Source organism: Acrocarpospora sp. B8E8 (genome assembly GCF_039871605.1).
Taxonomy (GTDB): domain Bacteria; phylum Actinomycetota; class Actinomycetes; order Streptosporangiales; family Streptosporangiaceae; genus Acrocarpospora; species Acrocarpospora macrocephala.
The window spans coordinates 170,498-213,879 of record NZ_JBDPLV010000008.1 but is presented as its reverse complement, the minus strand read 5'-3'; the positions used below and the strand labels follow the sequence as shown (position 1 = coordinate 213,879).

Annotated in this window: 44 protein-coding genes and 1 pseudogene (1 of these 45 cut by a window edge); 17 read left to right on the top strand and 28 right to left on the bottom strand. The window is 67.6% G+C overall.

From position 1 onward, the window contains the following. Positions 1 to 357 precede the first annotated feature (357 nt). Both ABGB08_RS10500 and ABGB08_RS10495 read left to right on the top strand, forming a co-directional pair. A pseudogene (locus ABGB08_RS10500) lies at positions 358 to 462 on the top strand (helix-turn-helix domain-containing protein); the annotation flags it as partial. Positions 463 to 476: 14 nt separating this feature from the next. Continuing rightward, positions 477 to 1,478, top strand: coding sequence for an RNA-guided endonuclease TnpB family protein (locus ABGB08_RS10495; RefSeq protein WP_347588848.1), 1,002 nt, complete (start codon positions 477 to 479; stop codon positions 1,476 to 1,478). 259 nt (positions 1,479 to 1,737) lie between these two features. On the opposite strand, the gene ABGB08_RS10490 is transcribed toward ABGB08_RS10495, so the two are convergent. From ABGB08_RS10490 to clpS, 5 genes are all read right to left on the bottom strand, one after another. Continuing rightward, positions 1,738 to 2,685: a cysteine synthase gene (locus ABGB08_RS10490; protein WP_347588846.1), complete on the bottom strand. Its 948-nt coding sequence runs from the start codon at positions 2,683 to 2,685 to the stop codon at positions 1,738 to 1,740. A gap of 6 nt (positions 2,686 to 2,691) precedes the next feature. Further along, on the bottom strand, positions 2,692 to 2,964 hold the full coding sequence (locus tag ABGB08_RS10485; RefSeq protein ID WP_347588844.1) for a MoaD/ThiS family protein: 273 nt from the start codon (positions 2,962 to 2,964) through the stop codon (positions 2,692 to 2,694). 144 nt (positions 2,965 to 3,108) lie between these two features. Beyond that, positions 3,109 to 3,510 (bottom strand): M67 family metallopeptidase, encoded by a 402-nt coding sequence (locus tag ABGB08_RS10480; protein WP_155347377.1) that lies wholly within the window; start codon positions 3,508 to 3,510, stop codon positions 3,109 to 3,111. A 10-nt stretch (positions 3,511 to 3,520) separates the two neighbouring features. Next, the gene (locus tag ABGB08_RS10475; RefSeq protein ID WP_347588842.1) at positions 3,521 to 4,042 is read right to left on the bottom strand and encodes a DUF2017 domain-containing protein; all 522 of its coding nucleotides are present in this window, start codon (positions 4,040 to 4,042) and stop codon (positions 3,521 to 3,523) included. Continuing rightward, entirely contained in the window at positions 4,042 to 4,329 is a 288-nt protein-coding gene (gene clpS, locus ABGB08_RS10470) for an ATP-dependent Clp protease adapter ClpS (protein WP_155347375.1), read from the bottom strand. The genes ABGB08_RS10475 and clpS overlap by 1 nt, the downstream gene beginning before the upstream one ends. A gap of 45 nt (positions 4,330 to 4,374) precedes the next feature. Between clpS and ABGB08_RS10465 the strand changes: the two genes are divergently transcribed. Beyond that, on the top strand, positions 4,375 to 5,667 hold the full coding sequence (locus ABGB08_RS10465) for a nicotinate phosphoribosyltransferase (RefSeq protein WP_347588854.1): 1,293 nt from the start codon (positions 4,375 to 4,377) through the stop codon (positions 5,665 to 5,667). 39 nt (positions 5,668 to 5,706) lie between these two features. Continuing rightward, positions 5,707 to 6,279, top strand: a complete 573-nt coding sequence (locus ABGB08_RS10460) for an isochorismatase family protein (protein WP_347588840.1) — start codon at positions 5,707 to 5,709, stop codon at positions 6,277 to 6,279. A 2-nt stretch (positions 6,280 to 6,281) separates the two neighbouring features. On the opposite strand, the gene ABGB08_RS10455 is transcribed toward ABGB08_RS10460, so the two are convergent. From ABGB08_RS10455 to ABGB08_RS10425, 7 genes are all read right to left on the bottom strand, one after another. Beyond that, entirely contained in the window at positions 6,282 to 6,935 is a 654-nt protein-coding gene (locus tag ABGB08_RS10455) for a nucleotidyl transferase AbiEii/AbiGii toxin family protein (RefSeq protein ID WP_347588838.1), read from the bottom strand. 5 nt (positions 6,936 to 6,940) lie between these two features. Continuing rightward, positions 6,941 to 7,261, bottom strand: coding sequence for a hypothetical protein (locus tag ABGB08_RS10450; RefSeq protein ID WP_347588836.1), 321 nt, complete (start codon positions 7,259 to 7,261; stop codon positions 6,941 to 6,943). Positions 7,262 to 7,501: 240 nt separating this feature from the next. Then, entirely contained in the window at positions 7,502 to 9,250 is a 1,749-nt protein-coding gene (locus tag ABGB08_RS10445; protein WP_347588834.1) for a DEAD/DEAH box helicase, read from the bottom strand. A 161-nt stretch (positions 9,251 to 9,411) separates the two neighbouring features. After that, positions 9,412 to 10,077, bottom strand: coding sequence for a hypothetical protein (locus ABGB08_RS10440; protein WP_347588832.1), 666 nt, complete (start codon positions 10,075 to 10,077; stop codon positions 9,412 to 9,414). Between the two features lie 42 nt (positions 10,078 to 10,119). Beyond that, positions 10,120 to 10,950 carry a zinc metalloprotease gene (locus ABGB08_RS10435; protein ID WP_347588830.1) on the bottom strand — a complete coding sequence of 277 codons (831 nt, stop codon included), beginning with the start codon at positions 10,948 to 10,950 and terminating at the stop codon, positions 10,120 to 10,122. 104 nt (positions 10,951 to 11,054) lie between these two features. Further along, on the bottom strand, positions 11,055 to 11,303 hold the full coding sequence (locus tag ABGB08_RS10430; protein WP_155355424.1) for a DUF3039 domain-containing protein: 249 nt from the start codon (positions 11,301 to 11,303) through the stop codon (positions 11,055 to 11,057). Positions 11,304 to 11,377: 74 nt separating this feature from the next. Further along, positions 11,378 to 12,940 (bottom strand): DHA2 family efflux MFS transporter permease subunit, encoded by a 1,563-nt coding sequence (locus ABGB08_RS10425; protein WP_347588828.1) that lies wholly within the window; start codon positions 12,938 to 12,940, stop codon positions 11,378 to 11,380. A 132-nt stretch (positions 12,941 to 13,072) separates the two neighbouring features. Here ABGB08_RS10425 and ABGB08_RS10420 point away from each other — a divergent pair, with 132 nt between their 5' ends. Next, positions 13,073 to 13,678: a TetR family transcriptional regulator gene (locus ABGB08_RS10420; protein WP_347588826.1), complete on the top strand. Its 606-nt coding sequence runs from the start codon at positions 13,073 to 13,075 to the stop codon at positions 13,676 to 13,678. Between the two features lie 143 nt (positions 13,679 to 13,821). Here ABGB08_RS10420 and ABGB08_RS10415 read toward each other — a convergent pair whose 3' ends face one another. The 5 genes from ABGB08_RS10415 to ABGB08_RS10395 form a co-directional block, all read right to left on the bottom strand. After that, positions 13,822 to 14,400, bottom strand: a complete 579-nt coding sequence (locus ABGB08_RS10415) for a YqgE/AlgH family protein (protein ID WP_155347365.1) — start codon at positions 14,398 to 14,400, stop codon at positions 13,822 to 13,824. A gap of 69 nt (positions 14,401 to 14,469) precedes the next feature. Further along, positions 14,470 to 15,879, bottom strand: coding sequence for an NAD-dependent malic enzyme (locus ABGB08_RS10410; protein ID WP_155355427.1), 1,410 nt, complete (start codon positions 15,877 to 15,879; stop codon positions 14,470 to 14,472). 204 nt (positions 15,880 to 16,083) lie between these two features. After that, positions 16,084 to 17,013 carry a tetratricopeptide repeat protein gene (locus ABGB08_RS10405; protein WP_347588823.1) on the bottom strand — a complete coding sequence of 310 codons (930 nt, stop codon included), beginning with the start codon at positions 17,011 to 17,013 and terminating at the stop codon, positions 16,084 to 16,086. Positions 17,014 to 17,188: 175 nt separating this feature from the next. After that, complete coding sequence (locus ABGB08_RS10400; protein WP_347588821.1) at positions 17,189 to 18,847, bottom strand: methylmalonyl-CoA mutase family protein; 1,659 nt, start codon at positions 18,845 to 18,847, stop codon at positions 17,189 to 17,191. Between the two features lie 23 nt (positions 18,848 to 18,870). Beyond that, positions 18,871 to 19,389: a MarR family transcriptional regulator gene (locus ABGB08_RS10395; protein WP_347588819.1), complete on the bottom strand. Its 519-nt coding sequence runs from the start codon at positions 19,387 to 19,389 to the stop codon at positions 18,871 to 18,873. Between the two features lie 239 nt (positions 19,390 to 19,628). Here ABGB08_RS10395 and ABGB08_RS10390 point away from each other — a divergent pair, with 239 nt between their 5' ends. Continuing rightward, positions 19,629 to 20,957 (top strand): hypothetical protein, encoded by a 1,329-nt coding sequence (locus ABGB08_RS10390; protein ID WP_347588817.1) that lies wholly within the window; start codon positions 19,629 to 19,631, stop codon positions 20,955 to 20,957. 31 nt (positions 20,958 to 20,988) lie between these two features. Further along, complete coding sequence (locus ABGB08_RS10385; RefSeq protein ID WP_347588815.1) at positions 20,989 to 21,672, top strand: DUF4230 domain-containing protein; 684 nt, start codon at positions 20,989 to 20,991, stop codon at positions 21,670 to 21,672. Between the two features lie 229 nt (positions 21,673 to 21,901). Here ABGB08_RS10385 and ABGB08_RS10380 read toward each other — a convergent pair whose 3' ends face one another. Genes ABGB08_RS10380 through ABGB08_RS10370 form a run of 3 tightly spaced genes read right to left on the bottom strand, consistent with a single transcriptional unit; the run spans position 21,902 to position 24,927 of the window. Continuing rightward, positions 21,902 to 22,771, bottom strand: a complete 870-nt coding sequence (locus tag ABGB08_RS10380) for a sulfotransferase (RefSeq protein ID WP_347588813.1) — start codon at positions 22,769 to 22,771, stop codon at positions 21,902 to 21,904. 54 nt (positions 22,772 to 22,825) lie between these two features. Beyond that, on the bottom strand, positions 22,826 to 23,758 hold the full coding sequence (gene meaB / locus ABGB08_RS10375; protein ID WP_347588811.1) for a methylmalonyl Co-A mutase-associated GTPase MeaB: 933 nt from the start codon (positions 23,756 to 23,758) through the stop codon (positions 22,826 to 22,828). After that, on the bottom strand, positions 23,755 to 24,927 hold the full coding sequence (locus ABGB08_RS10370) for an acetyl-CoA C-acetyltransferase (RefSeq protein WP_347588809.1): 1,173 nt from the start codon (positions 24,925 to 24,927) through the stop codon (positions 23,755 to 23,757). The genes meaB and ABGB08_RS10370 overlap by 4 nt, the downstream gene beginning before the upstream one ends. Before the next feature lie 85 nt (positions 24,928 to 25,012). Between ABGB08_RS10370 and mce the strand changes: the two genes are divergently transcribed. Beyond that, entirely contained in the window at positions 25,013 to 25,435 is a 423-nt protein-coding gene (mce, locus tag ABGB08_RS10365; protein WP_347588807.1) for a methylmalonyl-CoA epimerase, read from the top strand. 187 nt (positions 25,436 to 25,622) lie between these two features. Then, positions 25,623 to 26,912 carry a DivIVA domain-containing protein gene (locus ABGB08_RS10360; RefSeq protein WP_155355435.1) on the top strand — a complete coding sequence of 430 codons (1,290 nt, stop codon included), beginning with the start codon at positions 25,623 to 25,625 and terminating at the stop codon, positions 26,910 to 26,912. A gap of 201 nt (positions 26,913 to 27,113) precedes the next feature. On the opposite strand, the gene ABGB08_RS10355 is transcribed toward ABGB08_RS10360, so the two are convergent. Beyond that, positions 27,114 to 27,323, bottom strand: a complete 210-nt coding sequence (locus tag ABGB08_RS10355; protein WP_347588804.1) for a hypothetical protein — start codon at positions 27,321 to 27,323, stop codon at positions 27,114 to 27,116. 219 nt (positions 27,324 to 27,542) lie between these two features. On the opposite strand from ABGB08_RS10355, the gene ABGB08_RS10350 reads away from it, so the two are divergent. Further along, positions 27,543 to 28,115 carry a Uma2 family endonuclease gene (locus ABGB08_RS10350; protein ID WP_347588802.1) on the top strand — a complete coding sequence of 191 codons (573 nt, stop codon included), beginning with the start codon at positions 27,543 to 27,545 and terminating at the stop codon, positions 28,113 to 28,115. Positions 28,116 to 28,256: 141 nt separating this feature from the next. Here the strand turns inward: ABGB08_RS10350 and ABGB08_RS10345 are convergent, their stop codons facing one another. Next, positions 28,257 to 29,207, bottom strand: a complete 951-nt coding sequence (locus ABGB08_RS10345; protein WP_347588800.1) for a LuxR C-terminal-related transcriptional regulator — start codon at positions 29,205 to 29,207, stop codon at positions 28,257 to 28,259. 656 nt (positions 29,208 to 29,863) lie between these two features. Between ABGB08_RS10345 and ABGB08_RS10340 the strand changes: the two genes are divergently transcribed. Beyond that, on the top strand, positions 29,864 to 30,622 hold the full coding sequence (locus ABGB08_RS10340; RefSeq protein WP_347588798.1) for an alpha/beta hydrolase: 759 nt from the start codon (positions 29,864 to 29,866) through the stop codon (positions 30,620 to 30,622). A gap of 228 nt (positions 30,623 to 30,850) precedes the next feature. Here the strand turns inward: ABGB08_RS10340 and ABGB08_RS10335 are convergent, their stop codons facing one another. Beyond that, a complete protein-coding gene (locus ABGB08_RS10335; RefSeq protein WP_347588796.1) occupies positions 30,851 to 31,369 on the bottom strand; it encodes a hypothetical protein in 519 nt (172 codons plus the stop codon). Here ABGB08_RS10335 and ABGB08_RS10330 point away from each other — a divergent pair. Further along, positions 31,352 to 31,612, top strand: coding sequence for a hypothetical protein (locus ABGB08_RS10330; protein ID WP_347588794.1), 261 nt, complete (start codon positions 31,352 to 31,354; stop codon positions 31,610 to 31,612). The genes ABGB08_RS10335 and ABGB08_RS10330 overlap by 18 nt on opposite strands. Before the next feature lie 151 nt (positions 31,613 to 31,763). On the opposite strand, the gene ABGB08_RS10325 is transcribed toward ABGB08_RS10330, so the two are convergent. The 4 genes from ABGB08_RS10325 to ABGB08_RS10310 form a co-directional block, all read right to left on the bottom strand. Then, entirely contained in the window at positions 31,764 to 33,182 is a 1,419-nt protein-coding gene (locus ABGB08_RS10325; protein WP_347588792.1) for a peroxidase family protein, read from the bottom strand. A 301-nt stretch (positions 33,183 to 33,483) separates the two neighbouring features. Beyond that, positions 33,484 to 36,120: a patatin-like protein gene (locus ABGB08_RS10320; protein ID WP_347588790.1), complete on the bottom strand. Its 2,637-nt coding sequence runs from the start codon at positions 36,118 to 36,120 to the stop codon at positions 33,484 to 33,486. Positions 36,121 to 36,149: 29 nt separating this feature from the next. Beyond that, positions 36,150 to 36,575: a hypothetical protein gene (locus ABGB08_RS10315; protein ID WP_347588788.1), complete on the bottom strand. Its 426-nt coding sequence runs from the start codon at positions 36,573 to 36,575 to the stop codon at positions 36,150 to 36,152. An 83-nt stretch (positions 36,576 to 36,658) separates the two neighbouring features. After that, on the bottom strand, positions 36,659 to 39,304 hold the full coding sequence (locus tag ABGB08_RS10310) for a CHAT domain-containing protein (RefSeq protein ID WP_347588786.1): 2,646 nt from the start codon (positions 39,302 to 39,304) through the stop codon (positions 36,659 to 36,661). Positions 39,305 to 39,406: 102 nt separating this feature from the next. Between ABGB08_RS10310 and ABGB08_RS10305 the strand changes: the two genes are divergently transcribed. The 5 genes from ABGB08_RS10305 to ABGB08_RS10285 all read left to right on the top strand — a co-directional run bounded on the left by ABGB08_RS10305 (position 39,407) and on the right by ABGB08_RS10285 (position 42,936). Beyond that, a complete protein-coding gene (locus tag ABGB08_RS10305) occupies positions 39,407 to 40,750 on the top strand; it encodes a S8/S53 family peptidase (RefSeq protein ID WP_347588784.1) in 1,344 nt (447 codons plus the stop codon). 27 nt (positions 40,751 to 40,777) lie between these two features. Further along, complete coding sequence (locus tag ABGB08_RS10300) at positions 40,778 to 41,359, top strand: sigma-70 family RNA polymerase sigma factor (protein WP_347588782.1); 582 nt, start codon at positions 40,778 to 40,780, stop codon at positions 41,357 to 41,359. 1 nt (position 41,360) lies between these two features. After that, a complete protein-coding gene (locus ABGB08_RS10295; protein WP_347588780.1) occupies positions 41,361 to 41,819 on the top strand; it encodes a hypothetical protein in 459 nt (152 codons plus the stop codon). A gap of 76 nt (positions 41,820 to 41,895) precedes the next feature. Further along, positions 41,896 to 42,441: an HAD domain-containing protein gene (locus ABGB08_RS10290; protein ID WP_347588778.1), complete on the top strand. Its 546-nt coding sequence runs from the start codon at positions 41,896 to 41,898 to the stop codon at positions 42,439 to 42,441. Between the two features lie 69 nt (positions 42,442 to 42,510). Next, on the top strand, positions 42,511 to 42,936 hold the full coding sequence (locus ABGB08_RS10285) for an SRPBCC family protein (RefSeq protein WP_347588776.1): 426 nt from the start codon (positions 42,511 to 42,513) through the stop codon (positions 42,934 to 42,936). A 240-nt stretch (positions 42,937 to 43,176) separates the two neighbouring features. Here the strand turns inward: ABGB08_RS10285 and ABGB08_RS10280 are convergent, their stop codons facing one another. Continuing rightward, positions 43,177 to 43,382: the 3' portion of a CHAP domain-containing protein gene (locus tag ABGB08_RS10280; protein ID WP_347588774.1), read on the bottom strand. 514 nt of this gene lie beyond the right edge of the window; the window shows 206 of its 720 coding nt (coding positions 515-720); its start codon lies beyond the right edge, outside the window — the gene reads right to left on this strand; it ends in the stop codon at positions 43,177 to 43,179.

Genomic DNA, 43,382 nt, shown 5'->3' with positions numbered 1-43,382 from the left:
GTGCGCGGTGCGCGGTGCGCGGTGCGCGGTGCGCGGTGCGCGGTGCGCGGTGCGCGGTGCGCGGTGCGCGGTGCGCGGTGCGCGGTGCGCGGTGCGCGGTGCGCGGTGCGCGGTGCGCGGTGCGCGGTGCGCGGAACCTGGACCGGTCAGGTTGGGCGGCGCTGTCGGATTCGACAGCTATCGCACACCTCGATCATGATGTCTTCGCCGCTGCATCATCCTCGTCGAGTGACATTTCCACCGATATGTGGCCGCGATGACCGGATGAGCCTGGAGGGCGGGGGAGGAGATGCCTGCCATGCAGATATTCAGCTTCCGCTGCCATCGACCACACGCTAGTGTGTTCGAGTCGTAACAGTGTGTGGCTGGCTTGTGGGAGGAGGCCCGGGGGTGAGGCTGCGCTACAACTACCGGCTCTACCCCGACGCCTCCCAGCGTCAGGCGCTGGCCCGGTTGTTCGGTTGTGTCCGGGTGGTGTGGAACGACGCGCTGGCGATGCGCAAGGCCGCGCGGAAGCCGGGCGGCCCTGGATCGGTGGCGGGGATCTGCAGAAGATCTGTGTCACGGCGGCGAAACGAACCGCGGAGCGGGATTGGCTGGGTGAGGTATCCGCGGTCCCGCTCCAGCAGTCGCTGCGCGACCTGGACGTGGCGTACAAGAATTTCTTCGATTCGGTCAGTGGGAAACGGCGCGGCCCGCGGATGGGCCTGCCGGTGTTCAAGTCCCGCCGGGACCGGCGGCAGTCGGCCCGGTTCACCGGCACCGCCTTCGGCCTATCCGGCGACGGGACGCTGTATCTGGCCAAGATCGGGAAGGTCGAGGTGCGCTGGTCGCGGGAGCTGCCAGCGGTGCCGTCGTCGGTCACGGTCATTCAGGATGCGGCGGGCCGCTTTTTCGCCTCGTTCGTGATCGAGGTCGAGGATGCCGGTCAGGTGCTGCCCGAGGTGGACGCCGAGATCGGGATCGATCTGGGGTTGACCCATTATGCGGTCCTGTCGGACGGCACGAAGATCGCCAATCCGCGGTGGATGCGCCGCCGGGCCAGGCGGCTGGCCCGCCTGCAGCGGGCACTGTCGCGAAAGGAAATGGGGAGCAAGAACCGGGAGAAAGCGCGGATCACCCTAGCCCGCCAGCACGCCAAGGTGAACGACGCGCGCCGGGATTTCCTGCACCAGACCAGCACAGCGATCATCCGTGAGAACCAAACGGTTGCGATCGAAGACCTGGCGGTGCGGGGCCTGGCCCGCGGTCGGCTGGCGAAATCGGTGAACGATGCGTCTTGGGGCGCGTTCCGTACTCTACTAGGTGGGAAAGCGGCTCGCTATGGGCGGACGGTAGTCACGGTGGGCCGCTGGTTTCCCTCCTCGCAGTTGTGCCCGTGCTGCGGCTGGCGGAACGGGAAGACACCGCTTCAGATGCGGGAGTGGGACTGCCCGTCTGCGGAGAGCACCACGACCGTGACCTGGCGGCCGCGCTGAACATCTTGGCCGAGGGGATCCGCCTGCGCGGGCAGGCGGAGGAGGCGTCCCCGGCCGGGGGAGGGCAGGATGCGGACATGGTGGCCGCCGGGCTGGCGGACACCCGAAACGACTGTGGAGGGCGGGTAAGACCAGGTGAGGCAATTCCGACCCTGGCATCGCCCGCAACCTACGACGCTCATGCGGCGTAGCGGAAGCAGTAAGAACTCCACGGCGACGTGGGGGAGTCCCCGGCGTTCACGCCGGGGGAGGATGTCAATTATGCCCAAAGCTGTCCTTCCAGCCGGTCCTCGGCTTCGCCCAGCGTCCCCTCGTACGCGCCCGTGGACAGGTATTTCCACCCGCCGTCCGCGACGATGAACACGATGTCGGCCCGCTCTCCCGCCTGTACGGCCTTGCGTGCCATCCCCAAAGCCGCATGCAGCGCGCACCCGGTGGAGATCCCCGCGAAGATGCCCTCGGCGGCCAGCAGCTCGCGGGTGCGGGCCAGCGCGTCCGCCGACGTCACCGAGAATCGGGTGGTCAGCACGGAGGCGTCGTAAAGCTCGGGAATGAACCCTTCGTCGACGTTGCGCAACCCATACACCAGCTCGCCGTAACGCGGCTCGGCGGCGACGATCTGCACGCCGGGAACCCGCTCCCGCAGGAACCGCCCGACGCCCATCAGCGTCCCGGTGGTGCCGAGCCCGGCCACGAAATGCGTGACCGTGGGCAGATCCTCCAGGATCTCCGGCGCGGTGGATTCATAGTGAGAACGCCAGTTGGCCGGATTCCCGTACTGGTAAAGCATGATCCAGTCGGGATGCTCCGCGGCCAGCCCCTTCGCGACCCGGACCGCCTCGTTGGAGCCGCCCGCCGCCGGGGAGGAGATGATCTCGGCACCCCACATGCGCAGCAGCTGCCGCCGCTCCTCCGAGGTGTTCTCCGGCATCACGCAGATCAGCCGGTACCCCTTGAGCCGCGCAGACATAGCCAGCGAAATCCCGGTATTTCCGGACGTCGGCTCCAGGATCGTGCAGCCCGGACTGAGCAGCCCGTCCTTCTCCGCCTGCTCGATCATCCACAGCGCGGGCCGGTCCTTGATCGAACCGGTCGGGTTACGATCCTCCAGCTTGGCCCAGATCCGCACCTCATCCGAGGGTGACAATCTGGGCAATCCCACCAGGGGCGTACGGCCGACCGAATGGATCAGCGAGTCGAAGCGCATCTGGGGTCAGCCACCGGCGACGGCGGGCAGCACGGTCACCGTGTCGCCGTCGGCCACCGGGGTGCCGAGGCCGCCAAGGAAGCGCACGTCCTCGTCGTTGAGGTAGACGTTGACGAAGCGGCGCAGTTTGCCCTCGTCGACCAGGCGGGCCCGCAGCCCCGGATGCCGGGCTTCCAGGTCGCCGATCAGCTCCTCCAGCGTGGCGCCGGAGGCGTCGACGGCCTTGGCGCCGTCGGTGTAGGTGCGCAGGATGGTCGGAATGCGAACCTCGATGGCCATCTCGGTCAATCTCCTTGATCAGTTGTCGTACTTAGGAACACAGGGACACGAGCGCGGATTCCTGTGTCAGCGACAGTCGTAGAGGACGACCGATCGAGAATGCGCGAAGAGGAACTTCTGCACCGCCGAGAACATGGCCCCAGTTTAACCGTTCGACTCCAGGATCTTGACTTCCTCCTCCTCGATGACACCGTCCACGATCCGGAAAGACCGGAACTGGTCGAACTCGGTGGAGTAAAGCACGTAGTGCGCATAGGGCTCGGAGGCGTAACTGACGTCGGTGCGCGACGGGTAGGCCTCGGTGGCGGTGTGCGAGTGGTAGATCACCACCGGCTCCTCGTCCCGATCGTCCATGTCCCGCCAGACCCGGAACTGCTCCATCGAGTCGAACCGGTAGAAGGTCGGCGAACGTTCCGCGTTCTCCATCCGGACGAAACGCTCCGGCACCCCGTCCCGCCCGGCGATCACGCCGCAGGCTTCGTCCGGGTGGTCCTCGCGGGCGTGCGCCACGATCTGGTCGACCAGCTCCCGTGAGATCGTCAACATGCTGGAGAAGCTACCAAAGGGCGCGAACGAGCGTGTCCTGGAGGTAGGTCAGCCAGTCGTAGGTCACGAACGCGGGATAGCGCGGATCCTCCTCCGACATGCCCGCGATCTCCTCGTGCACCTCCTCGGTCACCTCCAGCCGCACCCCGAGCATGAGGCGGACGTCGTTCAACGCCCGCATCCAGGCTTCCGCCTGCTCGGTGGTGAGCTCCACCTTGCCGCCGGCGGCGGTGTCGATCAGCGTGACCGCGTCGGCCCGCTTGGCGTCCCGCAGCGTCGCCTCGGTGTAGCGGCGGAACTCCCCCGCCTCCTTCTCGTCCTCATACGCCGAGGGGAACAGCCGGGCGAGGACCGGATCGGTGGGAACCTCGGCCGCGCCGATGCCGAGCGCGCGTTCCAGCGGGTCGTCGCCGGTGGCGCCCGGCTCGACCAAGCCCAGCACGAGCCCGACCAAAGACCGCAAAATCGACGCCTCTGCCGCGTCGAGCCGGATGAAGACGCCGGTTTTGCTTGGTTTGAACCCGGTGCTCATCACGAATCCCGCTGGACGGTGGCCCACAGGCCATACGAATGGAGGATCTGCACGTCGCGTTCCATCTCCTCGCGGGTGCCGCTGGACACCACGGCGCGGCCCTTGTGGTGCACGTCCAGCATGAGCTTCTCGGCCTTCTCCCGGGTGAAACCGAACACGCTCTGGAAGACGTAGGTCACATAGGACATCAGGTTGACCGGGTCATTCCAGACGATGGTCAGCCATGGCAGATCGGGTCGCACGTCGATTGCCGGACGCTCGACCTCCATTGGAGCGGTGCTACCCACATCCCCAATCCTGCCCTACCGCGGTCGTACTCTCGACTCGTGAAGATGACCATGAGCACCGCATTGCTTACGGACCACTACGAGTTGACCATGTTGCAAGCCGCGCTGGCCAGCGGAGCCGCCCATCGGCGCGCGGTTTTCGAGGTTTTCGCGCGGCGGCTGCCCGCCGGGCGGCGTTACGGCATGGTCGCGGGGACCGAACGCATCCTTGACGCAATCCAGAACTTCCAGTTCGGAGACCGGGAGCTGGAGTTTCTCCGCGATGTGATCGACCGTCCCACGCATGACTTCCTCGCTGGATTCCGGTTTTCTGGGGATATATACGGCTATCGGGAGGGTGAGACGTACTATCCGGGGTCGCCGATCCTGGTGGTCGAGGGGCGGTTCGCGGAAGCCGTGCTGCTGGAGACGATCGTCCTGTCGATCCTCAACCACGACTGCGCGATCGCCTCCGCGGCCGCGCGCATGGTGCACGCGGCGGGCGAGCGCCCGATCATCGAAATGGGCACCCGGCGCACCCACGAACGCTCCGCCGTGGCCGCCGCCCGCGCCGCCTACCTGTGCGGATTCGGCTCCACCTCCAACCTCATGGCCGGTCTGGAGTACGGCATCCCCACCGCCGGCACCGCCGCCCACGCCTTCACCCTGCTGCACGACTCCGAGGAAGCCGCCTTCCAGGCCCAGCTCGCGTCTCTGGGCACCGGGACGACCCTGCTCGTGGACACCTACGATGTGGCGAAAGCCGTACAGACCGCGGTTGAACTGGCCGGACCCGCGCTGGGCGCGGTCCGCATCGACTCCGGCGACCTCGCGACCGCGGCCATCGAGGTACGGCGGCTGCTCGACGACCTGGGCGCGCGCCAGACCCGCATCGTCGTCACCAGCGACCTCGACGAGTTCGCCATCGCCGCCCTGGCCGCCGCCCCCGTGGACGGCTACGGGGTCGGCACCTGCCTGGTCACCGGCTCGGGCGCGCCCACCGCCAACCTGGTCTACAAGCTCGTCACCCGGGAGAACGCCGCCGGCACGCTCAGCCCCGTGGCCAAGAAGTCCGTCGGCAAACCCAGCCGGGGCGGCCGCAAATGGGCCTACCGGGCGCTCCGCGACGGAACCGCCACCGCCGAGATCGTCACCCGCGCCCCCGCCGAGGACGCCGGCCGGCCCCTGCTCGCCCCGCTCATCCGCGACGGCGAGATCATCGGCCGCGAATCCCTCGCCACGGCACGCGCCCGGGCACGTGCCTCAATGACAGAACTACCGCCAATCGCGCACAGCCTCTCGCCCGGAGACCCCGCGATACCTACTATCTTTAACTGGTCGTGGGAGACCGGCGCATGAGGACGACGCCGGTCTCCCACGATCTCTTAGGCTGAAACCATGCCTACCGCGCTGGTCATCGTGGACGTGCAGAACGACTTCTGCGAGGGGGGCAGCCTGCCCGTCTCAGGCGGCGCCGAGGTGGCCGCGGCCATCACCGAGCACCTGCGAGCCCACCCCTACGACCACGTCGTCGCCACCCGCGACTACCACATCGACCCCGGCCCTCACTTCGCCGCTGTCCCCGACTACGTCAACACCTGGCCGGCCCACTGCGTGGCCGACACCCCCGGCGCCGACTTCCACCCCGCCTTCGACACCACAAAAGTCGAACAAATCTTCAGCAAAGGCGCCCACACCGCCGCCTACAGCGGCTTCGAAGGCACCACCCCCACCGGCGACACCCTCGGCTCCTGGCTCCGCTCCCACGCGATAACCCACCTCGACATCGTCGGCATCGCCACCGACCACTGCATCCGCGCCACCGCCCTGGACGCCCTCCGCCACAACTTCCACACCCACGTCCTGCTCGACCTCACCGCGGGCGTGGCCGAGGTGACGACCACCGCCGCCCTGGCGCAGATGTCCAACGCCGGCGCCCACCTCACCGGCGCCCCCATCCTCCGCACCTGACATCAAACGCCATCCGGCCGCTCCCGCGAAGAAAGCGATTCATCCCATTCCCGAAAACGCCCGCGGAGCCGATCGATCTCGCTCTGGGAAAGGCCGTGATAAGCGATTGCCTGATCGGGGATACGGTCCAACGCGGAGAGCGCGACCGAGAACATACCGGTGTCGAACCCCGGATCGGCATTGGCCGCAAGCCTGGTCAGATCATCCGCCGAATAGCGACCACTCCGTAGCACAGCGTTGACATCGACGAAGTCGCGAACTTCCGCTCTGCTGTACAAGGCGGCGACCTTGTTCCCCACGGTGTCATCCGGATGGAGCACCGGACCGATCTCCAGTGTGACCGGCGGATGGGCGCGCCAGTCCACCCCCATCTCGACCCTGACGGAGTGACCGTCCGCGTCGGTGAGAAGCAGACGAGCGAAGCCTGGATTGACCATCGTCGTTTCGGCTGTCAAACCCGCCTGGCGATATGCTTCCAGGGCTGCCACGACCGCCGCGTCAAAGTCTCCGCCGGTCGATGTGAAGAGATCCACATCCTCGGACCGGCGTGTGAGGAAGCCATGAGCTTGCACGGCGTATCCGCCGGCCAACGCGAACCCGAAACGTTGAGTCGCGGCCAGTCCGATCTTGGCGGCCTGTTCGTGCAATGGGTCCATTGGTCTTAAGCCGCTCGTGTGAGGGCCCGGAATCGCGCTTCCCACACTTGCCTGGCTTGAATCGGAAGGTACAGCCGACCCCATAGGCGACAAAGCGTGGCCGCGTTCAGGTAGATACGCAAGTCATCGACGCTGGCGGCTTCACGGATGACGCGCTCATACATCAGCCCGGTTTGCCTGTCGTCCGATAGGTCATAAATACCCTGCTCAGACCAATCAAGGTGAATCGGAAGTTTCACGATCCCTTCCGAAGGTCCTGTCAACTCAGACAAATCATCAGGCGTCAGATATTTCCGGGCAGTCGCATATCGCGAACGAGTATCCATGCTTCGCTCCCTGTAGCTATCCATTCTTCAAGGGTGCGGCCCCCAAAGGAGCCTTGGACTTCCAGCTCAACGACATCATGACTTCGAACCTGACGATGCAACCCTTCTGAGTGACTCCGGTCTGGCCGCGCGCCACCCCGCCGAGGGCTAGCGCAGTAGCGGGCCCTACCGACGGCGATCAAGGCTCGCCTACAACAATAAGGATCCTTCCCACATTTCAAGATCCGACCAGAGCAACCGTTATTTTCGTTGGGATGCCCAGCGGCGAATCATGGTGATGCGGTCGCGGATCTGGTCGGCGGAGGCCTGGGCGATGGGAGGGCCGCCGCAGGAGCGGCGGAGGTCGGCGTGGATGACGCCGTGGGGTTGGCCGGTGCGGTGGTTCCAGGCGCCGACGAGGCCGTTGAGTTCCTTGCGGAGTTCGTGGATGACCTCGTGGGGGGCGAGCTGTTCTGGTTCGGGTTTGGGCTGGCGGCGTTTGGCGGCCTGCTGGTCGGCCTGGCGTTTGCGGAGGAGGGAGGCCACCTGATCGGGCTCCAGGAGGCCGGGCAGGCCCAGGAAGTCCTCTTCCTCGGGGGAGCCCGCCGCGGCGGCGGTGCCGAACTCGCCGCCGTCGAACAGGACGCGGTCGAAGGTGGCGGAGGCTTCCAGGGTCTGGAAGGGGAGCTCGTCGCCCAAGGCGTCGGGGCTCTTCTGCTCGCGCTGGGCCTGTTCGAGGAGGAGATCGTCCAGCCCGTCCTCATCGCGTTTGCGGTTGAGGACGTGGTCGCGCTCGGCCTCCATCTCCGCGGCGAAGCTCAGGAGTAACGGGACCGAGGGGACGAAGACGGAGGCCGTTTCGCCGCGTTTGCGCATGCGGACGAAGCGGCCGATGGCCTGGGCGAAGAAGAGCGGGGTGGAGATGCTGGTGGCGTAGATGCCGACGGCCAGGCGCGGGATGTCGACGCCTTCGGAGACCATGCGGACGGCGACCAGCCAGCGCTGGGTGGAGGCGCCGAACTCCTTGATCTTCTTGGAGGCGCCGGGGTCGTCGGAGAGCACGACCGTCGCGCCCTCGCCGGTGACCGTGCGCAGGTGCTTGGCGTAGGCGCGGGCGGACTCGTGGTCGGTGGCGATGATCAGGCCGCCCGCGTCGGGCATGCCCCGGCGGACCTCGGTGAGCCGGCGGTCGGCGGCGGTGATGACCTGGCGGATCCAGTCGCCCTTGGGGTCGAGGGCGGCGCGCCAGGCCTGCCCGAGCTGATCCTTGGTGAGCGGGGTGCCGAGGGTGGCGGTGATCTCGTCTCCCGCCCGGGTGCGCCACTTCATCTCGCCGGAGTAGGCCAGGAAGATGACCGGCCGCACCACGCCGTCGGCCAGGGCCGGGCCATAGCCGTAGGAGTAGTCGGAGACGCTGCGCAGCGCGCCGTCCCCGTCCTCGGTGTAGCCGACGAAAGGGATGGGGTTGTCGTCGGAGCGGAACGGCGTGCCGGTGAGCTGGAGCCGCCGGGTGGCCGGCTCGAAGGCCTCGCGGACCCCGTCGCCCCAGGATTTGGCGTCGCCCGCGTGGTGGATCTCGTCGAAGATGACCAGCGTCTTGCGCGCCTCGGTGCGCGCCCGGTGCAGCGCCGGGTGCATGGCGACCTGCGCGTAGGTGATGGCGACCCCGATGTAGTCGCGCGAGGTCGCGCCCTGGCTGTTCTTGAACTCGGGGTCGATGCTGATGCCCACCCGGCCCGCCGCGTCGGCCCACTGCCGTTTGAGGTGCTCGGTGGGCGTGACGACGGTGATCGCCCGGATCACCCCGCGGTTGAGCAGCTCGCTGGCGATGCGCAGCGCGTAGGTGGTCTTCCCGGCCCCGGGCGTCGCCACGGTCAGGAAGTCACGCGGCTCCCGCTGAAAATAGAGGTCAAACGCGTCCTGCTGCCAGGCTCGCAGCTTGGGCGCGGTCCCCCAGGCTGCCCGGTCCGGATAGGACGGCGACAGGTGAGACGCCGCGGACACGCTCATCGCGCCACCGCTTCTCGCTGATCAGCTGAGCGACCGCCGCCATGGCGGTGGATTCGCGTGCTCACCCGGCCTCCCCGTTCAGTTGTCCACCCGACGCATCCCGGCCAGAGTAGCCGCCCCCACCGACAAACACGCCGACCACCGCGGATCCCGTCCCCGAGTCAGCGCACTCCCGCCATGATCAGATCGAGGTCGGCGCGCGAGCGCGGGTCGTCCGGGTGGGCGACGACGAGCACGACCACGGTCCCGCCGGACGCCGTGGAGAGCAGGGTGACCCGCAGGAAAGCGGGCTGATTCACGACATCTCGATACTCGGCGTGCAACGCGCGGGTATGACCGCTCCGGCCGTTCGTCGTGATCGCCTTGTCCTCGACCACGTCCACCTTGTCCCCGTGCAGGAGCAGCCGCGAGTACAGCTCGGTGAGCTCCAGCAGGGCCGGGCGCAGCGCGGCGGGCTCGACCTGCTCGCCGGGGCGGATCATGACGATGGCCAGGTCCTGCTTGGTGGCCACCGAGGTGAAGCCGGTGACCGGCGCCAGCACGCCCTGCCGCCAGCCGGGCGGCAGCGGATAGGTGACCCCCGCGAGGCCGTCGCTGACGGAGACGGTCTCGGGCGGCTCGTCCGGGCCACCCAGGACCGCCAGGACGACCACGGTGACCACCGCTCCGGCCGTCAGCAGGGCCAGCACGGCGATCAGCAGGGTGACCGCCCATCGCGGCAACCGGCGCGGGGGCGCGGTCGGCGTGCCGTACCAGCGGGCGGAGGGGGGCAGGTCCTGGTCGGGCTCGCCCCGATCGGTGGGCGGCCAGACCCTCCCATCGTCCATTTGAGGAGTAATTCACGCCCAGGCGCCGATGGTCAATCCGGGTCAGGCTTTTGGTATGCGGTACGCCGTCCACATTTGCCGCATCCGCTCCGCCTGGCCCGCGGTGAACTCGGACATGCAGGTGTCGAAGGAGTAGTCCATGAAATTGTGGACCGAGTCCACGCCGGGGGCGGGGCACGTGTCCTTGACGGCCGTCGGGCAGCCTTCGGTGGGGTGGCCTTGGGGAGGTGTGTCCTCCACCGAGTCGCCGGGCGCCTCGCAGCCGTTCTCGAAGGGGTGCAGCAGGCCGAGCCAGTGACCGATCTCGTGGACCCCGGTGAAGCCGCGGTTGAAGTTGCGCAACGCTCCGCCGGGCAGGCTGCGCCAGTCGATGACCACGCCGTCGTACCCGGGGGCGTCCTTGTACCAGTGCGGATACGTGGAGTAGCCCAGCACCAGCTGGCTGAGCTGACTGATGAACAGGTTGAGGGTGTTCGCGCCGCCGCGCCGGAGCTTGGTCTTCATGGGCTGCTCGTAGCTGAGCGGGTCCCGGAACCAGTCCGCGTTGCGGGTCCTGGTGATCCCCAGCAGGACGAACCTGATTCCGGTGTCGGCGCCGCCGAACTTGCCGCCGTAGGCCGAGTTGAGGATCGCGACCTGGCTTTTGACGGCGGCGTCCGGCGCGCCGCGCTGGCCGTCGGTGAGTACGTGCACCCACATCGGCACCTTGATCTCGGCCGCCACCGTGCGGGAGGCCAGCCGTTCCCGTAGTTCCACGTTGACGCGCGCGATCTCGGCGGGATCCGGATCGCCTCCCTTGGCCGCCCCCGCGCGGCAGTCACGATCGGCGAAGGCGATCCCGGGAACCAGGCCCTGCGTGAACAGGCATGCCAAAAAAACGGCGAGTGTACGCCGGGCCATTCGTTTCCCCCGATACGACTGGTCGGTCCAGCCTCCACACGCTAGCCGGATCGGGAACGATCAGCGGGGATCGACACTCACGCGTCGGGCTCGCCCGGGGGAAGACCGTCGTAGATCTCCTTGCACTCCGGGCAGACCGGGTATTTCTTCGGGTCCCGGCTCGGCGTCCAGACCTTGCCGCAGAGCGCGCGCACCGGGATGCCGGTCACATAGCTCTCGGTGATCTTGTTGGCGTCCGCGTAGTGCGAAAACCGCTCGTGGTCGCCGTCCCCGTGCGAGAGATTCGGCGTGACTTCGCTCTCGGGAAGAATCTTCGTACTGCTCATCGCACCGAGTTTAGTCCCCACCACGACGTACGGCTCCCGCCCGCGAAGGGCAGGAGCCGTACCCCGAGAAGAGCTCAGCCGATGTGCACCGCGGCGCCCTCGGTCTTGCGGCCGGCCTTGACCAGCAGGGCCAGGACGGCGGCCAGGATCGCCACGCCCATGCTCACCACGAAGCCCAGGTGCAGGCCGTCCATGAAGGACAGGTGGGAGGCGTTGGTGATCACCCCGGCCACCTGTTCCGGCAGTCCGGGCGGGGCCATGCCGACCGAGGCCAGGCCCTTGAGGCCCTCGATCTGGTCCGGCGGGATGGCGGCCGCGGCGGGGCCGAGGTAGCCGACGTACACATCGGAGACCTTGGCGGCCACGACGGCGCCGAGGATGGCGGTGCCGAGGGCGCCGCCGACCTGCATGGCCGAGTTCTGCACGCCGCCGGCGACCCCGGCGAGGGACGGCGGCGCGTTGCCCACGATGATCTCGGTCGCGCCCACGAACACGGGCGACAGGCCGAAGGCGAGCAGGGCGAACGGGATGGCGCTGTCGACGAACTCGGCCTCGATGCTCAGCCGGGACATCAGGAACATGGCCGTCGCGGTGATGAGCATGCCGCCCGCGATCGGGATCCGCGGGCCGATCTTGCCGATCAGCAGACCGGCCAGCGGGGACGCGACGATCATGCCCGCGCTCATCGGGAGCATCCGGATGCCCGACTCCAGCGGGGTGAGCCCGTGCACGCCCTGGAAGAAGAACGTGAGGAAGAACATCGCGCCGAACATGGAGAAGGCCATCAGGATCATCAGGCCGGTGCCGATCGAGAACGACACGTTCCGGAACAGGGTGAGCGGGAGCAGCGGCTCCTTGGCGCGGCTCTGCCAGAACAGGAACGCCGCGCCGACGACCACGGTGACCCCCAGGGAGAGCAGCGTGCCGGTGTCGCCCCAGCCCCACTCGGGCGCCTTGATGATCGCCCAGACCAGCGAGAACATGGTGATCGACAGCAGCGCCACGCCCGGCCAGTCGACCCGGGCCAGCAGCTTCGACCGGTTCTCCCGCAGCGCCCACAGGCCCATCGCCAGCGCCACCGCGCCGACGGGCACGTTGATGAAGAACACCGACTGCCAGCTCACGTTCTCCACCAGCAGGCCGCCGACGATCGGCCCGGCCGCGCTGGACAGGCCGATGATGCCACCCCAGGCGCCCATCGCCATGTTCAGCTTGTCACCGGGGAAGGCGAGCCGGAGCAGCGCCAGCGCGGCGGGCTGCAGCAGCGCGCCGAACAGGCCCTGCAGCACGCGGAACGCGATCAGGGCTTCGATCGAGGAGGTCAGGCCGATGGCGAGCGAGGTGAGCGCGAAACCGGCCACGCCGATGAGGAAGACCCGCTTGTGCCCGAACAGGTCGCCGAGCTTGCCGGCGGTGATGAGGAAGACCGCCAGGGCCAGCAGGTAACCACTGGTGACCCACTGCAGGTCGGCCAGGCTGGCGTTCAGCTCCTGGCCGATGACCGGGTTGGCGATGGCGACGACGGTGCCGTCCAGCATCACCATGATCACACCGAGTGACACCGCGAGGAGCGTCAGCCAGGGATGTACCTGGCCGGGTTTCTCCGGTGCCTTGGGTGCGGCTAGCGCTTGGGCCATGTCGGGATTCCCCCCTGTAGAAGTCAATGCGTCGTAATTTATGTCAGTGAGTGACAGATGACAAATCCTTTTATCCGACATAAGGTGACATCTGGCAGGACGTGAACTTTGGGTTTCAGGGAGGTGACAGGGATGGGTCTGCGCGAGCGCAAGAAGCAGAAGACGCGGCTGGCGTTGATCGACGCGGCCCTCGATCTCTTCCACGATCAGGGGTATGAGGCCACGACCATTGATCAGATCGCGGCGAGCGTCGACGTCTCGCCGCGGACGTTCTTCCGATATTTCGGTTCGAAGGAGGACGTCGCGCTGGCGCTGCCAGCGGATTCCCTGGACCTATTTCTAGCGGAGCTGTCCGACCGTCCCGAATCCGAGTCCCCCTTTGTGGCGATGTCGCAGGCCATGCGGCTGACGCTGGCGGCCATGGGCCATCGCGACGAGGCCGATCATGAGCGGTTCGTGAAGACGCGCAAGCTGCTGGATCACAATCCCGCGTTCATGGCGGGGCAGATGCGCCTGCTGATGGCCAGCGAGCAGCGCCTGCTGGCCGAGATCAGCCGCCGCCGGGGCACCGACGACCTGCACTCGCACTTCGTGCTCGCGCTGTTCACGGCGGTCGCGCGGGTCGGCTTCGAGTACTGCCAGCCCGACGAGGTACGCGATGCGGACGCCTTGGCCAGAAGACTGGACGAGACTCTCGCCATCGCCGAACAGTCACTACGCCCGGGCTGGGACAAGTAGGGCCTGGCGGTCGCGGATCAGCCCGAAGGGGTGGCCAATCCCGGATGGATCAGCCCGAAGGGGTGGCCAATCCCGGATGGATCAGCCCGAAGGGGAGCCGATTCCAGATCGATCAAGTCGACGGCCGGTCAGTTCCAGGCGGATCAGTTGAGCTTGGGGTCGTCCGGATATGTCGCGACCAAGGCGAGTTCGCCCGGCTGACGCCGTAACACCGAGCGCCAGAGCGTGGACGGATCCGGATGAAACGTGTCCCCGGGTTCGGAGTCGACGACATACCAGGCGCCCTCCCGTACCTCGTTCTCCAGCTGGCCGCTGGTCCAGCCGGCGTACCCGGCGAAGATCCGCATCTGGGAGATCTCCCCCGCCAGGATCTCGGGGGGCGCGTCGAGGTCGACCGTACCGAGCCGGGAGACGGCCGGGCGGCCGGAGTGCAGGCGCCGCCAGCCCAGCGGTTCCTCACCGCTGAGCACGGCGGCCAGCGCCAGCGCGCTGTCGGTCTGGACCGGGCCACCCTCGAACAGCACCGAGGGACCGGAGACCAGCGCGTCCCAGACCGGGAGCACCTGGGTGACGGTGATATCGCTCGGCCGGTTGAGCACCACGCCGAGAGTGCCGCCGTCGTCATCGTGCTCCAGGACGAGCACGACACTACGCCGGAAGTTCGGGTCGTCGAGCAGTGGCGTCGCAACGAGCAACCCGCCGACGTAGATCGCGTCCGCCATACCTTCCATCATGGGGCAGGAAGGACTAATCGCGCACGTCACCCAGACTCGATAATCTTCAGGCGCCGATCAGGCCTCGGTGAACCCGCGAACCTTTCCCCCGGCGGACTCGCGCACAGCCGCCGCCACCGCGTTGGCCACGTCGGGATGAAACACGCTCGGCACGATGTAGTTGGGCCCGAGCTCCTCCCCCGTGACCACGGCGGCCAGCGCCCGGGCGGCGGCCAGCAGCATGTCCTGGGTGACCCCGTCGGCCTGCGCGTCCAGCAGCCCGCGGAACACCCCGGGGAAGGCCAGCACGTTGTTGATCTGGTTCGGATAGTCGGACCGCCCGGTCGCGACCACGGCCGCGTGCTCGCGCGCGTCGTCGGGCGACACCTCCGGCTCCGGATTGGCCAGCGCGAAGACCACCGAGTCCGGCGCCATCGTCGCGATGTCGTCCCCGGTGAGGATGCCGGGCGCGGACACCCCGATGAACACGTCGGCGCCCTTCACCGCCCCGCGCAGATCCCCGGAATACCCCTCTGCGTTGGTGTGCTCGGCGATCCACCGCAACGAATCGTCGAGGTCGTCCCGCCCCAGGTGCACCGCGCCCAGGTAGTCGCAGACCACCACGTGCCGCGCCCCGGCCGCGAGCAGTAACCGCAGCACGGCGGTCCCGGCCGCGCCCGCGCCCGCCAGCGCGATCCGCACGTCGGCGAGCTCCTTGCGCACCACCCGCAGCGCGTTGGTGAGCGCCGCCAGCACCACGATCGCGGTCCCGTGCTGGTCGTCGTGGAAGACCGGAATGTCCAGCAGCTCGCGCAGCCGCCGCTCCACCTCGAAGCAGCGCGGCGCGGAGATGTCCTCCAGGTTGATGCCGCCGAACCCGGGCGCGATGGCCCGCACGATCGTGACGATCTCGTCCACGTCCTGGGTGTCCAGGCAGAGCGGCCAGGCGTCGATCCCGGCGAACCGCTTGAACAGCGCGGCCTTGCCCTCCATCACCGGCAGCGCGGCGGCGGGCCCGATGTTGCCCAGCCCGAGCACGGCCGACCCGTCGGTGACCACGGCCACCGAGTTCCGCTTGATCGTCAGCCGCCGCGCGTCCTCGGGGTTGCGCGCGATGGCCATGCTCACCCGGGCCACACCCGGCGTGTACGCCATGGACAGCTCGTCCCGGTTCCGCAACGGCACCTTCGACTGCATCTCGATCTTGCCGCCGAGGTGCATGAGGAAGGTCCGGTCGGACACCTTGTGGATGACCACACCCTCGATCGCGCCGAGCCCGTCCACGATCGCCTGCGCGTGGTCGGTGTCGCGGGCCGCGCAGGTCACGTCGATGCGCAGCTTCTCGTGACCGGCGTTGGTCACGTCGAGAGCGGTGACGATCCCGCCGGCGTTCTCCACCGCGTGGGTGAGCAGGCTCACGGCCTTACCCCCGGCGGGCACCTCGAGTCGGACGGTGATCGAATAAGAAACACTTGGCACGGTGGCCACGTCAATCCGCTCCTTTGCGCATTGGGTGTGGACCTATCGTGCCACCTTCAGCAGGGTGCATCAGGCCGAAATATGGAGAGAAGCGGTGTGAAACGCGCCCTATGAGCGCTTTGACCATCAGGTTCCGGCCTCCCGGGCCAGACCGACGGCGACGAGACGGCTCTCCAAAAGGACCGGAAGCCGTGACCCACGCCCCAGCGCCCGTCAGAAGAGAGCCGAAGCCAGCCCCCTGCGCGCCTTGGCCACTGCCGGGTCGTCGGCGGGCAGGGTGTCGAAGAGGCCGAGCAGGTGGAGCCGGGTTTTGTCCCGGTCCTCCCCCGCCGTGCGGCGCACCAGGGCGATGAGCCGGGAGAAGGCGGCGTCCACGTCGCCCGCGAGCATCTCCACGTCGGCCGCCTGCGTCTGGGTCTTGACGTCGGCGGGCGCGTCCGCGGCGCGGCGCAGCACCTCCGACGGATTGAGCCCGGTCGTCCGGCGGACCAGGCCGACCCCGGCGAGCCCGATCTTGGCTTCCTCGTCGCCAGGCGAACGGGCCAGCAGGCGGCTAAAGGCGGCCTCGGCCGCGTCCAGGTCACCGTCCTCGATCGCCATGTCGGCGGCCAGCAGGTCGGGGTCGACAGGAGGTTCGGCGGGGCCTTCCTCCCCCGGCGCGGCGGGCGCACCCAGTTCCACGCCGAGCTGCTCGAACACCTGGGCGAGCGCCTGGCGCAGCTGGGCTTCCGGCAGCGGGCCCTCGAACAGCGGCATCAACTGCCCCTGCACCGCCAGGTAGACGGTCGGCACCGCGCGCATCCGCAGCGCCTGGGCCAGCTCGGGGTTGGCCTCGACGTCGACCCTGGCCAGCAGCCAGGACCCGCCCGCCTCGGCGGCCAGCTTCTCCATCGCGAGGCTGAACTGCTGGACCTGCTCGGCCCGCGGCACGGTCGCCTCGACGATGATCGGAACGCTCATCGAGCGCTCCACCACATCGGCGGTGAACGTCGCCGCGGTCGGTTCGATGAGCTCGGGGGTCCCGGGCGGCGCGGGGTTCTTGGCCGCGGCCTCGCGCCGCGCCTGCGCCTCCAGGGCCTGCTTGCGCGCGCCGAGATCCACGGCGCCGTAGAGCGATCCAGGTCGAGAGAAGTCCGCTGCCATACTCCTAATCCTGCCGCATCCCTGGGGGACCCTGTTCCATCCCCTCCGGAATTGGCTTGGCCGCGACTGTGTCTGGACTGAGGAACGCAGGTCGCGAAGCGGCCGGAGAGACGAGGGAAGACACAGGCTGAAGGCGGCCAAGCCCGCCGATCCGGAGGATCGGCCATAAACACGGTCAGAATCGCGGCGGTTCTGTGTATGTGCCCCATTCTTCGCGGAGCACATCGCAGATTTCGCCCAGCGTCGCCTCGGCCCGAGCGGCCACCAGCATCGGTTCGATCATGTTCTGGTCCGTACGCGCCGCAGCCACCAGAGCGGCCAGCGCCGCGTCCACCGCACTCTGATCCCGCCGGACCCGGCGTTCGGCCAGCACCCGCCGCTGCTCGGCCTCCACCTCGTGGCTGACCCGCAGGATCTCCAGCGGCTGCTCGGTGGTCCCGGTGTGACAGTTCACCCCCACCACACGCTTGTCGCCCTTCTCCAGCTGCCGCTGGTAGTCGAAGGCGGCTTCGGCGATCTCGGCCATGAACCAGCCGTCCTCGATGCCGCGCAGCAGCCCGGAGGTGATGTCGCCGGTCCCCATCTCGCGGATCTTCGCGAAGATCTCCTCCGCCTCGGCCTCCAGCCGGTCGGTGAGCGCCTCCACGTACCAGGAGCCGCCGAGCGGGTCGACGACGTTGACCACCTCGGTCTCCTCCATGATCACCTGCTGGGTGCGCAGCGCGATCTCGGCGGCCTTCTCCGACGGCAGCGCCAGCACCTCGTCCAGCGCGTTGGTGTGCAGCGACTGAGTGCCGCCCAGTACGGCGGCCAGCGCCTCGACGGCAGTCCTGACGATGTTGTTGTCGGGCTGCTGCGCGGTGAGCGAGACCCCGGCGGTCTGGGTGTGAAAGCGCAGCCACTGCGCCTTCTCGGTGCGCGCGCCGTACACCTCGCGCATCCAGCGGGCCCAGATGCGGCGGGCGGCGCGGAACTTGGCGATCTCCTCGAAGAAGTCGATGTGCGCGTCGAAGAAGAAGGACAGTCCGGGGGCGAAGACGTCCACGTCCAGGCCGCGGGACAGGCCCAGCTCGACGTAGCCGAAGCCGTCGGCGAGGGTGAAGGCCAGCTCCTGGGCGGCCGTGGAGCCGGCCTCCCTGATGTGGTAGCCGGAGACCGACAGCGGCTTGTAGGCGGGCACCTCGGCGGCGCAGAACTCCATCAGATCGCCGATCAGCCGCAGATGCGGCTCGGGCGCGAACAGCCACTCCTTCTGCGCGATGTACTCCTTGAAGATGTCGGTCTGCAGCGTCCCGTTCAAAGCCCGCAGCGGTACGCCCTGACGCTCGGCCGCCACCACATACATACAGAAGATCGGCACCGCAGGACCGCTGATCGTCATCGAGGTGGTCACCTCGCCCAGCGGGATGCCGTCGAAGAGCAGGTCCATGTCGAGCGCCGAGTCGATGGCCACCCCGCAGTGCCCGACCTCGCCGAGCGAGTGCGCGTCGTCGGAGTCACGGCCCATCAGCGTCGGCATGTCGAACGCCACCGAGAGCCCGCCCCCGCCCGCGCCCAGAATCATCTTGTAGCGCTCGTTGGTCTGCCGCGCGTTCCCGAACCCGGCGAACTGCCGGATCGTCCACGGCCGCCCCCGGTAGCCGGTCGCGTGCAGGCCACGCGTGAACGGATACTCCCCCGGCCACCCGATCCGCTCGAACCGGGGATCGGCGGACTGCGGCCCGTAAACGGGATCGACCGGCAGGCCGGACAGCGTCTTGAACTCGCGGTTCCGCTTGCTCGCCGCGTCGTATCTGGCCTGCCAGCGGGCACGCCCAGCCTCGATCTCGTCCATAGCCAAGATACTAGGACGTCCTACTAAAAACTGCCACCGTCCTTCTCGGCGAAGTCGCCCGCCGCCACCCGGAGGGTTCTGAGCAGGTCGAACATGGCGGTGAGGTCGTGCTCGCCGTACATGCCCAGGCCGAAGTCGGCGGCCATCAGGTCGGCGGTGGCGGCCCGGACGGCGGCGCGGCCCTCGTCGGTGATCTCGGCCAGCACACCCCGGCCGTCGTTCGGGTTCCGGCGGCGGATCACCAGACCCGCCCGCTCCAGCCGGTCCACCGTGTTGGTCACGCTGGTCGGGTGCACCATCAGCCGCTCCCCGATCTTGGAAAGCGGCAGCGCCCCGGCCCGGCTGAAGGTCAGCAGCACCAGCGCCTCATATCTGGCGAAGGTCAGATCGTACGGCTTGAGCAGCGTGTCCAGTTGCGCGAGCAAGATCTGGTGCGCTCTCATGATCGAGGTGACGGCGGCCATGGCGGACGAGGGCCCGAAGCGCTCCCGCCAGGTCCCGGCGGCGCGCTCGATGGGATCGAACGGCAGGTTGAGAGACACAGCGTTACGGTAGCGCGGCGATCGTCCAGATTCGCACTTCACGTAGCGTGACCAAACTCAGTCCTTGACCCAAGAATCGACCCGCCAAACATCACGCTCCGTTATGGTTGTCACGTCAAACAGTGAGGCGACGGCAAACTCGCCCCGCGCCACGGGGAAACGGGCGCGGCCGGGCGGGTGGCGGCGTCTACACAGGCACGGGGGGTGCTTGATGGGCAGCACATTGACATGGGTAGGTCGTGCGTGAGCATCGGGGCGTTTCACGCGAGGAGCTGAAGCACAGCGCGGTCGTCACGGTGACCGTGCTGATGGTGCTCGGCCTGGTGGCGGCGTGGAGCGTCCTCATTCCCGGCGTGATGGTGTGGGACAACATCGTCGTCGCCGTCATCGGCTCGCTCCGGCTGACCGGCCCGGTCGCGGCCGCGTTCGCCGCCTGGGTGGCCGTCAGGAAGCGCCGGGCGACCCGGGGCGAACGGACCATCCGGCAGGCGTTGAAGGCGCCACTGGCGATCCTGGCCGTCGTGGTCGGCTCCTTCGGAGCGACCGTGCTGGTGCTCACGCTGCGCGCGGTGCTCAGCGAGCAGGCCGGCCGGCTGCTGCCGAGCGGCCTGGCCATGGGCGCCGCCGGTCTGGCGCTCTACGTCGTCCTGGGATGGATGCTCGGCTGGGGTGTGCCCTACGCGATCACGCCGATGCTGGCCGGAATGGCGACCTACGCACTGTTCACCTGGATCGCGGAGGGCTCCGGCTGGGCGGATCGCCTGGCCCCGACCCCACCCGAGCCATACGACCTTTTCCAGGGCCTGAGCGACGGAGCCTTCCTCGACCAGACGATATGGCTGCTGGGCATCAGCGCCGCGCTGCTGCTCGGCTGGGCGGCCGCGGTGACACGGCAGCCGCTCGCCCTGGCGGCGGCGATGCTCGCGGTGCTGGCGGCGGGCACCGGAGTGGCCCGCCTGGTGTCCGAACCCGATGCCCTGTCCAGCGCCCAGAAGATCGTCTACAGCTGCCAGGAATGGCCGATCACCGTCTGCGTCCACCCGGGCATGCGCGGCGGCCTGACCGAACTGGGCAGCGCGTTCACCGGCATCGCGGCCCGCCTGTCCGGCACCCCGGCCGCCTTCCAGCGAGTCGAGCAGCGCTCCCGCCTGACCGCGGGCGCCGAAGACGCCGCCCGCGGCGTGATCCCCATCCACGTAGACGACCTGGACACCGGCTACGCCGACCGCGCCGCGGCCGAGTTCGTGGAACGCCTCTCCCGCCCCTGCACCGAACCCGTCTCCGCCGGCTACCGGGCCATCGTGGCCGCATGGTTGCGCGGCGAACCGCTCCCCGCCGGACCACTGCTAGAGCACCAGAACGCCTCCGCCTGGTTCTCCGGACTGAGCGAGGAGCAACGGCGCGAGTGGCTGCGCATGTTCTACGCCGATTTCGCCAACTGCCGCCTGAGCGTCAACCACTTCGGCGGCCTCGCCTACGCCCCACGACCAAGCCCAACCCCCCTGATGCCCGTCCCCCTGATGCCCGCGTCACCACCCCCGAGCGGAATGCCCTCCCCCGCAATGTGATTGCCGCGTATTAGCGGGAAGATGTCCCCTCGTGAACCGCCAGACACGCGCTCCCCTGACCGAGCCGACCCCCGTCACGCGCACCTCCCGCCGTGGCTGGCGACGCCTGGCCGCAGCCCTCTTCGTCACCCTGCTGCTGGTCGTGGGCGCCCGCCTGGCCTGGTCCTGGCTGGACCCGTTCGGCGAAACCACCATCGACCGCACCCAGCCAGTCCTCCTGCAGTCAATCCACAACCTGAGCCGCTTCGAAGCCGCCACCGGCAACTTCCAGGTCGTCGTAGACCTGGAGAAAGACGCCGACTTCCTCCCCGACGCCATCAAGGGCACCCGCACCCTCTTCGTCGGAGCCGGCAACGTCGACGCCTACGTAGAGTTCGGCGACCTCGACAAAGACGCGATCACCGTCTCCCCCGACCGCACCTCCGTGACGGTACGCCTCCCCCGCGCCCAACTCGAAAAGCCCAACCTGGACAACAAACGCTCCTACGTCTACCACCAGGAACGCGGCATCCTCGACCGCGTCGGCGAGTTCCTCTCCGACGCCCCCGGCAACCAGCAAGAGCTCTACATCCTCGCCGAACAAAAAATCACCGAAGCCGCCACCACCAGCGACCTCCGCGCCCGAGCCGACGCGAACACCAAATCAATGCTCGAAAACATGCTCAAAGCCCTCGGCTTCACCAAAATCACCATCACCTACACCGACGAACCCTAGAGATAAAAGCCCATTTGGCTCCAAAAGACCGGTGCGAAGTACGGCGGGCCACCCTGCGGGTGGGCAGGGCGGACACGTAGGCCGACGTAAGACCGTGCCAGAGACCACCGCGCCCGCGATGGCCGCTGACCAGCGGCTCACGAGAGGCTAGCTATCACGGTCGGCCGGAGTGTCCGCCCTGCCCACCCGCTACGGACCTCAACCGTTGGCGCGTTGGCGCAACCCAAGGCTAGAGATAACCCCATTTGGCGCACATTTCGCGCATCTCCTCAGGAACTTCATCAGGTTCGGGGAGCGCACGACCAGGCTGAACCGTCCCGGTCTGGATTTTGTCGCGCCAGTCCCCGATGCCCTTGACGAACGTCCCGTGGTCGTGGTCTCCATAACGAAGGATGCCCGGTTCCCACGGAACGCTGAGCCGGTCGCAGATCGCCCGGAGTTCGGCCTCTGGGTTGGTTGTCAGCCTTTCGTAGGTGACCGTGAGGCCTCCCACCTTCTGGCGGGCTTCTTCGAGGTATGTGGCGTATCTGAGCGCGTGCGGGATGGCCTCCTCCATCGGCCGGGCTTCGGGGTCGGCCTCATGCCAGGAGGTGGCGATCGACAGCGGATGCCGGATCAGAAAAATGAACCGCGCGTCCGGCCAGCAGGTGGAGATCCGCTTCCACGCGAAGACGTTGCTGGGAGTCTTCTCCACCAGGATCTTCTTGCCACTGCGCAGGAGCTCCCGGTGCAGCATTCGATCCCACAGGATGTGCTCGACATCGCTGTGCGTGTGCCCGAGCGCGGTCAGCGCCTGCTGGAGCGGGTCGGTGGGCAGGTTGACGGTCATCCGCCGGAAATGGGTCTCGTGCGGAGCGTGCAGGTGGGAGTGGCTGTTCAGCATCACCCGCAGCAACGTCGACCCGGAACGCACGGAAGCCAGCAGGAATACGGGCTCGCGCAGCAACCGATCCGCCGCCGGGTCGACCGGCCCTCTGATCACATCGTCCGGCATGCGCGGCGGCAACGGCGGCAAGGGCTTGGGCGGGAGGCGTACACGCTTGATGGCGTAGCCGGTGACCCCTTCCAGGGTCGAGTTCACAACCTGCTTCCACTTCATGTCGCGAACGTAAAGAGCTGGGGTTACGCGAGGGTGAACAAGGCCTGGGAAAAGCTAGAGCGATGCGATGAGTTCATCGGCGGCCGTGTACGGGTCGGTCTCCCCCGCCAGCGCGCGCTCCGCGAGAACGTCCAGCCGCCGGTCGCCGTGAATCGACCCGCCGATCCGCGCCCGCAGCCCCGCCAGCACGATCGCCTCGATCTCGTCCCGGGCCCGCGCCAGCTTGCGCACCCGGCCCTGACCTGATTCTTCGAGGTACTCCGCGTGCGCATCTAGCGCGGCCACCACATCGTCCACACCCTCGCCGCGCACAGCCACCGTGGACACGATCGGCGGCCGCCACGACGCACCGGAAAGCGCGATCATGTTGCGCAGTTCGCGGATCGTCGCCTGCGCCCCCTCCCGGTCGGCCTTGTTCACCACGAACACATCGGCGATCTCCAGAATGCCCGCCTTCGCCGCTTGCACGCCGTCGCCCATCCCCGGCGCGAGCAGCACGATCGTGGAATCGGCCAGCGAGGCGATGTCCACCTCCGCCTGCCCGACACCGACGGTCTCCACCAGGATCAGGTCGAATCCGGCCGCGTCCAGCACCCGGATCGCCTGCGGCACCGCCCAGGAAAGACCGCCCAGATGCCCGCGCGTCGCCATGGACCGGATGAACACCCCCGAATCTGTCGCGTGCTCCTGCATCCGCACCCGATCACCCAGCAGCGCTCCCCCGGTGAACGGCGACGACGGATCCACCGCCAGCACGCCGACCTTCTCGCCGCGCTTACGCGCCGCCTCGATCAGGGTTCCGGTCGAGGTGGACTTCCCCACCCCGGGCGATCCGGTCAAACCCACCACCCGGGCCCGGTACGGCTGCCGCGTGCCGATCGCCGCGATGAGGTCACGCAGGGCCGTACCGGCGTTCTCGACCAGGGAGATGGCCCGCGCGATGGCCCGCGGCCGACCGGCCAGAACGTCGTCGGCGAGAGGCGTCACGCGGGAACGCGGATGATCAGGGCGTCGCCCTGACCGCCACCGCCGCACAGCCCCGCCGCGCCGAGCCCGCCACCGCGACGGCGCAGCTCGTGGGCGAGAGTGAGCACGATCCGCGCACCCGACGCACCGATCGGATGGCCGAGCGCGATACCGCCGCCATTGACGTTGATCTTGTCGAGCGGCACCTCGAGCTCTTTCGCCGACTGCAGCACGACCTGCGCGAACGCCTCGTTGATCTCGACCAGGTCGAGGTCGGCCGCAGTCAGTCCCTGCTTGCCGAGCGCGTGCTTGATCGCGTTGGCGGGCTGGGACTGCAGCGAGTTGTCCGGACCGGCCACGTTGCCGTGGGCGCCGATCTCGGCCAGCCAGTCGAGCCCGAGTTCCTCCGCTTTGGCCTTGGACATCACCACGACCGCGCACGCGCCGTCGGAGATCTGCGAAGCCGACGCGGCCGTGATCGTGCCGTCCTTCGTGAAGGCCGGGCGCAGGGTGGCCAGCGTCTCCACGGTGGTCTCGGGCCGTACGCCCTCGTCGGCAGTGAACTGGGCCCCCTTGGGAAGCGGGACCGGGACGATCTCGGCGTCGAAGACGCCGTTCTTGGCCGCGGCGGCGGCCAGCTGATGCGACCGCGCGGCCCAAGCGTCCTGATCTTCGCGGGTGAGCCCGAAGCGGGCGTTGTGCCGCTCGGTCGACTCGCCCATCGACACCTGATCGAAGGCGTCGGTGAGGCCGTCCACCGCGGTCGCGTCCAGGATCTCGGTGGAGCCGTACTTGACGCCCTTGCGGAGGCGCGGGATCAGGTGCGGCGCGTTGGTCATGGACTCCATGCCACCCGCGACCACGATCTCGAACTCCCCGGCCCGGATCAGCTGATCGGCCAGCGCGATCGCGTCAAGCCCCGACAAGCAGACCTTGTTGATCGTCAGCGACGGCACGGTCATCGGGATCCCCGCCAGCACCGCCGCCTGCCGCGACGGGATCTGCCCCGCCCCGGCCTGGAGCACCTGGCCCATGATCACATACTGCACGTCGGCCGGGGCCACGCCCGCGCGCTCCAGCGCGGCCTTGATGGCGATCCCGCCGAGTTCGACGGCGGACTGCCCGGCCAGCGCACCGAGCAACCTTCCGATGGGGGTACGAGCTCCGGCGACAATGACGGAACGGGACATGGGCGGGGCCTCCTCGATCGACCAGGGGCGACGGTGTCACGATACCTAGAGGCGGTCGGACGATCGCCAAGGAGGGTGGGCTCAAATGTTGCTACGGATCGACCATGTGGGCATCGCGTGTCACAACCTGGAGGAGAAGATCGAATTCTATGAGTCGACGTTCGGACTGGTGGTCGTGAGCCGGGAGGTGAACGAGGAGCAGGGCGTGAGGGAGGCCATGCTCCACGTGGCCGACGGCGACAGCGGAGCCTCCTACGTCCAATTGCTCGAACCCCTTCACCCCGACAGCGCCGTGGGGAAGTATTTGAGCAAGCGCGGCGAGGGCGTGCACCACATTGGATACGGCGTGCCAGACGTGGCCAAGGCCATGGCGGACATCGGCGCCAAGGGGGTGCGTCTCATCGACGAACGCCCACGTCACGGCTCTATGGGTGCCTCAATTGCGTTTCTACACCCCAAGGATGTGGGAGGAGTCCTAACAGAGCTGGTCGAGACATCGAGGCATTGAGCAAACGCAAGAAAGGTTCATACGTAACAAGTCGCGCAGAAAGTCCGAGGAGGCCTCCAACACGGCAGCACCGGAGTACGCTGGCCTACCACCGGACGTGGATCCCGCAATGGGCTCCTCGCCTCGGATGTCCGAAACCCCCCCGTCCGGCCCGTGTAGCCGTCTCGACAACCCAGGATCGAGCCTCATGCAGTCCGACATCGACGCCCAGTTGAACAATTTCTTTGAAGACGCCCCCTCCCGGGAATTCGACGTGGTGCTCCGCGGCTATGACCGGCACCAGGTCCACGACCACCTGAAGACGCTGGACACAGACCTGCGTCAGGCCCGGGAGCAGGTCACCGCCCTTCAGCGTGACCTTTCCGACTCCCAGCGCCAGCTGCAGGAGCAGGAGCGCCCGACCTATTCCGGGCTGGGCGCCCGCATTGAGCAACTGCTGCGTCTGGCGGAGGAGCAGGCCACCGAACTGGTCCAGGCCGCCCGGTCGGAAGCCAACGAGATCAAGGCCGCCGCCAAGGTGGACGCCGCCGACGTCCGCGCCGCCGCCGAGAACGAGGCCGCCGAGAAGCGCGCGCTCGCCACCCGCGAGGCCGACGAGATGCGCACCACCGCCGAGCGGGACGCGGAGGAGATCCGCTCCACCGCCAAGCGCGAGTCGGACGAACTGACCAACACCACCGAGCGTGAGGTCGCCAAGCTCCGCGCCACCGCCGACCACGAGGTCGCCGAGAAGCGCGCCGACGCCGAGCGTGAGATCGCCAAGCTGCGCACCACCACCGAGCGTGAGGTCGCCCAGCTGCGCGCGTCCACCAAGCGCGAGCGCGACGAGGTGCTGACCACCGCCAAGCGCCAGGCCGACGAGATGCGCGCCCAGGCCCAGCGGGTCCTGGAGGAGTCCGAGGCCAAGCGCGCCCAGGACGAGGCCGAGTTCGAGATCCAGCTGGCCGCCCGCCGCGAGGAGTCCGAGCGCCAGGAGTCCGAGCGTCACGCCACCGCGCAGGCCAACACGCAGAAGCTCGTCGCCGAGGCCGAGCAGCGCGCCGCCACCGCGGAACAGCGCGCGACCAAGGCCACCCAGCAGGCCGACCAGACCCGCCGCGAGGCCGACACCCACGCCAAGCAGCTCCTGGCCAACGCCCGCAAGAACGCCGACCAGCTGGTCGCCGAATCCAAGTCCAGCGCTGAGTCGATAGTGAGTGACGCCAAGGCCGAGGCCGAGCGCACCCGCTCCAACATGCAGCGCCAGGTCGACGAACTGACCCGCCAGCGGGACAGCATCACCAGCCACCTGGCCCAGCTCCGCCAGCTCCTCGGCGGCGCCGCCCTGCCCGGCATGGACCCCGAGCCCGCCCCCGTGGTGGCCGCTCCCATCAAGCCGGCCTTGTCCGCCGCGCCCAGCGTCAACGACAAGCCCACCCCGAAGCCCGCTCCGCCCGCCCCCAAGGCGGACGACGACGCCGAATGGTGGCAGGAGTAGGTAGGACTCACTTTCCTCGGGGCGACGGCTACACACTGACACAGGCCCGGCGAAACTTCGGTTTCGCCGGGCTTTGTCACGTTCCGTTTCTGTTGCGGCGACTGGGGGGTGTTTGTTGCCGCTTCTCACGCGGCAGCGCACCGACAAGCATCGAGCCCGGTGATCGTGGTGATCACCAGGCTCGACAACCGAGAGACGGCTTCAGAAAGCCGGACACTTGTCCCCGACGGGTACGCCATTGGGATACGTCTCCGGCTCGGGCATGTCCAGGTCCTTAATCCTGTGGTCGCACCAGTTGGGGTCGGGGTTGACCACCACGGCATTGGCCACCGAGGTCTGCGCCAGCACCATGACGCCACTCGCGGCGATCGAGAAACCCAATGCCAGAACTATCTTGCCCAGAAATTTCATGCGCTGTTCACCCCTAGCAGGGAATTCTTTACAGTAGGTCGCGCCGAGCATAAGTTAGCGCGCCAGCCTCTCGATAGATCAGCGCAAGTAACCCACTAACGGACGATGACTTGTAGATTCACTAAATAGACGGCCGGTACTAACCCTTTGGACGGGTGAATCCAGGTCCATCAAGGATGGACATGCCCTTGTGTTCACCGAAGTCCATATGCTGAGGGCATGATCGCGTTGCCCGACTGGATGGTGCTGTCGCCCGAAGGGCTCAGTGCCGAGGCCTACGAAGAACTGCCCGAGGACATCTCCCGGCGCATTGAAGTCGTGGACGGAGCCATCGTCGTGAACGTCGCCTATCGTCGCGCACACCAGGTCCTCGCCCGACGCCTGGCGAACGCGATCGAGTACGTCTGCGGCGATCACCTGGCTGTCTCCACCGACATTGACTTGAGACTTCGTGACATCCCGCTGCTCAACCGGTGTCCTGATATCGCCGTCTACGATGCGTCCCTCCCCGACGAGGAGATTCTGCGCCCTGGACACTGCTTGATGGTCGTCGAGGTCATGTCGCCCGCGTCGGTCACTGCGGATCAGAAGGACAAGCCTGCGGAGTACGCCGCTGCGGGGATCAAGCACTATTGGCGAGTCGAACTTGACGACCATGATCACGGACCGGCGGTGTTCCGTTATCGTCTGGACCCCACCACCGGCCTCTACGCTTCTGCCGGCGTGGATACCGACAAACTCAAGGTGTCAGATCCGCTACCCCTAGAAGTCGACCTCATCGAACTGATCTGACCCGCCCGTCCTCACTTGTGGCTCCGCAAGAGTCGAGCACATCTCAGAGATGTCTCCCCGAACGACCATCAGACATTCAATCCGTCAACTGAGCGCAGACAGCCAGGATGGCGTCAAGAGGTGGGCACCTCTGGAGAACGGCTAGATCCAGCCTTTTCGGGCGGCCTGTACGCCTGCCTGGAAGCGGCCTGTGGCGCCGAGGCGGTCGAAGAGGGAGGCGATGCGGCGGCGGAGGGTGCGTTCGGAGATGCCTAGTTGGCGGAGGATGGATTCGTCTTTCATGCCGACGGCCAGGAGTTCGAGGATTTGCTGGTCTACGCCGTCGCCGGGGGCTGCGGCGGAGGCGCCCCAGACGGGGGACGATTCTCGCCAGAGGGTTTCGAAGAGGGCGACGAGGGCGTTGGTGAGGGCGCTGCGGCCTACCACGATGGAGGTGAAGCGGGCGCCTTCCTCGTGGTCGGTGAGGGGGAGGAGGGCGGTGCGGCCGTCTACCAGGATCAGCTTGATCGGGACTCGGGAGCGGACTCGGGCCTGTTCTCCTAAGCCGGTCATGCGGCGGATCTCGTCGAGTTTCTGGGGGAGATCCAGGACGATCGAGGAGTAGATGGCGCGGCAGCGTACGCCGCGGGCCAAGGCCGCCTCCTCGGCGCCGAGGGACGTGCCCGTCGCGGCGTACGGCGGGGCGTCCAGGGCGAGCACCTCGCGGGTCGCTCCGGCGAGCAGTTCCTCGACCCGGCGTCCGGCCGCCGCAGATCCCTCGACGACCTCGATCACGCGGCCAGGGTCGGCGCGGAGCAAGCCCTCCTGGAAGTCGGTGGCGAGTTCCTCGGCGGTCATGGCGAGGCGATCCAATTCCGCCCGCCGTCGCCGGATGGCGGACGACAACGCGATTCTCGGGTCCGCCGGGCGGTACCCATACGGTCCGGCGGATTCGAGCAGTCCGGACTCCTGCAATCGGTCTAGCGCGGCCCGAACTTCAGCGTGTGACGATTCCAGCCTTCGGGTGGACTCCTCGGGGGAAATCTTGGGATCGCGCAGCAGAAGGCGGTACAGCCGCTCCTCCAGTCCGGACAAGCCGATCGCTTCCCACATACCTCTACCTTGGCAGATTCCGGCCACTGACCGGTACCGGCCAGCCCAATCGGTACATCACACGCCAGATCCACGTCATCGTTGAGATGTCTTTCAAGGCAACACCTTGAGGGAGGAAGACCTACGGCCGGCGTTGAGGGAGGCGCCGGCCGTTGTCTGTCATACGGCCGATCCCCCGGCTCGGGCGAGCTCAGCCCTCTGGCCTTGGCCCGTGGCGTACGCTGCCGCGCCATCTACTCGTCGATCGTCCTGGCCCTCCCCAGAAACTCGACGAGATCCCTCGCATGACCGGCCTGTGTGCCTTCCCTCGTCTCTCCGGTCACTTCGCTCCCTTCGAGGGGGACCGAATGCCGGGTTAGGATCCCTTATCAGACGCGGTTGCGCGAGGCCGGATAGCCCGATGGGCTAGTGCCACAGGCGCCTCCGGTAGCAGCTCCCGGATAACTTTTCGAAGACCCGATACGCCTATGGCTTACCACGGAGAGCTGTGGCCCCTCATCTGCGGGGGGCTTCTCCCACATATTTGAGTCTTTGACTGGGCATGGAATTTAGCCTCACCAAGTCGATCGGGTCTGATCGAGGGCTATCGAACGAGTGAACGGACGTCGGAATTGTTCCGTTGACCTGGGGTAGCCAGGAGAGGATACCGTGGGTGGATGCGATTGTCTTTTCGTGAGGCCGGTCAGGGCATTCCGTTGGTGCTCCTCCATGCTTTTCCGTTTTCGTCGGCTATGTGGCTGGGGCAGCGGGAGGGGCTGGCGAGCCGGTGCCGGGTGATCACTCCGGATATGCGGGGGTTCGGTGGGTCGCAACTCGGGGATGACGATCCGTCCATGGATGTGATGGCCGATGATGTGGCCGAGTTGCTCGATGGCGAAGGGATCGAGCGTGCCGTTATAGGTGGTCAGTCCATGGGTGGGTATGTGACCATGGCTTTCTGCCGCCGTCATCCGGACCGCGTACAGGCAGTCATTCTGGCCGATACCAAGGCAGCACCGGACACGCTTGAAGCCGCCGCCAACCGCGAACGAGCCGCCCAACGTGTGCTGTCCGGGGGTGATCTCACCGACACGGTCCCCAATCTGGTGGGACCCACGACACTGGCCGATCGGGCCATGGTTCTCGGCCGCGTCCGTGGTCTGGTGCAGTCGGCACCACCCGCCGCCGTCGCTTGGGCGCTTCGAGCCATGGCCACCCGGCCAGACTCCTTCGACACCCTCCGCGCCCTGAAGATCCCCGCCCTGATCCTGGTAGGCGAAGAGGACGAGTTGACCCCACTCACCGACGCCAAAGCAATGACGGAAGCCACTCCTGACGCCCATCTCGAAGTCCTGCCGAATGCCGGTCATCTGTCGGCGATAGAAACTCCTGAATCCTTCAACAAAGCGGTCGCCTCGTTCCTCACAAAACTGTGACCCATTCTCGTTCCGATACCGGCAAAGAAGCATGGACCGAGTCATGTACTACATTCGTAGATCGTCTTGAGGTTTGAGGGGGTGTCGTCGCGCCGGGTTGCGAGACGGTTTGTGGGTGGCGTTATCACCCTCCTACGATCAAGGTCACGTCCTGGGGCCGAGTTGACGGCCTTGACCGAGCAGGTCGCGCTCGACCTCCGCATGCCGGCCGACCGAAAGACCGCTGGGTCAGCCGTTCCCGTTGCCCTCGACAGCCCGATCGAGCGCGCTGCGAGCGATTACATCCACGAGCTCGTCGATGCTAGCGCGGTATCGATCGAGAACCTTGGGGCCGGACGCCAATTCCTCAGCCGATAGACCAGCGTGGTCGTCGCCAGAGTTGATTTCGCGAAGCTTAGCTGATGCGCCACCCACTCGTACGAGCTGGAAGTAGCGAATAGTGAGAAGATCCATGACACGGTGGCAGAGAACGCGTGGTTTCGAGTCGATGAAATATAGACGCAGGAGGTGCTCCAGCACGAGCCCTTGTTGGCGCGACCTCAAATATTGTGCGTCGAGCCGCTCGCGATAGGGCGCGAGGTCATCGCCGGAAATCCCATCCTCTTTAGCGCGCCAGTAGTGCTGCATGGCAAGATACAGGGCGCTGGGAGCTTCGGTTGCGTGACTGATGAGCCGCTCGCGCAGCATATTGTCCGCACGATGGTTTTCGATCTCCCGTGCCTGAGCCGCATGACGCTGATCGCTCATGCGCAGCAGCTCCTCACGTCGGTTTTGAGCGCGCCTCGTCAGTTCTGCGGCACCAACCCCAACGACACACACAGTGAGCAACGGGCCTACAAGGTTCAGAACCAGTTGCTCCGCGAAGGTAAAAGCTTGAATCATCGCATCCAGGCCAAACATCCACATGCCAGTTCAACAAAGTTATCTGCGGCCACACGTGCCGGCAAGATGTTCGAAGGAAAGTACTGCGCGGTCTGCAGGCGTTCGTAGCCATTCAATTTGAACCGACCAATCCGTGCCTTCCTGACTCACATCCTGTCCCGCTCGAAAATAGGGGCGAGCCCACCCGCATCCTGATCACTCACGGAAACAGGGACGAACCCGGCCCAGTGGATTTCCGTCGGTGCTCATCCCACCGGGTTCAGCAGGGCCGTTTGACCGTCGAACGCGTAGAGCAGCAGGTCAGCCATGCCGAATTTGCCGTCCCGCGCCTGGCCACCCAGTTTCGGCCGCCAGGACGGGTCTCGGACGATGGAGTAGTCGCTCCCTTCCATGGCCCGGTGGAAAACCTCAGCGACAATACGGCCTCCGACGCCGGTGAGCCGTCCGCGTCGAGCTTTTCGCCGTTGAGCTGTCCGCGGTTGAATTCGCTTTCCCGCAGGATGTAGAACCAAAGCGGGGTGTGGGTGACCAGCCGCTCCCGCTCCTCGTCGGTGAAGGCGCTGTCGGGGTTCCGCTTGCCAGCGGGCGCGTTGAGGTCCACGCCATTGTCGCCAGCCAGGATCTGTTCCGGAGACAGCGCGCCGACCTCGAGGTGCTCTGCCGCCTGCTGACCGCTGGCCAAGGTGACCATGTCCGCCCGCATCAGGTTGCGAAAGGCCAGGTTGGCCGTGATCCTGTCGAAGGGTTGGCCTGGCTCGGCAGCGGACGAGCCGGGTGCCAGCTCGCCGAGCGGGTTGCCCAGGCGCGTGTCGATGCGCCTGGCGAAGTTCAGCCCGCCTGCGGGTGGAGCTAGATCAGGACCTGCCCCGCCGTCTCGGACCAGGTCGAACAGGCGCCGGAAGTCCGCGATCCAGACTGACGGCAGCGGCTGGATCTCGGTCAGGGAGCCGCTCGTTCCGGAGAAGTCGAAGAGATCCTGCAGCGTCGCCGGCCTGAACCGCCGGGGATCACCGGGTGGGTCATCGTTGTTGAAGATGCTGTTCCATTGGTAGCCGGCTCGCACCATGCTGTGGCCCAGCCGGAAGGCGGCGACGGAGAACTCGATGGGCATCGTGGGAGTGTCTCCGGGTTGCACGCCGCCGACCCGGCTGGTCGTGCTGTTCGAGGCGCAGACCGGCACGTCGAAGAACTTGCGGCCGTTGGTGAAGACGTCCTCGACGATATTCGGGTCGACGATCCGCGGCAGGTAGTCGCGGCGGAGCATCCACTGGTAGTGCATCACCACTTGTTTGCGCGCCTCGTCGAAGATGGTGACGCTCGGATTCCCTTGCCCGGTCAGCTCGCCGACAACCCGGTTGTGGAAGCGGATGAACGCTAGGTGAAGCTGCGCCACCGCTAGGTTCTCGTCGTTGCGGTGGTCCGGGATCAGGGCGGTGCCCGGCTCGCCGGTGGACGAAGCGCGGCGCGCGAGATCGAATCCCTGCAATGGGGCCATGCCCGAATCGGCAGACGTGATCCCCATCCGCAGTCGTACTTCGTCACTCTCGTAGAACCTCGCGTCCTGGGGATCGGAAGGGCCGAGCCCGTAGAGGCAGTCGAGGTCGAGCGAGGGCGAGCGCCCCTGCAACAAGTCGTCGACGGTGATCTTCTCACCGCCGAGTCGGCCCGTCTTGTCCATGGTGAGGTCGTGAGCGACCAGTTGGCCCAGGTAGGTGTATCCGGCAGGGATATGCGAGTCGGGCCGGCGGTCGCCCGACGCGGTCATGCCGAGTGCGAGCTTCGCCGCGAGCGCCGGGCCGAGGTCGGGGTAGGGCTTGGTCCTGACGGGGATAAGCCGGGAGAAGCGAAAGCGCCGGATCTCTTCCCTGGTCGAGGGGGGCAGGCATACGGAGGAGCCGTCCTGGGAGGCGTACACGCCTTCCCCGACGATGTAGTACTCGGTGCGCTGATGCCGGTGCAAGAGTTCAACTCCTTCAGTCTCATGGGGATGCGCGACGACGCCTGAAGAGACGGATGATCGGTGCGAGCAGCTTCCGCGCCTGACTAGGGCGGCGGCGGGCCAGCTCAGCGGCTGCTCGGGTGGCCCCCCGGGCCAGAGAGAACGCCAGCCGGAGGGTCCGCAGCGGCGGCCTGAAGCCGGTGATCACCGCGGTCGCGACCGCGGCTGTCCTGGTGACAGTGCGGATCAGCAGCGCAGACCGCAGCGACAGCTCTTCGGTGACCAGCGGGATGTTGTCCAGGAGCGCCAGCCGGTCGTCGCCGCGCAGGTCCCGGTAGCTGGCTAGCCAGGCGGCGGAGGAAGGGGCGATGCCGTTGCCCTCCTCCGCCAACTGCTGGGCCAGGAAGTCCAGTTCCTCCGCTGCGATGTGTCGCTGGACGGAGGCAGCGGCCCATATCGACAGCCTTGGCAGGCTAGTGGGCATCGGCACGGCTTCTCCCCGCAGGAACGCGAGGTCATCCAGGAGGTCGCGTTCCTGCTCGCATGTGACCACCAGATCCAGCGCCTCCGCCAGCCCGTCGAGGAAGTGCTTCGCCCGATGCTCAGCGGGGATCTCCTCCTGCCGGGCGTAGATCCGGCGCGGGTCGAGCAGGAGGTGGATCAGCCAGCCGGCCCCGTCGATCCGTCCCCACATCCAGTCGTTGGCCCGCCAGGACGGCTTGTAGAAGCCCGCGAACTGGTGCAGGCGCGTGCCGGTGAGCTTGACCGCCGCCACGCTGCGGCCCGGCGCGAGCGCGGTGCGGGTGTCGGAGCTCACCTGGACCAGCTCGACGGACTGCTCCACCTGGATCCCGATCGGCAGCACGGACCGCTCGGCCACGTGCAGGTCGAGCATGCGCATGACGATCTGGTTCTGGTCGTCACCGAAGTACTCCAGGTAGGTGTGAATCCGCTCGGCCGCGCGCAGGCGGCGTCCGGTGACGCTGCCCTCCGCCGACTTCGACTTGGCGATCATGCGAGTGAGCACCGGCCCAGCGGAGACGACGACATCGGCCAGCGTTTCCCACGCCTGCGCAAGCCGACCGGGATCGCCCTGGGCGGCGCGGTACGCCGTGGCGGCTCGCGCGCCGATAGTGTCAGCGTCCTCGTCCGGCAGGACTCGCTGGACGAACGTGCGGAGGTCGGTGTTGCGGCTTAGCTGGTGTGCGTCGTGCACGCGCTTGCCGAGCTGGGTCAGCGCCCCGCAGTCGACGTCACTCATGGTCAGCGCGTAGCCGCTGTGCAGCAGTTCGAGGACCGCCGCCTTACCGGCGTCGAAGGCGGAGCGGCCGAGAAGACCGGCCTCGCGGGCCGCTTCGACAGCGGTGGGCGTCTCGCCGGCCCAGCCATCGGTGATCTTCTCGATGACGATGGCGCGCAGCCTACGCTCGCGGTCCGAGCCGGGTAGAGGCGTGTCCGGCAGCTGACGCTGGATCTCGGCGACGAGCGGCCGGGCCAGCCATTCCCCCTGCCTCCTTCGGTAGTCGGCCCAGGCGGTGCGATCGGCGAGCGGGCCGTCCGCGCCCGCCCGCCGCAGCCGCAGACCGAGCCGGGCGAGGCGGAAGCGGGTGTCGGCGTGAGCGGCCGCGCGGTCGTTGTGCTCCCGCAGCGCCGCCAGGTCGGCCGCGATGGACTGGCTCAGGACCGCTTGGACGTCGAGCGACATCGCCTGGGCGAAGGTCGGCGGCCGGTCCCGCTCGGCGTCGCGGGGGGCGGGTGAGGTGCCCGTGGGGACGACGTGCAGCAGGATCCTGCGCACTACGCGGTCGGCCGGGCGGTCGAAAATGGTCTGCAGGAGTGGTGCGATGGGCCGGTTCACCAGCAGGCCGCCGTCTACCGCCCAGTGCGATCGCGTGATGTCCGCGTAGTTGGGCCCGCCCGGCCGATACGCCAGGAAGGCCGGTTCGAAGGCCGCAGGGAAGGACGCCGTGCTCCGCGCCGCGAGAGCCAGCGGATCGGCGATCCGCTCGGTTCTCATCAGCTCGGCGCCGCTGAATCGGAACAACCCGCGATGGTCGGCGTCGGCGCAGATCGTGCCGAAGCTGTCGGTGAACTGCCTGGCCTGCGGCGACAGCAGGGTGGTGGTGATGAAGAGGTCCGTTTCCCGGGGCGCGGCGGGAACCGCCTTGCCGAGCTGCAGGATCGCGTCCCGGACAGCGGGATACAGCTGCTCGTCGCCGCGAAGCAGGGACACCGGATGACGATCGCGAGGGTCCCGCAGCAATCTGTCGAATCCGCCCTCGCGTATCCACATGCCGCGGAGAAACCCAAGATCTCCACGCCGGACGTTCGCGAGCCCGAGCAAGGCGGCGTTGATTCCCCCCGCGCTGGTCCCGGAGACCAGATCGACCGACACCCGGACGTCGAGCAGGCGCACCAGTCGGCGGTACAGCGCATAGCCACGCTTGTCGGCGCTGGACACGCCGTCGCCGTCGCTGGCCCGGGTGAGCAGGTTCAACTCCCGGGCCAGCCCGCCCATCCAGACGGCCAGGCTGACGCCGCCCGCCAGTGCCACCGCGATCCGTACCTCCTGCGTAGTGAGGGAGAACTCCGCGTCCGCGACGGGAGCCGGGCCCTGCGCGATGCGGGGTTCGCTCGCCGTGGTCTGGGCGGCGGGGGGTGGGGCCGTGCTGGACATCGTCACACCTCCTCCGTATCGCGCCGGCCTCACACAAGCAGGAATGGCTCACTTGTCTGGGTCGAGACGATCTGGAAAGTGGCGTTGTGCAGCACGGCGACGTAGTGGAACAAGTGGCCCTGCACACCGCCGTTCGGCACGGGGATGTTGAACGTCTGGACGAGGACGAAGTCCAGGCCGACGTTCTGGAACGGCGGCGAGCTGAAGCTCTGCGCCGGGATCACGGGGTTGAGGGCGGCAACCCCGCCGGCGATCGAGTCGTCGACCGCCGTCACGGTCAGCGTGTACGGCGCGCCGGTCATGGTGTTGTTGCCCGCCTCGATCTCCACCACGAGATCGAAGCTGGTGGCCGCTAGGTTGCCGGCCACGTCCGGGGCGTTCGGGGTCTGGTCGGCGACCTTGTTGCCCTTCTGAGTCGTGTAGATCCTGGCGATGCGTGCATCCTGGGAGTTCATTCATTCCTCCTGCTAGGGATTCCCCTTTTCACCTCAGCAGAGGACCCTGCGGCGCGAGTTGATACATCGCGTTCGGCGAGGTTTCAGGCGACCGAGGTCAGTGTGTGATCGGCCCCGACGCACACAAAACCGGCCGCGACCGCCGCGACCTGCCCGCCTTCCGTGGTGGCCTGCCGCTGGACCTGGGCCAGCGCCACAGCGGCCGACTGACCCACCGCCATCAGCTGGTGCAGTGCGATCATGAGATTCGTGGTCTCGCTGTCGAGGATCGACAGGACAGACGCCACGATCGTCCGGGTCCCCAGCGCGAGGAACGTTCCGCCGAAGCCCAGCAGCTCATCCCCAGCGGTGACGACAGGACGACCGGTGTCGCAGGCCGCCAGGACGATCATCTGCGGCGGACGCCCCAGTCGCTCCAGGTCGTAGAGGGTGAGCGGCCCATCGGCCAGGCGCAATGAGGAGAACAGCGGGTTCGTCGCATGTAGGCGACCGTGCGCCGCCAGGTGAGCCAGCCGCGCGCCGTCCAGAGCGGCGACCACGGCGTGCGTGGTGGCCGCCCCACCGACCAGTGCGGACACGCCATGGATAGAGGCCACCGCCGCCGCTTCCCTGGACGCTTCGGGCAGGCCGGGCCCGGACGCCACCACGGTCGGCCCGTCCGCGTGGGCCCTGCGGGTGCCGGCGTGCCACAGGGCCGCCGACGGCGACACGCTGACCGGCCGCCCGGCCATCGACGGCAGCACCGACCACGGCAACCCCTGGAGGGGACCGGTCGGGATCAGAACCAGCGGCCGATCCCCTACCTCCGTCGCGAGCGGGGCCAGCAGGCAGGTATCCAGCTTCGCAGCCGCGTCGCGCAGCATCACCGCAGCCGCCGAGCGGCTGCCGGGCACGGCCCGGTAGCGCCCCAGCCGCCGCAACGCGAACGGGACCCGGTTGACGAGTTCCCCGACCGGTGCCAAGGGCCCGAGTCGCCACAGCCGGACCCGGCCGGCCGCGATCGTGATGGCGTGCACCGTGTCGTCCAGGATCAAGTACTCCACCAGCGCGGAGTCGCCGAGGGCCGCCGCCAGCTCGTCGGCCGACACCGGCACCACCTCCGGCGCGACCGCCCCGCCGTCCTGCCATCGGCAGTGGTCGCGGATCTTCCGTTCGAGCGCGATCTGGAGCTGCTCGAGGCGCTCGGAGCCTTGCCCCTCTGCCCGCTCCTGGATCCTGGCGACCGTGACCCGGAGCTGGGCCATCGCCTCGGCCAGGTACGAGTCGTCCGGGGGGAGCATCGGCCTGCGCAGCAGGTGCCGGGCCCGGCCCTGCTCGGCCCAGGAGAGCAGATCGGCGGGGTCCCCGCCGTCCAGAGCCAGGCGCAGCCCCAGCTCGGCCACCTCCATCCGGTAGCGCGACGCGTGCGCCCGCAGATCGGTCGCCCCCAGGGTCGCGCGGTGGTCGTCATGAACGCCGAGCGCGGTGCGGATCGCGACCTTGGCACCGCGGCGGTTGCCCCGCGCCAGCCGGAGCAGGGCTTCGGCGTGCCATGCCCTGGCCCGCAGGATGGCCGGTCCCCGGTGGCGGTTACGCCCGGCCAGAGCCAGTTGCCGCTGCGCCCGCGCATGCTGACCGCAGTCCGCGGCCAGCCCGGCCGCCAGCATCCGCGCCTCCACCTCCGGGCCTGGCCAGCCCGCCTCGACCAGTTCGCCAGCACAGCGCTCCATGGCTTCCAAGGTCACCGCAGCGCCCGAGGCCAGCACAGACCTCAGCTCGACAAAGCAGGCCAGGACCGCCCATTCCGAACGGCCTTGCCGCTGGAATCCGGTCACCGCGTCCCGCGCCTCCCGGGCCGAACCGGCATGGTCTCCCTCCAGATACGCGATGCGGGCGAGGAGCAGCCGAGCCTCGGGCAGGCCGATCTCGCGGTTACGCGCGGTAAACTGAGCCACCGCCTCCTCCCCCGCCATCCGGGCCTCCGCGATCAGCCCGGCCGACAGCAGCAGCTCCGTGCGGTCGGCCAGTGTCCAGCACAGCTGGTGGGTGTCGAGGTCGCGGAACCGCTCCTCGGCGAGGTCCAGCTGGCGCAGCGCCGTCGGCACCTCGCCGCGCAGGGCGCTGACCCAGCCGAGGTTCTGCTGCACGATGGCCAGGGACAGGCTCAGGCCTAGCTCCCGGCAAATCGCCGCGGCCTTGTGCAGATCTGTTTCCGCTGCGCCGAACTCGTGCCGGTATCCGTGCGCCACTCCGCGGTTGCACAGTACGCGCTGCAGCCACAGCCGGTCCCCGGCTCGCCGCAACACCGGAAGCGCGGCACGGTAGCAGCCCAGCGCGTCGTCGGACCGCTTGAGGTGATTGAAGATCACCCCACGCTGGGCCTCCGCCCGGGCCCGGCCCACCGCGTCGAGGTCGGGTAATGCGCCGTCGATCTCTGCCATCGCCTGCTCGATCCGCCCGAGCACGCACCAGACGAACGCCAGCCGCAGCCGCGCCTCACCACCGAGCGCAGGTGCGCCCGCCAGGGCGGCGAACCGGATCGCGCCCAGCAGGTGGCGCTCCGCCAGGCCGAGGTCGGCCGCGTGCATGGCCGCGATGCCGACGGCCCGCGACGCAACCGACGCAAGTTCGAAATCGCCGTCCGCCCGCGCTTTTTCGGCGATCTCTGCGGCCACGGCCAGCAGTTCCGCCGGATCGTCTTCAGCCAGACGCAGCAGTTCCGCGGCCAACTCGGAGGCGGTCGTGTCCACTTCGACAGTGTGCGTGAACCTTATCCGGATGTGATGTATCAGGGGGGTAATAGCCCGCCTCTGCCCGTCATGAGTGTTCCACACGACAAAAGGGGTGGCTCGATGCCGTATTCCGAAAACCACGTCGTACGCCGCAGGCTGGAGGCTTTCCATGACGATCAGGTGGTGGTGGACCTCAAGGACGAGGGCCTGCTCCGGAGGATGCTCGACGCCCTGAACATCAGGGTCGTGGAGACCGAGCGGAGCGAGGAACTGGGACTCACGCTGCTCACCCTGGTGGCCTTCGAGGACGCGATGGAGGGGCTGGCCCCCGAGCAGATACCCGACGAGCGGACGAAGCCCGGCGATCCAGCGTTGGCGCACACGTTGCATGAGGAACTCACGCCGCTGGACATCCTGCTGCACCACCTTCGGGACCTCACCGCCGCGGACCACCAGGGCTGGAAGCTCAGAATCGCCAAGAACCGGGTCTACGAGAACATCGAAGGCTCGCCGTACAGCGGGGGTGCCATCGGGGAACCGCGCCCCGTGGAGCCGTTCGAGCTGCCGCCCCGGAGGAACGTGCTGAAACCCCGGATACGGGTCGGCATCATCGACACTCCGCTGTACCCACACGAGGGTCTCGCGGGGAGATATGTCGTCGCCGCCGAAGGGCTGCTCAGAGACCGGACATCTCCGCGGGTCTCGTACGGCGGGCACTGCCTGCTCGCCTGTTCGATTGCCGCGCAACTGGCTCCGGACGCCGAGTTCATCATCCGGCCTGTGCTAGACGAGTACACCCTCACCACCACGTCGTGGGAGCTGGCAAAGAGCATCATCCAGAGCCGCAACGACAACGTGGACATCCTCCTCCTGGCGCTCGGCGGCACGACCGCCGACGGCATAGAGCCCCTGGTGCTGGCCCGTGCGTGCGAGCGGACCCCGGACATGATCAAGGTGGCGGCTCTGGGCAACAGCCGTCGGCCGGAAGACCTCCCAGCCGGTGCGGGTACCCCACACGAGGACGAGCGCAAGCATCCTGCGCTGGAGCCGACCTTGCCCATGTGGCCAGCTGCCAGCCCTACGGTCATCGCCGTCGGCGCCGACCACGACTACGGCCAGGTGGCGTTCTTCTCACCCACACTGGATCAGGCTCCCTGGACCGACTGCTACGCGCCAGGCGTGGGCAGGCGGGGCCTGTTCCTGCCGGACAAGGTGAATCTCGTCCAGATGGACTACGAGAAGGGCGCGGTCGTCGAGCGCGGCCAGTCCGCTTCGTTCGGCACCCCGGGGTTCGCCGAGTGGGACGGAACGTCCTTCGCGGCCGCCCACGTCGCCGGATACCTCGCGAGAAAGGCCCAAGGGTTGAGGACGACCGCGCCTGTGGCGGCCGATCAACTCCTCCGTGGGGTGTATGCCAGCGAACTCCGTGACCACGGCATCCGAGTCGTGCGCCAGCTGCCCTGATCGTGCGAGGGTGCCGAAGGAGACGTCATGCCAGACGTGGTCGCCGCTCTGGTGGTCCGTGCCTGCGCGGGCGAGCAGAACGCCTGGAACGAGCTCGTCGAATGGTACGGGCCCATGGTGTGGTCGATCTGCAAAGGCTATCGGCTGGATCGGGGAGACACCGACGACGTTGCGCAGTATGTGTGGATGCGCGCCGTCGAGCATCTATCCCAACTGAAGAAGCCAGAAAGCCTGGGATCGTGGCTGGCGACCATCGCCAAACATGAATGTTGTCGCATTCTGGGGGCACGACGGCGATATGCGAACGCCGAGCAGCCCTTGGACTTGGACATAGCCGTGGACGACAGATCCCCCAGCGTCGAACAGGTCGTGGAGGAAGCGGAACAGAACGCGATCCTGCGTGCAGCATTCAGCCGACTGCCGCCGTCCTCTCAGCAAATGCTCTCCCTGCTCATCCAGGACAGCTCCTACCATGAGATCAGCACGCAGCTAGGCATACCCATCGGCAGCATCGGCCCCACCCGGGCCCGATGCCTGGCCAAGTTGCGCAACGACCCCGCTGTGGCCGCTCTCCTGGACCCTGAGATCGGAGCATTGGGAGGTGAATGACATGTCCAATGGGTGGAGCGACGAGGAGCTCATCCGACGGCTCGCCGCAGCACAGCAGGCCGCCGAAGTGGTTCCGCGCGACTTCATGGAGGCTGGCAAGGCAGCCTTCGCCTGGTACAACATCGACGTCGAGTTGGCCGAGCTTACGTACGACTCCGGTCTGCATCAGGATGAGCCGATGGGCGTCAGCCGCGTCGACACCGCGACGCTGCGCGCGCTGACCTACGTGTCCGCCCAGCTGACGATCGAGCTTGAGGTCACGGAGGACGCGCTGCTCGGCCAGATCGTCCCCGGGCAATCCGGGGACGTCCAGGTATGGTCAAGATCAGGCCAAATGAGCAAGATCCCGATCGACGACGTGGGCTACTTCGTCATCCCCCGGAAACCAGCCGAACACTTCCGCCTGCTTTTCCGTACGGCATCGGGCCTGGAGGTGTCGACGACTTCGATCGTCCTGTGAATCCCGCATCCGGCGGCCGGGCCGGCGAGTCTTCTCGTCGAACGGGTCTGTCGGAATGACGAGCTATCGTGCAGCCGTGACCGGCTCTGTGCAGCGTCCGCTGCTCTTCCTCGATGTCGATGGACCGCTCATTCCATTCGGCGCGGCACCGCAGCAGTATCCGATTTATCGAACAGGCCGCGAGCCACGGAAGGCCGACTCGAATCCGCTTCTGGCCAGGATCAATCCCGCGCACGGGCCCCGGCTGGTGGCGCTGCCGTGCGATCTGGTGTGGGCCACGGCATGGATGGACGAAGCGAATGAGAGCATCGCGCCGCGGATCGGGCTGCCACGGTTGCCGGTGGTGACATGGCCGGAGCCGTCCGAGGCTGATGAACGGGACGAGCGGGAGGGGATTCATTGGAAGACTCGATCGCTCGTCGACTGGGCGGCACGGCGCTCGTTCGCCTGGGTCGACGATGAGATCACTGATATAGATCGAGCTTGGGTATCCGCACACCACCGAGGGCGTGCCCTGCTCCATCGTGTCGACCCCCGTCAGGGCCTCGGCGACGCCGACTTCCTCGCTCTGAACGAGTGGTTGCGCAGTCACGGAACGCTGCCGCTACGGACGGGCGCGTGATGCGGGTCACCACTCCCTGGACATGCGCGACAGAATCGATGATCTGAGAAGCAAGCGGACAGGAGATTAATGGCTTCCATCCATACAGAAGTCGTGATTAATTCCCGGCCAGAGCAGGTATGGGCGGCGATACGCGATGTGGGCGCGGTGCACTTGCGCCTTCTACCGGACCGTGTTGTCGACACCCGCCTGGAGGGCGACGTCAGGGTTCTCACTTTTCCTGGTGGCCGGATCATCCGCGAGTTGATCGTCGATATCGACGACACAACTCGTCGGCTGGCCTACGCCGTGATTGAAGGCGCGCGACAGCCCATCACCCACCACCACGCCTCGTTCCAGGTTTTCCCCGAAGACTCGGACCGGAGTCGGCTCGTCTGGATAACCGACCTGCTGCCGGATGCGCTGGCAGCCGAAACCCGCGTACGCGTCGAGCGGGGCGCACAGGACATGAAACGGACCCTGGAGGAAGCTGCGGGCCTTAGCGCAGAACCCTGATTCACTTCCGGAAATTTCCATTCCCGGCCTTGTCGTCGGCGACCAGCACGATCGCCACCCGCGTGGGATCGGACACGAACAGTAGCCGGATCTCCGCCTCGCCGGGCACGCGGAACCCCGGCGAGCCAACAGGCCCCCGACCGGCGCGGCTCGGCCGTCGGCGCCGGGGAAAGGGAGAACCCCCGCCCCGGATGGCGGGGGTTCGGCGGGTCCGATGGGCCCGCAGAGCCGCACGGGTTCTCAGTGCACTCCGAGCAGCACAGGCCAGGTCTGCGGCCCGACGACGCCGTCTACCTCGATCCCCGCGGCCGTCTGCAGATCGCGGATGCCCACGGAATGGGCCGGGGTGAACATGGTGTCACTGACACCGGCCAGCCCCGGGACGTCCCTGGCGAGCATCAGGTGATGCATCGTGCGCACGTGCGGCCCCTGCTCGCCCTGCCTGA

Excerpts from the sequence above, each read along its gene's own strand:
- ABGB08_RS10430 (WP_155355424.1), bottom strand. The coding sequence starts at position 11,303 with ATGAGCAGTACGAAGATTCTTCCCGAGAGCGAAGTCACGCCGAATCTC.
- ABGB08_RS10425 (WP_347588828.1), bottom strand. The coding sequence starts at position 12,940 with ATGGCCCAAGCGCTAGCCGCACCCAAGGCACCGGAGAAACCCGGCCAG.
- ABGB08_RS10440 (WP_347588832.1), bottom strand. The coding sequence starts at position 10,077 with ATGGACGATGGGAGGGTCTGGCCGCCCACCGATCGGGGCGAGCCCGAC.
- ABGB08_RS10360 (WP_155355435.1), top strand. The coding sequence starts at position 25,623 with ATGCAGTCCGACATCGACGCCCAGTTGAACAATTTCTTTGAAGACGCC.
- ABGB08_RS10325 (WP_347588792.1), bottom strand. The coding sequence starts at position 33,182 with ATGGACAAGACGGGCCGACTCGGCGGTGAGAAGATCACCGTCGACGAC.
- ABGB08_RS10305 (WP_347588784.1), top strand. The coding sequence starts at position 39,407 with ATGCCGTATTCCGAAAACCACGTCGTACGCCGCAGGCTGGAGGCTTTC.
- ABGB08_RS10335 (WP_347588796.1), bottom strand. The coding sequence starts at position 31,369 with ATGAGCGATCAGCGTCATGCGGCTCAGGCACGGGAGATCGAAAACCAT.
- ABGB08_RS10490 (WP_347588846.1), bottom strand. The coding sequence starts at position 2,685 with ATGCGCTTCGACTCGCTGATCCATTCGGTCGGCCGTACGCCCCTGGTG.
- ABGB08_RS10415 (WP_155347365.1), bottom strand. The coding sequence starts at position 14,400 with ATGGCGGACGCGATCTACGTCGGCGGGTTGCTCGTTGCGACGCCACTG.
- ABGB08_RS10455 (WP_347588838.1), bottom strand. The coding sequence starts at position 6,935 with ATGGACCCATTGCACGAACAGGCCGCCAAGATCGGACTGGCCGCGACT.
- ABGB08_RS10330 (WP_347588794.1), top strand. The coding sequence starts at position 31,352 with ATGACGCTGATCGCTCATGCGCAGCAGCTCCTCACGTCGGTTTTGAGC.
- ABGB08_RS10295 (WP_347588780.1), top strand. The coding sequence starts at position 41,361 with ATGTCCAATGGGTGGAGCGACGAGGAGCTCATCCGACGGCTCGCCGCA.
- ABGB08_RS10475 (WP_347588842.1), bottom strand. The coding sequence starts at position 4,042 with ATGAGCACCGGGTTCAAACCAAGCAAAACCGGCGTCTTCATCCGGCTC.
- ABGB08_RS10370 (WP_347588809.1), bottom strand. The coding sequence starts at position 24,927 with ATGTCCCGTTCCGTCATTGTCGCCGGAGCTCGTACCCCCATCGGAAGG.
- ABGB08_RS10465 (WP_347588854.1), top strand. The coding sequence starts at position 4,375 with ATGACCATGAGCACCGCATTGCTTACGGACCACTACGAGTTGACCATG.
- ABGB08_RS10445 (WP_347588834.1), bottom strand. The coding sequence starts at position 9,250 with ATGAGCGTGTCCGCGGCGTCTCACCTGTCGCCGTCCTATCCGGACCGG.
- ABGB08_RS10355 (WP_347588804.1), bottom strand. The coding sequence starts at position 27,323 with ATGAAATTTCTGGGCAAGATAGTTCTGGCATTGGGTTTCTCGATCGCC.
- ABGB08_RS10450 (WP_347588836.1), bottom strand. The coding sequence starts at position 7,261 with ATGGATACTCGTTCGCGATATGCGACTGCCCGGAAATATCTGACGCCT.
- ABGB08_RS10350 (WP_347588802.1), top strand. The coding sequence starts at position 27,543 with ATGATCGCGTTGCCCGACTGGATGGTGCTGTCGCCCGAAGGGCTCAGT.
- ABGB08_RS10380 (WP_347588813.1), bottom strand. The coding sequence starts at position 22,771 with ATGAAGTGGAAGCAGGTTGTGAACTCGACCCTGGAAGGGGTCACCGGC.
- ABGB08_RS10485 (WP_347588844.1), bottom strand. The coding sequence starts at position 2,964 with ATGGCCATCGAGGTTCGCATTCCGACCATCCTGCGCACCTACACCGAC.
- ABGB08_RS10300 (WP_347588782.1), top strand. The coding sequence starts at position 40,778 with ATGCCAGACGTGGTCGCCGCTCTGGTGGTCCGTGCCTGCGCGGGCGAG.
- ABGB08_RS10400 (WP_347588821.1), bottom strand. The coding sequence starts at position 18,847 with ATGGACGAGATCGAGGCTGGGCGTGCCCGCTGGCAGGCCAGATACGAC.
- ABGB08_RS10345 (WP_347588800.1), bottom strand. The coding sequence starts at position 29,207 with ATGTGGGAAGCGATCGGCTTGTCCGGACTGGAGGAGCGGCTGTACCGC.
- ABGB08_RS10420 (WP_347588826.1), top strand. The coding sequence starts at position 13,073 with ATGGGTCTGCGCGAGCGCAAGAAGCAGAAGACGCGGCTGGCGTTGATC.
- ABGB08_RS10405 (WP_347588823.1), bottom strand. The coding sequence starts at position 17,013 with ATGGCAGCGGACTTCTCTCGACCTGGATCGCTCTACGGCGCCGTGGAT.
- ABGB08_RS10315 (WP_347588788.1), bottom strand. The coding sequence starts at position 36,575 with ATGAACTCCCAGGATGCACGCATCGCCAGGATCTACACGACTCAGAAG.
- ABGB08_RS10460 (WP_347588840.1), top strand. The coding sequence starts at position 5,707 with ATGCCTACCGCGCTGGTCATCGTGGACGTGCAGAACGACTTCTGCGAG.
- ABGB08_RS10480 (WP_155347377.1), bottom strand. The coding sequence starts at position 3,510 with ATGTTGACGATCTCACGGGAGCTGGTCGACCAGATCGTGGCGCACGCC.
- mce (WP_347588807.1), top strand. The coding sequence starts at position 25,013 with ATGTTGCTACGGATCGACCATGTGGGCATCGCGTGTCACAACCTGGAG.
- ABGB08_RS10340 (WP_347588798.1), top strand. The coding sequence starts at position 29,864 with ATGCGATTGTCTTTTCGTGAGGCCGGTCAGGGCATTCCGTTGGTGCTC.
- ABGB08_RS10285 (WP_347588776.1), top strand. The coding sequence starts at position 42,511 with ATGGCTTCCATCCATACAGAAGTCGTGATTAATTCCCGGCCAGAGCAG.
- ABGB08_RS10320 (WP_347588790.1), bottom strand. The coding sequence starts at position 36,120 with ATGTCCAGCACGGCCCCACCCCCCGCCGCCCAGACCACGGCGAGCGAA.